The 55562-nt window shown below is 72.7% G+C and carries 54 protein-coding genes (1 of these 54 running past the window's edge); 33 read left to right on the top strand and 21 right to left on the bottom strand.

The window, feature by feature from the left end; genetic code table 11:
- Both ACH4S8_RS30515 and ACH4S8_RS30510 read right to left on the bottom strand, forming a co-directional pair.
- On the bottom strand, positions 1-745 hold the 5' portion of the coding sequence (locus ACH4S8_RS30515) for an RluA family pseudouridine synthase (protein ID WP_398399647.1). 215 nt of this gene lie to the left of the window's left edge; only the first 745 of its 960 coding nucleotides appear in the window; it begins with the start codon at positions 743-745; its stop codon lies beyond the left edge, outside the window.
- 3 nt (positions 746-748) lie between these two features.
- Positions 749-2299 carry an amino acid permease gene (locus ACH4S8_RS30510; protein WP_398399645.1) on the bottom strand — a complete coding sequence of 517 codons (1551 nt, stop codon included), beginning with the start codon at positions 2297-2299 and terminating at the stop codon, positions 749-751.
- A gap of 255 nt (positions 2300-2554) precedes the next feature.
- Here ACH4S8_RS30510 and ACH4S8_RS30505 point away from each other — a divergent pair, with 255 nt between their 5' ends.
- The 3 genes from ACH4S8_RS30505 to ACH4S8_RS30495 all read left to right on the top strand — a co-directional run bounded on the left by ACH4S8_RS30505 (position 2555) and on the right by ACH4S8_RS30495 (position 5213).
- Positions 2555-3196, top strand: coding sequence for a PadR family transcriptional regulator (locus ACH4S8_RS30505; protein WP_398399643.1), 642 nt, complete (start codon positions 2555-2557; stop codon positions 3194-3196).
- 227 nt (positions 3197-3423) lie between these two features.
- Positions 3424-4440 (top strand): ATP-binding cassette domain-containing protein, encoded by a 1017-nt coding sequence (locus tag ACH4S8_RS30500; RefSeq protein ID WP_398399641.1) that lies wholly within the window; start codon positions 3424-3426, stop codon positions 4438-4440.
- Positions 4437-5213 carry an ABC transporter permease gene (locus ACH4S8_RS30495; protein WP_398399639.1) on the top strand — a complete coding sequence of 259 codons (777 nt, stop codon included), beginning with the start codon at positions 4437-4439 and terminating at the stop codon, positions 5211-5213. Before ACH4S8_RS30500 ends, ACH4S8_RS30495 begins: the two co-directional genes overlap by 4 nt.
- A gap of 146 nt (positions 5214-5359) precedes the next feature.
- Here ACH4S8_RS30495 and ACH4S8_RS30490 read toward each other — a convergent pair whose 3' ends face one another.
- Both ACH4S8_RS30490 and ACH4S8_RS30485 read right to left on the bottom strand, forming a co-directional pair.
- Positions 5360-6196 carry a siderophore-interacting protein gene (locus tag ACH4S8_RS30490; RefSeq protein ID WP_398399637.1) on the bottom strand — a complete coding sequence of 279 codons (837 nt, stop codon included), beginning with the start codon at positions 6194-6196 and terminating at the stop codon, positions 5360-5362.
- Between the two features lie 101 nt (positions 6197-6297).
- Positions 6298-7236, bottom strand: coding sequence for a 5'-3' exonuclease H3TH domain-containing protein (locus ACH4S8_RS30485; RefSeq protein WP_398399756.1), 939 nt, complete (start codon positions 7234-7236; stop codon positions 6298-6300).
- Between the two features lie 635 nt (positions 7237-7871).
- On the opposite strand from ACH4S8_RS30485, the gene ACH4S8_RS30480 reads away from it, so the two are divergent.
- The 3 genes from ACH4S8_RS30480 to ACH4S8_RS30470 all read left to right on the top strand — a co-directional run bounded on the left by ACH4S8_RS30480 (position 7872) and on the right by ACH4S8_RS30470 (position 10936).
- Positions 7872-8453 (top strand): helix-turn-helix domain-containing protein, encoded by a 582-nt coding sequence (locus ACH4S8_RS30480; protein ID WP_398399635.1) that lies wholly within the window; start codon positions 7872-7874, stop codon positions 8451-8453.
- 102 nt (positions 8454-8555) lie between these two features.
- Positions 8556-9281 (top strand): helical backbone metal receptor, encoded by a 726-nt coding sequence (locus tag ACH4S8_RS30475; protein ID WP_398399633.1) that lies wholly within the window; start codon positions 8556-8558, stop codon positions 9279-9281.
- Between the two features lie 131 nt (positions 9282-9412).
- The gene (locus ACH4S8_RS30470; protein ID WP_398399631.1) at positions 9413-10936 is read left to right on the top strand and encodes a hypothetical protein; all 1524 of its coding nucleotides are present in this window, start codon (positions 9413-9415) and stop codon (positions 10934-10936) included.
- 73 nt (positions 10937-11009) lie between these two features.
- Here the strand turns inward: ACH4S8_RS30470 and ACH4S8_RS30465 are convergent, their stop codons facing one another.
- Entirely contained in the window at positions 11010-12161 is a 1152-nt protein-coding gene (locus ACH4S8_RS30465; protein ID WP_398399629.1) for a TDT family transporter, read from the bottom strand.
- Between the two features lie 70 nt (positions 12162-12231).
- Here ACH4S8_RS30465 and ACH4S8_RS30460 point away from each other — a divergent pair, with 70 nt between their 5' ends.
- Positions 12232-13155 carry a LysR family transcriptional regulator gene (locus ACH4S8_RS30460; RefSeq protein WP_398399627.1) on the top strand — a complete coding sequence of 308 codons (924 nt, stop codon included), beginning with the start codon at positions 12232-12234 and terminating at the stop codon, positions 13153-13155.
- A gap of 224 nt (positions 13156-13379) precedes the next feature.
- On the opposite strand, the gene ACH4S8_RS30455 is transcribed toward ACH4S8_RS30460, so the two are convergent.
- Entirely contained in the window at positions 13380-14060 is a 681-nt protein-coding gene (locus ACH4S8_RS30455; protein WP_398399624.1) for a gamma-glutamyl-gamma-aminobutyrate hydrolase family protein, read from the bottom strand.
- A 153-nt stretch (positions 14061-14213) separates the two neighbouring features.
- Positions 14214-14951 (bottom strand): FadR/GntR family transcriptional regulator, encoded by a 738-nt coding sequence (locus tag ACH4S8_RS30450; RefSeq protein WP_398399622.1) that lies wholly within the window; start codon positions 14949-14951, stop codon positions 14214-14216.
- Between the two features lie 76 nt (positions 14952-15027).
- Between ACH4S8_RS30450 and ACH4S8_RS30445 the strand changes: the two genes are divergently transcribed.
- From ACH4S8_RS30445 to ACH4S8_RS30430, 4 genes are all read left to right on the top strand, one after another.
- Positions 15028-16398, top strand: a complete 1371-nt coding sequence (locus tag ACH4S8_RS30445; RefSeq protein ID WP_398399620.1) for a glutamine synthetase family protein — start codon at positions 15028-15030, stop codon at positions 16396-16398.
- Between the two features lie 98 nt (positions 16399-16496).
- Positions 16497-17852 carry an aldehyde dehydrogenase family protein gene (locus ACH4S8_RS30440; protein WP_398399754.1) on the top strand — a complete coding sequence of 452 codons (1356 nt, stop codon included), beginning with the start codon at positions 16497-16499 and terminating at the stop codon, positions 17850-17852.
- A complete protein-coding gene (locus tag ACH4S8_RS30435; protein WP_398399618.1) occupies positions 17849-18640 on the top strand; it encodes a 3-oxoacyl-ACP reductase in 792 nt (263 codons plus the stop codon). Before ACH4S8_RS30440 ends, ACH4S8_RS30435 begins: the two co-directional genes overlap by 4 nt.
- A 128-nt stretch (positions 18641-18768) precedes the next feature.
- Positions 18769-19692 (top strand): DUF2510 domain-containing protein, encoded by a 924-nt coding sequence (locus tag ACH4S8_RS30430; protein ID WP_398399616.1) that lies wholly within the window; start codon positions 18769-18771, stop codon positions 19690-19692.
- A 174-nt stretch (positions 19693-19866) separates the two neighbouring features.
- On the opposite strand, the gene ACH4S8_RS30425 is transcribed toward ACH4S8_RS30430, so the two are convergent.
- Positions 19867-21069: an amino acid deaminase/aldolase gene (locus ACH4S8_RS30425; RefSeq protein WP_398399614.1), complete on the bottom strand. Its 1203-nt coding sequence runs from the start codon at positions 21067-21069 to the stop codon at positions 19867-19869.
- Between the two features lie 226 nt (positions 21070-21295).
- A complete protein-coding gene (locus ACH4S8_RS30420; protein ID WP_398399612.1) occupies positions 21296-22444 on the bottom strand; it encodes a hypothetical protein in 1149 nt (382 codons plus the stop codon).
- Positions 22445-23153: 709 nt separating this feature from the next.
- Here ACH4S8_RS30420 and ACH4S8_RS30415 point away from each other — a divergent pair.
- Both ACH4S8_RS30415 and mycP read left to right on the top strand, forming a co-directional pair.
- Positions 23154-23972, top strand: coding sequence for a hypothetical protein (locus ACH4S8_RS30415; RefSeq protein ID WP_398399752.1), 819 nt, complete (start codon positions 23154-23156; stop codon positions 23970-23972).
- Positions 23969-25276: a type VII secretion-associated serine protease mycosin gene (mycP, locus tag ACH4S8_RS30410; protein WP_398399610.1), complete on the top strand. Its 1308-nt coding sequence runs from the start codon at positions 23969-23971 to the stop codon at positions 25274-25276. The genes ACH4S8_RS30415 and mycP overlap by 4 nt, the downstream gene beginning before the upstream one ends.
- A 93-nt stretch (positions 25277-25369) precedes the next feature.
- Here mycP and ACH4S8_RS30405 read toward each other — a convergent pair whose 3' ends face one another.
- The gene (locus tag ACH4S8_RS30405) at positions 25370-26335 is read right to left on the bottom strand and encodes a serine hydrolase (RefSeq protein ID WP_398399608.1); all 966 of its coding nucleotides are present in this window, start codon (positions 26333-26335) and stop codon (positions 25370-25372) included.
- 149 nt (positions 26336-26484) lie between these two features.
- On the opposite strand from ACH4S8_RS30405, the gene ACH4S8_RS30400 reads away from it, so the two are divergent.
- Positions 26485-27216, top strand: coding sequence for an SseB family protein (locus ACH4S8_RS30400; protein ID WP_398399606.1), 732 nt, complete (start codon positions 26485-26487; stop codon positions 27214-27216).
- Between the two features lie 66 nt (positions 27217-27282).
- On the opposite strand, the gene ACH4S8_RS30395 is transcribed toward ACH4S8_RS30400, so the two are convergent.
- Positions 27283-27639 carry a DUF1844 domain-containing protein gene (locus tag ACH4S8_RS30395; RefSeq protein WP_037628367.1) on the bottom strand — a complete coding sequence of 119 codons (357 nt, stop codon included), beginning with the start codon at positions 27637-27639 and terminating at the stop codon, positions 27283-27285.
- A gap of 414 nt (positions 27640-28053) precedes the next feature.
- Between ACH4S8_RS30395 and infC the strand changes: the two genes are divergently transcribed.
- The 10 genes from infC to ACH4S8_RS30345 all read left to right on the top strand — a co-directional run bounded on the left by infC (position 28054) and on the right by ACH4S8_RS30345 (position 39905).
- The gene (gene infC / locus ACH4S8_RS30390) at positions 28054-28770 is read left to right on the top strand and encodes a translation initiation factor IF-3 (RefSeq protein ID WP_398399750.1); all 717 of its coding nucleotides are present in this window, start codon (positions 28054-28056) and stop codon (positions 28768-28770) included.
- A 107-nt stretch (positions 28771-28877) separates the two neighbouring features.
- A complete protein-coding gene (gene rpmI / locus ACH4S8_RS30385; RefSeq protein ID WP_006374321.1) occupies positions 28878-29072 on the top strand; it encodes a 50S ribosomal protein L35 in 195 nt (64 codons plus the stop codon).
- 95 nt (positions 29073-29167) lie between these two features.
- Positions 29168-29551: a 50S ribosomal protein L20 gene (gene rplT / locus ACH4S8_RS30380; RefSeq protein WP_003970214.1), complete on the top strand. Its 384-nt coding sequence runs from the start codon at positions 29168-29170 to the stop codon at positions 29549-29551.
- Between the two features lie 180 nt (positions 29552-29731).
- Positions 29732-30592 (top strand): TrmH family RNA methyltransferase, encoded by an 861-nt coding sequence (locus tag ACH4S8_RS30375; protein WP_398399602.1) that lies wholly within the window; start codon positions 29732-29734, stop codon positions 30590-30592.
- Between the two features lie 53 nt (positions 30593-30645).
- Positions 30646-31821 carry an ATP-binding protein gene (locus ACH4S8_RS30370; protein ID WP_398399600.1) on the top strand — a complete coding sequence of 392 codons (1176 nt, stop codon included), beginning with the start codon at positions 30646-30648 and terminating at the stop codon, positions 31819-31821.
- 182 nt (positions 31822-32003) lie between these two features.
- Entirely contained in the window at positions 32004-33131 is a 1128-nt protein-coding gene (pheS, locus tag ACH4S8_RS30365; protein WP_398399598.1) for a phenylalanine--tRNA ligase subunit alpha, read from the top strand.
- Entirely contained in the window at positions 33131-35635 is a 2505-nt protein-coding gene (gene pheT, locus ACH4S8_RS30360; RefSeq protein ID WP_398399596.1) for a phenylalanine--tRNA ligase subunit beta, read from the top strand. The genes pheS and pheT overlap by 1 nt, the downstream gene beginning before the upstream one ends.
- Before the next feature lie 830 nt (positions 35636-36465).
- On the top strand, positions 36466-37419 hold the full coding sequence (locus ACH4S8_RS30355) for a PP2C family protein-serine/threonine phosphatase (protein ID WP_398399748.1): 954 nt from the start codon (positions 36466-36468) through the stop codon (positions 37417-37419).
- Between the two features lie 411 nt (positions 37420-37830).
- Entirely contained in the window at positions 37831-39171 is a 1341-nt protein-coding gene (locus ACH4S8_RS30350) for a transcriptional regulator (protein ID WP_398399594.1), read from the top strand.
- 188 nt (positions 39172-39359) lie between these two features.
- On the top strand, positions 39360-39905 hold the full coding sequence (locus ACH4S8_RS30345; protein WP_398399592.1) for an NUDIX hydrolase: 546 nt from the start codon (positions 39360-39362) through the stop codon (positions 39903-39905).
- A 22-nt stretch (positions 39906-39927) separates the two neighbouring features.
- Here ACH4S8_RS30345 and ACH4S8_RS30340 read toward each other — a convergent pair whose 3' ends face one another.
- Positions 39928-40185 carry a hypothetical protein gene (locus ACH4S8_RS30340; RefSeq protein ID WP_398399590.1) on the bottom strand — a complete coding sequence of 86 codons (258 nt, stop codon included), beginning with the start codon at positions 40183-40185 and terminating at the stop codon, positions 39928-39930.
- Between the two features lie 210 nt (positions 40186-40395).
- Complete coding sequence (locus ACH4S8_RS30335; protein ID WP_398399588.1) at positions 40396-41256, bottom strand: 3-hydroxybutyryl-CoA dehydrogenase; 861 nt, start codon at positions 41254-41256, stop codon at positions 40396-40398.
- Positions 41257-41422: 166 nt separating this feature from the next.
- Between ACH4S8_RS30335 and ACH4S8_RS30330 the strand changes: the two genes are divergently transcribed.
- Positions 41423-42670 carry a glycoside hydrolase family 10 protein gene (locus ACH4S8_RS30330; protein WP_398399586.1) on the top strand — a complete coding sequence of 416 codons (1248 nt, stop codon included), beginning with the start codon at positions 41423-41425 and terminating at the stop codon, positions 42668-42670.
- Positions 42671-42734: 64 nt separating this feature from the next.
- Here ACH4S8_RS30330 and ACH4S8_RS30325 read toward each other — a convergent pair whose 3' ends face one another.
- Both ACH4S8_RS30325 and ACH4S8_RS30320 read right to left on the bottom strand, forming a co-directional pair.
- Positions 42735-42929, bottom strand: a complete 195-nt coding sequence (locus tag ACH4S8_RS30325) for a DUF1918 domain-containing protein (protein WP_398399584.1) — start codon at positions 42927-42929, stop codon at positions 42735-42737.
- A gap of 91 nt (positions 42930-43020) precedes the next feature.
- Positions 43021-43977 (bottom strand): DMT family transporter, encoded by a 957-nt coding sequence (locus ACH4S8_RS30320; protein ID WP_398399582.1) that lies wholly within the window; start codon positions 43975-43977, stop codon positions 43021-43023.
- On the opposite strand from ACH4S8_RS30320, the gene ACH4S8_RS30315 reads away from it, so the two are divergent.
- Positions 43976-45412, top strand: coding sequence for a PLP-dependent aminotransferase family protein (locus ACH4S8_RS30315; protein WP_398399580.1), 1437 nt, complete (start codon positions 43976-43978; stop codon positions 45410-45412). The two genes, ACH4S8_RS30320 and ACH4S8_RS30315, sit on opposite strands and share 2 nt — an antisense overlap.
- Before the next feature lie 173 nt (positions 45413-45585).
- Entirely contained in the window at positions 45586-46179 is a 594-nt protein-coding gene (locus ACH4S8_RS30310) for a histidine phosphatase family protein (RefSeq protein ID WP_398399578.1), read from the top strand.
- Here ACH4S8_RS30310 and ACH4S8_RS30305 read toward each other — a convergent pair.
- The 4 genes from ACH4S8_RS30305 to ACH4S8_RS30290 all read right to left on the bottom strand — a co-directional run bounded on the left by ACH4S8_RS30305 (position 46161) and on the right by ACH4S8_RS30290 (position 48697).
- Positions 46161-46628: a DUF6314 family protein gene (locus ACH4S8_RS30305; RefSeq protein WP_398399576.1), complete on the bottom strand. Its 468-nt coding sequence runs from the start codon at positions 46626-46628 to the stop codon at positions 46161-46163. The two genes, ACH4S8_RS30310 and ACH4S8_RS30305, sit on opposite strands and share 19 nt — an antisense overlap.
- 167 nt (positions 46629-46795) lie before the next feature.
- A complete protein-coding gene (locus ACH4S8_RS30300; RefSeq protein ID WP_398399574.1) occupies positions 46796-47245 on the bottom strand; it encodes a carboxymuconolactone decarboxylase family protein in 450 nt (149 codons plus the stop codon).
- Entirely contained in the window at positions 47242-47661 is a 420-nt protein-coding gene (locus ACH4S8_RS30295; protein WP_398399572.1) for a MerR family transcriptional regulator, read from the bottom strand. Before ACH4S8_RS30295 ends, ACH4S8_RS30300 begins: the two co-directional genes overlap by 4 nt.
- A gap of 217 nt (positions 47662-47878) precedes the next feature.
- Complete coding sequence (locus tag ACH4S8_RS30290; protein ID WP_398399570.1) at positions 47879-48697, bottom strand: LysR family substrate-binding domain-containing protein; 819 nt, start codon at positions 48695-48697, stop codon at positions 47879-47881.
- 81 nt (positions 48698-48778) lie between these two features.
- Between ACH4S8_RS30290 and ACH4S8_RS30285 the strand changes: the two genes are divergently transcribed.
- The 6 genes from ACH4S8_RS30285 to ACH4S8_RS30260 all read left to right on the top strand — a co-directional run bounded on the left by ACH4S8_RS30285 (position 48779) and on the right by ACH4S8_RS30260 (position 54222).
- Entirely contained in the window at positions 48779-49171 is a 393-nt protein-coding gene (locus tag ACH4S8_RS30285; protein ID WP_398399568.1) for a DUF5997 family protein, read from the top strand.
- Positions 49172-49366: 195 nt separating this feature from the next.
- Complete coding sequence (gene argC / locus ACH4S8_RS30280) at positions 49367-50395, top strand: N-acetyl-gamma-glutamyl-phosphate reductase (protein WP_398399566.1); 1029 nt, start codon at positions 49367-49369, stop codon at positions 50393-50395.
- Positions 50392-51546, top strand: coding sequence for a bifunctional glutamate N-acetyltransferase/amino-acid acetyltransferase ArgJ (argJ, locus tag ACH4S8_RS30275; RefSeq protein WP_398399564.1), 1155 nt, complete (start codon positions 50392-50394; stop codon positions 51544-51546). Before argC ends, argJ begins: the two co-directional genes overlap by 4 nt.
- Positions 51543-52457, top strand: coding sequence for an acetylglutamate kinase (gene argB, locus ACH4S8_RS30270; protein WP_398399562.1), 915 nt, complete (start codon positions 51543-51545; stop codon positions 52455-52457). Before argJ ends, argB begins: the two co-directional genes overlap by 4 nt.
- Positions 52454-53662 (top strand): acetylornithine transaminase, encoded by a 1209-nt coding sequence (locus tag ACH4S8_RS30265; protein ID WP_398399560.1) that lies wholly within the window; start codon positions 52454-52456, stop codon positions 53660-53662. Before argB ends, ACH4S8_RS30265 begins: the two co-directional genes overlap by 4 nt.
- A 23-nt stretch (positions 53663-53685) precedes the next feature.
- On the top strand, positions 53686-54222 hold the full coding sequence (locus ACH4S8_RS30260; RefSeq protein WP_398399558.1) for an arginine repressor: 537 nt from the start codon (positions 53686-53688) through the stop codon (positions 54220-54222).
- Between the two features lie 116 nt (positions 54223-54338).
- Here the strand turns inward: ACH4S8_RS30260 and ACH4S8_RS30255 are convergent, their stop codons facing one another.
- Complete coding sequence (locus tag ACH4S8_RS30255) at positions 54339-55076, bottom strand: FAD:protein FMN transferase (RefSeq protein WP_398399746.1); 738 nt, start codon at positions 55074-55076, stop codon at positions 54339-54341.
- 46 nt (positions 55077-55122) lie between these two features.
- Positions 55123-55562: FMN-binding protein (locus ACH4S8_RS30250; protein ID WP_398399556.1), on the bottom strand; the 440-nt coding region annotated here is incomplete at its 5' end.

The following is a 55562-nucleotide window of genomic DNA, read 5'->3' as shown; positions in this document are numbered from 1 at the left end:
CGCTCATGTGCACCCGGAGCTGATGGGTCTGCCCGGTACGGGGAGCCAGCCGGTAGCGCCCCAACCCGTCCCGGTGATCGGCCAGTTCGACCCCGGTGACCGCGTTCGGCTCGCCCGCCACCTCCCGCGCGGCCATCACCCCGCGCTCCTTGAGGATGCGGCTGCTGACCGTGCGCGGCAGGTCCAGCGCGGCGTCGTACGGCGCCACGGCCTCGTACTCCTTGCCGACCAGCCGGTCGCGGAACAGCGACTGGTACGCGCCGCGTTCCCCGGGCCGTACGGTGAACAGCACGAGTCCCGCGGTCAGCCGGTCGAGACGGTGCGCCGCGCCCAGCTCCGGCAGGCCGAGGTCACGGCGCAGCCGGGCGAGGGCCGTCTCCGCGACGTGGCTGCCGCGCGGTGTGGTGGCGAGGAAGTGCGGCTTGTCGGCGACGACGATGTGGTCGTCCCGGTACACCACCTCGAGCGGGAACGGCACCGGCTCCTCGTCGGGCAGCTCCCGGTGGAACCACAGGAACATCCCCGGCGCGTAGGCGGTCCCGGCGGTCAGCGGCCGTCCGTCCTCGCGGACGATCAGCCCCTCGCCGATCATCGCGTCGATGACTCCGTCGCCCGCCGCGAGCCGGTCCACCAGGTACGCCCGAGCGGTGGCCCAGCTCCCCTCGCGCGGCAGCTTGATCCGTACGGGGTCGACCCCGTGGCGCTGCGGGAGGGGAGCCGGTGGGATCCGGGGCTTGCGTCTCACCGGTCAAGCGTACGAGGCCTCGGCCGCCTCGGGCGCCCGCGCCTTCGCCGACCGCGCCGCGAACGCCCGGTACCCCGCGCCCGCGACCAGCGTCACGGCGAGGAACAGCAGGGTGAACCAGCGGAAGTACCAGTGCCCGCCCGCCGGGTCGTACACCGCGGCGCGCGGCCAGGCCAGGTTGACCGTCATGAACAGGCCGTAGACGAGGGCGAGCGCGTTGACCGGGACGCCCCAGCGGCCCAGGGAGAAGAGCGGGGCGCCCGTCTCGTCGGTGCCCTCGGCGGCGAACCGTCCGCGCAGCCTTCGCACCAGCAGCGGTCCGGTGACCATCGCGTACGCGAGGTACAGCATCACGATGCAGGTGGTCCCGATCGCCAGGAACGCGTCCGGGGAGGCGAAGTTCAGGAGCAGCAGCGCCGCCGCGAGGACACCGACGACCAGGGCGGGGGCGCTCGGCATGCCGGTGCGCGGGTCGACCTTCGCGAGCCGGCCGGAGAACGGGAGCCGGCCGTCGCGGGCCATGGAGAAGAGCATCCGGCCGGCGGCGGTCTGGATCGCCAGGGTCGCCACCGCGATGGCCACCACCACGTCGGCGAGCAGCGCCCGGCCGACCCCGTCGCCGAGGCTGCTGGTCAGGACGTAGCCCAGTCCGTCGACGCCGAGGCGGCCGTCGGTCAGGCTCGGGGCGGCGAGCAGTCCGCCGAGCACGATGAGCCCGCCGAGCAGGCCGGCCGCGCCGAGGGCGGTGAGGATCGTACGGGGCGCGGTGCGCCTCGGGTGGTGGGTCTCCTCGCTCATCTCCCCGGCGCTGTCGAAGCCGATCATCACGTACGCGGCCATGAACGAGCCGACCATCAGCGCCCCGAACAGGCCGCTGCCGCCGGTGCCGGTGTGGAAGGTGATGCCGGGGGAGCGCTCGGAGTGGGTGAACAGCAGCACGATGATCAGGACGGCGCCGATGATCTCCGCGGTGACGCCGATCCGGTTGACCGCGGACATCACGCGGTTGTCGAGGACGTTCACCAGTGTGGTCAGCACGAGCAGGACGACACCCAGCACGGCCGCGTTGGCGGCGCCGTCGGGGCTCGTCGGGGCCGGGTCGTCGCCGATCAGCTGGAAGCCGGACCAGATCGCGGGCAGGACCATCTGCAGGGCGAGCGCCGCCGCGGCCACCACGACGACCTGCCCGATCACCATGATCCAGCCGGCGAACCAGCCGAAGGAGGCGTTCGACAGGCGTGAGGACCACTGGTAGATCGCGCCGGAGATCGGGTAGCGCGCGGCGAGTTCCGCGAAGCAGGCGGCGACCGCCAGCTGGCCGATGAACACGGCCGGCCAGGTCCAGAAGAAGACCGGGCCGCCGAAGGCGTACCCGAAGGCGAAGAACTGGAAGACCGTGGTGAGGACGGAGATGAAGGAGAACCCGGCGGCGAACGAGGCGTACCGGCCGAGGCTGCGGTGCAGTTCCTGGCGGTAGCCGAACTCGGTCAGGGAGCCGTCGTCCGAGGACGCGGGCGGATCGGGGCGTACGTCGGAGGGGGCGGTGGTGGTCACGGCGGCACCTGCCTTCGGCGCGAAGGGCGATCTGGATTCCTGTCGGGTGACAGAAATTAGGGAGACCCTGTTTCACCCGCGTGTCGCGGCCGTGTCGGCGACGGGCCCAATTCCTCACGCGCCCGCCGTCCCGATTTCCCGCACGTCCGCCGCCTGCCGCGCCAACGCGATACATCGTGTGTCTTGACGCGTTCTCCTGATACGCGATATGTTCGGCTACGGATATTCGGGGACGAGCCGAGAGGTGTGACGGCGATGAAGCGGCGCAAGCTGAGCAACCCGCTGGCGCTCGCCGTCATGACGACGCTCTGGCAGAAGCCGATGCATCCGTACGAGATCGCCCGGACGTTGCGCCGTCAGGGCAAGGACAGCAGCACGAAGATCAACTACGGGTCTCTGTACACGGTCGTGCAGAACCTGGAGAAGCACGGCTTCGTCGAGGTCACCGATGTGGAGCGGCAGGGCAACCGTCCGGAGCGCACGATCTACGGCATCACCGAGGCCGGGCGCGAGGAGATGACCGAATGGCTCTCCGATCTGATGGCCGTCCCGGCGCGTGAGTACCCGATCTTCGAGACCGCGCTCTCGCTCATGGGGGTACTGCCTCCGGACGAGGTCGCCCGGCTGCTCGCGGAGCGGCTCAACTCCCTCGAGGTACAGGCCGCGAGCGCCCGCGGCGGCCTGGCGAAGCTGTACGAGACGCTGCCCCGGCTCTTCCTCGTGGAGAGCGAGTACCAGCTGCACATGGTCGAGGCGCAGGCGGAGTGGGTCCGGGGCTTCCTGGGGGAGCTCAGGGACGGCACGCTGCCCGGCGTCGAGGCATGGCGGACCTTCCACGAGACGGGGGAGATCCCGCCCGAGTTCCAGGACGTGGAGGAACGCCACTTCGAGCAGTGACCCGAAGAAGAACAGACCCCGGCAGGACTGTTGCACCAGTCCCGCCAGGGTCTCGAACCCCGAACTGAATCCGCCGTGCGGCAGTTCCAGGCGATCGAGGTGCGGCACACCCAGGATAGCCCGGCGCTCTTCACGCGGATCAGCTCGGTCGTCACCCGAGACCACTCGGGAATCCGAGACCACTCGGCTTCACGCCGAGCATCCGCTCACTTGGGAGAGCAGTCGTCATGAGCAGCACTCGTGCGCCCGCGATCGAGGCGCGTCAACTGATCAAGACCTATTCCGGTGACGTCACCGCGCTCAGCGGCATGGACGTCACCGTGGAGCAGGGCACCGTCTTCGGCCTCCTCGGCCCGAACGGCGCCGGCAAGTCCACCACGGTCAAGATCCTCACCACCCTGGCCCGCCCCGACTCGGGCACCGCCACCGTCGCGGGCCACGACGTACTGCGCCACCCGGACCGGGTGCGGCGCGCGATCGGTGTGGTCGCCCAGAGCTCGGGCGCCGACCCGGTCGCGACCGGCCGGGAGAACCTCCGGCTCCAGGGCAGGCTCTACGGTCTGAAGGGCGCGGCCCTGGACCGCCGGGTCGACGAACTCCTGGAGCGCTTCACCCTCGCCGACGCGGCGCGGCGCCCGGTCAAGGGCTACTCGGGCGGCATGCGACGGCGCCTGGACGTGGCGCTCGGTCTGGTCCACCGCCCCGAGGTGCTCTTCCTCGACGAGCCCACCACCGGACTCGACCCCGAGGCGCGCACCGCGATGTGGGACGAGATCGCCCGGCTCGCCGGGGAGGAGGGCCTGACCATCCTGCTCACCACGCACTACCTGGAAGAGGCCGACCGGCTCGCCGAGCGTATCGCCATCGTCGACCGCGGCCGTGTCGTCGTCGAGGGCACCCCGGACGGGCTGAAGGGCGAACTCCGCGGCGACGCCGTCCATGTGGAACTGGGCGAGGCGGTCGGCGAAGCCGGCCGGGCGCTGCTGGAGGGCACCCTCGGCTCACTGTCGGGCGTGCATCAGGTGCTGTTCGACGGGCGGCGGATCAGCGTCCGCGCCGACGACGGCGGGGCCGCGCTGCCCGCCCTGCTCGGGGCCCTGGACCGGGCCGGGGTCGAGGTCGCCGCCGCGACCGTCGCCCGTCCCTCGCTCGACGACGTCTATCTCCGCTACGCGGGCCGCCGTTACTCGGAAGCCGGGGCGGAAGGCGCCGACTCCTTCGTTCTCGCCGGAGGTGCCCGATGAGCACGGCCGTCTCGCAGACCTGGTACATGACGCAGCGACAGCTGATGGTGTTCGCCCGCCAGCCCGCGTACGCGATCATCACCCTGATCCAGCCGGTGATCTGGCTCTTCCTGTTCGGCAGTCTCTTCAAGAAGGTCGTCGAGCTCGGCGGCTTCGGCACCACCTCCTACCTCGACTACCTGGTGCCGGGCGTGGTCGTGATGAGCGCCCTCAGCTCCAACATGTGGGCCGGGATGGGCACGTTGGAGGAGATCCAGCGGGGCACGCTCGACCGCTTCCTGACCACCCCGGTCAGCCGGGCCGCGCTGATGAACGGCAACGTCGTCAACAACGGCCTGATCACCGCCCTGCAGTCGGCCGTCATCGTGCTGCTCGGACTCGCCGGGGGCGCCGACTACCCGGGCGGAGTCGCCGGCGTGGCGATCCTGGTCCTCGCCTCGGTCCTGCTCGGCACGGTGTTCGGAGCACTGTCCAACGCGCTGGGCATGCTGGTGCGGGAGCGGGAGTCGATCATCGGGATCAACACGTTCCTGCTGCTGCCGCTGACGTTCCTCTCCAGCGCCTTCATGGCGCCGTCGCAGATGCCCGGCTGGATCCGGCACATCGCCGACTTCAACCCGCTCGACTGGGCGATGGTCGCGGGCCGTTCGGCGATGTCCGAGCACCCCGACTGGGGTGACGTGCTCGGCCGGACGGGCGCGCTGCTCGCGCTCGCGGTGGCGGCGGTCTGGCTGTCGATCCGCACGTTCCGGTCGTACCAGCGCTCGGTCTAGCCCGCCGGGCGGTCATCCGCCGAACGGCACGTACGCGACGGCACGTACCTGACGGTACGCACGCAACGGCACGTACGGACACGTCAGGAGGCGGCCCGCGCGACGCGGGTTCGCCTCCTGACGACGTACGGGGCGGTGGGCCGGCGTCAGGCGGACGCCTCCTGCTCCGCCTCCACCTGGGCGTTCCACGCGCGCTTGCCCGCCTGCCAGCCGTCCTCGTTGTGACCGAGGCGCCAGTACCCGGAGATGGACAGGTCGTCGCGCGAAATCCGGCGCTCGACCCGCAGCAGCCCCCGCAGCTCCTTCACGAAGCCCGCCTCGCCGTGCACGAACGCGTGCACCCGGCCCGCCGGGAACTCCAGCGCTCGTACGGCCTCCACCAGGGCCGTGCCGACGGGCCGGTCACCGCGGTGCACCCAGACGACCTCCGCGTCGGAATCGATCTTCTGCTCCTCCTCGGGTCCGGAGACCTCGACGAAGGCGCGCACGACGGCGGCGTCGGGCAGCGACTCCAGGGCGGCGGCGATCGCGGGCAGCGCGCTCTCGTCACCGGCGAACAGATGCCAGTCGGCGCTCGTGTCGGGCGCGTAGGCGCCACCGGGCCCCATGAACCGGACGACCTCGCCCGGCTGCGCCCGAAGGGCCCACGGCCCGGCGAGCCCCTCGTCCCCGTGCACCACGAAGTCCAGTGTCAGCTCGCGCGCTTCGGGGTCCCAGGCGCGCACGGTGTACGTCCGTGTCACCGGCCACTGCTCGCGCGGGAACTCCTCGCGGACGCGCTCCAGGTCGAAGGGCTCGGGATAGTCGACGCCCGCGGGGCCGAACAGCAGCTTCACGTAGTGGTCGGTTCTGCCGCTCGTGGCGAAGTCCGCCAGGGTGTCGCCTCCCAGCACCACCCGTTGCATGTGGGGAGTCAGCCGCTCGGTCCGCACGACCTTCGCCGAGTGGGGCTTCCGGGGCTTGCGTTCCGGGCGCTCTGCCATGACTGCCTCCTGATTCGCATGCTTAGGCTTACCTAAGTTAGCACCCCTTCCTCTGCGATACCTATGCATGAATGGGTATCCGTCGTGTCATAAGCGTTCAACTATGCCTGCAGTGTCGTCAGCAGCCGGTCCAGTGAGCCGCCCAGGCCCCAGCGCGCGGCCAGCTCGTCGAGCGCGGCAGGGTGGCGCGGAGCGTGCGGCAGCGCCGTGTCCGTCTCGGGGAGCGGCACGTCCCCGGCCACCTTGACGACGGTCGGCGCCACGGCGATGTACGGGCGCGACTCGTCGAGCCGCTTGCGCTGCGAGGGCGTCAGCCTGGCCTTCGGATCGTCCACCGCGGCCATGATCCCGGCCAGGTCGCCGAACTCGGCGAGCAGCTTGGCGGCCGTCTTCTCCCCGATGCCGGGCACCCCGGGCAGCCCGTCGCTCGGGTCGCCGCGCAGCAGCGCCAGATCCGCGTACCCCGGACCGTCCACGCCGTACTTCTCGCGCAGCCAGGCCTCGTCGGTGAGCTGGAGCGTGCCGACGCCCTTGAGCGGGTACAGCACGCGCACCCCCCGCTCGTCGTCGACGAGCTGGTACAGGTCGCGGTCGCCGGTGACGATGTCGACCGGGCCGGCGGCGCGTCCGGTGAACGTGCCGATCACGTCGTCCGCCTCGTACCCCTCGACCCCCACGCGGGCGATGCCCAGCGCGTCCAGGACCTCCTCGATGACGGGCACCTGCGGCGAGAGCGTGTCCGGCACCTCCTCCTGGTCCGGGCCGGTCTCGGTCTCCACCGCGACCCGGTGCGCCTTGTACGACGGGATCAGGTCGACCCGCCACTGCGGACGCCAGTCCGCGTCCATGCAGGCCACCAGGTCGTCCGGGCGGTGGTCCCTGACCAGGCGGTCGATGAACTCCAGCAGTCCGCGCACGGCGTTCACCGGTGTGCCGTCCGGGGCCTTCACGGACTCCGGCATGCCGAAATAGGCGCGGAAGTACAGCGAGGCGGTGTCGAGAAGCATGAGTCGTCGCGTCTGCAGAGTCACGCTCCGCATCATGCCGTACGCCACTGACAGTGACCTGGACCACTCCCGTGTCCGCTCCGCGCAAGCCCGGGCGGACGCTTTTCCGGCCCGCGCGGGCGCCGGTCCGCACGCGCGGGCGACGGCGCCGGTGGCCGCGTACTGGCGTACGAGAGAGATCCGGACAACCGTGCCGGGCCGATGACCGCACTCTCCCGGCGGGGTCCGGCCGCGGCGGAGGACCCGCGGCTCCGTCCTGCCGGCCGTCCCCGGGCGGCGCCCCGCCGCCCCGCCGCACATCAGCCCCGTGCCCGGGGGTGCGCCCGAACGTGACGTCCACCGTGCGCCCCGACGTGACTCGAAGCGCCAACTGTGCGCCGGGTAAGCGGACTTCAGGACTCTTGCGGGCCTCCGACGGGCCCCGGGCGCTGTCCCGCCCTCGTGATCGGCCCTTTCGTCCCGTGCGAGGAGGCGGCGGCGCCGGGCGCGCGACGGCTCGCGCGGTGGCGCGAACTGTAACCCTCACACTCCCTCGAAGTGACAGCGATGTGACGGGTCCATGAAACGGTTTGCCGAACATGCGTAGGGTGCAAACAACTCAGCAGAAGCAGCGGGCCGGAAAACCGGGCGGTTCGCGGACCGACGCCGCGAGGGAGGGAGCCGGAGCGATGGGCGACCACAAAGAACAGCCCCTTCGGGTGGGCGCGGCCGTACGGCGACGGCGCCGGGCACTGCGGCTCACCCTCGCCGTCGTGGCCGAACGCAGCGGCCTGTCGGTGCCCTTTCTCAGCCAGGTGGAGAACGAGCGGGCGCGGCCCAGCAGAAGTTCCCTGGAGCGGGTCGCCGACGCCCTCGGCACCACGGCCGCCGACCTGCTCGCCGCCGCCGACCCGGCGTGCAGTGTCGACGTCGTGCGCGCGGACGCCGGGGCCGAGTTCGCTCCCGGATCCCACGCACGCCCCCTGGTGCGCGGTCACCACCAGCTGCACGCCACCGAGTTCACCGGGGATCACGAAGAGGCGCGCGAACTCCAGCACCGCAACGACAAGTTGATGTACGTCGCCGACGGCGGAGTCGAGGTCGAGGCGGAGGGGCGCGCCCATCGGCTGGGACGGGGCGACACGCTGTACCTGACAGGCGGTGTCCGGCACCGCTGGCGCGCCACCGTGCCGGACACCCGGGTGGTCGTCGTCGAGGTCGCCGACCACATCGACGCGGTGGAGGACCCGCACACCTTCGGCAAGCGCTGAGCGGCGCGGGCGGCGACGAGCGCGTCCGAGGCCGGTGCCGCGAGAGGATGGCAGGGGAGAGGGCGGCAGGACACAGGAACGGTGCGGGAGAGGCGGACGGGTATGCGGGTGGTGTCCCTCGTTCCCTCGCTGACGGAGGCGGTGGCCGTGTCGGTGCCCGCCGTCCTGGTCGGCGCGACCGACTGGTGCAGCCACCCGGCCGACCTGGACGTCGTCCGGATCGGCGGTACCAAGAACCCCGACGTCGACGCCGTCGTACGGCTCGCCCCCGATCTCGTCGTCGCCAACGAGGAGGAGAACCGGGAGCCCGATCTGGCCGCCCTGCGGGAGGCGGGGATCGAGGTCCTGGTCACCGAGGTACGGGACGTGCCGGGGGCCTTTCGCGAACTGGACCGGGTGCTCGCCGCCTGCGGGGCCCGCGGTCGGCCGCACTGGCTGGACGCGGCGGAGGCCGCGTGGGCCGAGCCGGCCGCTCCGGCCCGCCGCAGGACCGCGATCGTGCCGGTCTGGCGGCGGCCCTGGATGGTGCTGGGCCGGGACACCTTCGCGGGGGACGTCCTGGCGAGGCTGGGCGTCGACAACGCGTACGCCCACCACGGGGACCGCTACCCCCGCGTCCCCGTCGCCGAGCTGAACGCGGCGGGCGCGGACCTCGTGGTGCTCCCCGACGAGCCGTACCGCTTCACCCCCGACGACGGCCCCGAGGCCTTCCCGGCAACGCCCTGCGCCCTGGTCGACGGCCGTCTGCTGACCTGGTACGGCCCCTCGCTCGCCGAGGCCCCGGCGCGACTCGGCGAAGCGCTGCGAGCAGCCCGTCGCCGGATGTAGACGGACCTCGGTTCGTCGAGAGCCGAGGCGGCCGGTGAGGGGGTGCCGTCCGAATGTCGGTTGCCGGGGCGGGCCGTGTCGGGGACCATCCACGGCATGACCACACGAAAGGGCAGTCGGCCCTCCGGTCGTTGACCGGCTCGCGGTGGGTGCGCGACGGCGAGACCGTCGGTGCCGGGCCCACCCTTCTCGACCACGCACGGACCCTCCGCCGTCGATACGGTCCTGGTCCGTGGCCCGGATGCGGCGATCCGCTTCCCGACGCACGCCCGGGCGGCGCTTCCTTCGTCTTCGTCGGCGGAGGTGAAGACGCCCTGGTCCGGCGTACGCCGGACGGCGACGGTGCCGCGCCTCCCACCGGTGTCGAACTCGCCGACCACCTCGAACACCTGCTGCGGGCGAAGGAGTCCGGCCTCGGCGGCGAGAGGCTCAGGGGTCTCCACGACCGCCTCACCACGTGCTCGCCGATCGACGTCGCCGACGAGCTCGGTGCCGAGGTCCGCCGCCGTGGTCTGCCGTCCGAGGGCCTGCGCCGACTGGGCCGGCAGCTGGCGGAGCACGGTACCCACCGGGCCCCGGTCAAGATCGGCCTGGTGCTCCTGGGGCTGGGCGGGGACGTGCGCGACCGGGAACTGCTGCTCCTGCTCGGCACCCTGGACGAACTCACCCTCTACGCGGCCGTCGCACTCCACCGCTCCCAGCCCGACCCGGACCCGGCCGTCCACGCGCTCGCCCGACGGGTCTCCGGCTGGGGACGCATCCAGGCGGTCCGAACGCTGCGCGACACCACCGATCCCCGTATCAGGGCGTGGCTGCTGCGTGAGGGCTTCCGCAACACCGTCATGGACGAGTACCTCGCCCACCTCGCGGCGACCACCGGCGACCTGCGCGACGCACTGAGCCACCCTCACGTCGACACCCGGCTCCTCGGCGGCGGCGGGGGCATCCTGGCCGCGATGGCCCACGGCCAGGGAGGTCCCGCACCCGGACTGGCCGACTACGCGCACGCCGTACCCGTGCTGCGCCGCTACGCCGACCTGGTCCGGACCCGGACGCCCACCATCACCAGGCTCCTCGACCTGATCGGCATCGCGATGTTCTTCCGCCACCCGCCCCGGGAGCTGCCCTGGGCGCCCGTCGACATCGAGTACCTGACAGCCCGCTACGAAGGACTGCTCCACGAACCCCGGTGGCGTGCGCTCGTCCTGGAACACCTCGCCGACCCCCGGCGCCCCGACTTCCACCGCGCTCTGCGACCTGCCGACGTCCTGCGCCTGGACCCGACGGCCCAGGTCCTGGCGCGTCTGGAAACCGGACCGTCCCTGCTCGACCCGACGTGGGTCCACGCGCTGCGCGGCAGCGACCGCCGGCACGCCGCACACGTCCTCGGCCTGGCCGAACGACGGCTCGCCGTCACCCCCCGACCCGAACGCGACCATGCTCTCCTGCTGTTCGCGCACTTCCTGCGACACCACCCCGAACACGGCTGGCCCCTGCTGCGGTCCGCACTCACCGGCGGCACGCCCGAAGCGCGCCGCGTCGCGCTGACCACTCTCGCCGGATGGCCCGCCGACACCCTCACGCGGGAGGCCGCCGCCTGCCTGCGCGCCGCCCGGACCCCTCGGCCGGACCGTTCCCAGGAGCCCCGTCCGTGACCGGGGGCGAGGGGCATGCCACGTCCCCGGTCCGCGAGGAAGGACCGGGGACGACAGCTTCAGGAGGCCGATCTCAGCGCGGTCCTGCGAGCAGTCTGCCGTCGAACAGGCCGTGGGCCGTCCGGACCGCGGCCACCGACCAGGCGGTCACCAGCAGGGCGTACAGGGCGACGGCGAGTACCTCGAAGGCGGCCAGACCGGTGTGGCGGGCCAGGCCCTCCGCGCCGGTCACGCAGGTGCCCACGGGGAAGGTGAACGCCCACCAGGTCATCGCGAAACCCATGCCCTGACGGCGGGCCCGTACGACCATCGCGACGGCCAGCGCGAGCCACAGCATCGCGAAGCCCAGCACGGGGACGCCGTAGAGGACGGCGAGGAGCGCGAAACCCTGGTCGTAGGGGGCGGGCACCACGCCGGGGGCGGCGTCCGCGAACTTGCCCACCGCGGTCGTCGACTGGCCCAGCGGGCCGAGCACGAGGAACAGCGTCGGGGTGAGCGCGAGCGGCAGCGGACCCGCGGTGACGAGCCGCGCGAAGATCATCGGCAGCATCACGAAGGTGGCCACCAGACTGATCCCGAACATCGCGGCACAGGCGAGGAGCAGGGTCTCCCGGGGCTGTCCGGCCGGCAGGTGGGGAACGAGGAGGGGGCCGACGGCGGCCGACACCATGGGAGCGACGATGGGCAGCAGCCACACGGGGGAGGCCTGTCCGGGTTCGATGCGATGCCGTACGACCATGAGGTACGGGACGGCCACGGCGGCGACGAGTCCGATCACCGTCCCGGCGGTGAACAGGACGGTGTCCACGGCGAGGGCCGCCGGTGTCCCGATCCAGTCCCGGCCGACCAGGAGGGTGCCACCGCCCACGGCGAGCAGGGCCATCGAGAGGCAGCCGTAGAAGGGGGCCATCGCCGGGTCGAGGAGGTGGGCGCGGGCCTGGTCGCGGTGGTACGCCCAGTGCAGGGCGCGGGCGGCGAGCAGCGCCACCAGCAGGGTGAGCGAGAGGGCCCACACGATCGTGCAGGCGGTGCGCAGGCCCGGCACGTCCGCGGGGAGCCCGGCTCCCGCCGTGGCCACGATCGCGGTGCCCATCACGGAGGCGTACCAGTTCGGGCCGAGGTGCCGGACTCCCGCGACGACGCGGTTTCCCGGGACACGGGGGGTCTTCGTGTCGGGGACGGTTCCCGCCTGATGGGCGGACAAGGGCTGGGCTGCGGTGACCATGACATCACGGTCGCGCCGCCGTGGGCTCCCCACCAGGGAGTCCGCGCCTATGACGACATAAGCTGGGTTTATGAGCAGCAGTGCTGAGAGTCGGCCCGGCAGCGGGATCGCGCACCGGGTGCCCGATCTGGGCGCGCTGGAACTGCTGCTGGCGGTGGCACGCCTCGGCAGCCTCGGGCGCGCCGCACGGGAAGTGGGGATCACGCAGCCGGCGGCCAGCAGCCGGATCCGTTCCATGGAGCGGCTGCTCGGGGTGGCGCTCGTCGACCGTTCACCGCGCGGGTCCCGGCTCACTCGTGAGGGGGCGCTCGTCACGGACTGGGCCCGGCGGGTGGTGGACGCGGCCGAGGCGTTCGACGCCGGGGCGCAGGCCCTGCGCGACCGGCGCGACTCGCGGCTGCGGGTGGCCGCGAGCATGACCATCGCCGAGTATCTGCTGCCCGGCTGGCTGATCGCGCTGCGCGCACAGCGGCCCGACACGGCCGTGTCGCTGCTCGCCGGGAACTCCGCCGCCGTCGCCGAGCGGCTGCTGACGGGTGAGGCGGACCTCGGGTTCGTCGAGGGGCTCTCGGTGCCCTCCGGTCTCGACGCCACCGTCATCGCGCACGACCGGCTGATCGTGGTGACGGCGCCCGGGCATCCCTGGGCGCGCCGCCGCGCGCCCCTGGCGGCGGCCGAGCTGGCGGCCACGCCGCTCATCCTGCGCGAGGAGGGGTCGGGCACCCGTCAGGTCCTCGACTCCGCGCTCGGCGGGCTCGCCCGCCCGCTCATCGAGCTGTCCTCGACGACGGCGGTCAAGGCCTCCGCCGTCAGCGGTGCGGGACCCGCCGTCCTGAGCGAACTCGCCCTCGGGGAGGAGCTGTCCGCCCACCGCCTGGTGGGCATCCCGCTCGCCGACGTGCGGCTCACCCGTGCCCTGCGGGCCGTCTGGCCGACGGGGCACCGCCCCACGGGGCCGGCCCGCGACCTGCTGTCCCTGACGCGGGGGGCGTAGCGGTACAGCTTTCTTTCGCCCCCTCCGCCCCTGCCCGTCCCGAACCCGGGGGCGCTGCCCCCGGACTCCCGCTCCTCAAACGCCGGAGGGGCTGATTCTCAGCCCGTCCGGCGCTTGAGGACGAGGCCGTCCAGGCCGAAGCGGGGGTCCGGGGGCGGCAGCCCCCAGGTTCGGGACGGGCAGGGGCGGAGGGGCGGGAAACGTCGGTGCGGGACCCGGGATGCTCAGGTCGCCGCCGCGACCAGGCCCCGCATCACCCGCAGGTCGTCGCCCATCTCCGGGTGCCACTGGACTCCCAGCACCCAGGCGGGGCCGGGGAGTTCGACCGCCTCCACGGTGCCGTCCGCCGCGTGGGCGCAGACCGTGAGCCCGTCCCCGAGGCGGTCCACCGCCTGATGGTGGTACGTCGGCACGGAGCACGGCTCCGGTACGAGACCGGCGTACCGCGTCCCCGCGACGGGGGTCACCTCGTGGTGTCCGACGACGCCGATGTCCTTCACGTGCCCGTCGAGGTGCTGGACGAGAGTGCCGCCGAAAGCCACGTTCAGGAGCTGGTGCCCCCGACAGATGCCGAGCAGCGGGGTGCCGGAGTCCAACGCGGCCCGGATCAGGGCGAGTTCCCAGGCGTCGCGCTCGGGGGCGGGCGGGCCCGTACGCGGGGAGCGCTCGGCGCCGTACCGGGCGGGGTCGACGTCGGGTCCGCCCGCGACGACCACCGCGTCGAGACGGGCGACGGTCTCCCGCGCCAGGGCCGGATCGTCCGGCGGCAGCATCACGGCGAGCCCGCCGGCCCGCTGCACGAGCCGTGGATAGCCGGCCGGCAGCAGCGCGGCCTCCAGCTCCCACACGCCCCAGCGCGCCCCGGTCTCCAGATACGTACTCACACCGACCAGCGGCCTGCCCACGTGCTACTCCCTCGGATCCGGGTCGCCACGACGCCCGTGACCATCAACGGCGTCAATGGAAACCTCTCATACCTTTGCTGGACGGGGGAGCGGAACGCACGGGCCCCGCGCGTCACATCCCGCTCATGCCGGTCCTGCTCATGCCGGTCCCGCTCATGCCAGGAAACCCCGCAGCAGCGCCGCCGTGCCCGCACAGTGCTCCCGCATGATCTCCCGCGCCCCGTCCGCGTCCCCGTCGAGAACCGCCTCGACGAGGGCGGTGTGCTGGCGCTGCGAGTGCTCCAGGTTGCGGACGAGGAGCGGGATGCAGTCGAGCAGGTCGTTGACGCCGGCGCGGACGGCCGCGTACCGCGCGGCGAGGGAGGGGGAACCGCACAGCTCGGCGAGGGTGAGGTGGAACATGGTGTCCAGGCGCCGGTAGTCGGCGAGCGGGGCGTCGTTCGTCCGCTCCAGCGCCTCGCGCAGTCGCGCGCCCCGCTCCGCGTCGAGCCCGTGCGTCGCGCACAGCCCGGCCGCGCCCACCTCCAGGACCTCGCGGAACCGCAGTACGTCCTCGATGTCGACCGCGGCGACCCGGCGGCGCAGTTCGTGCTCGCCCGGTGTGTCGGTGCGCGCCAGCACGAAGGTGCCGCCGTAGCGTCCGCGCCGTGACTCGACCAGACCCTGGTCCTGGAGCACCTTCAGGACCTCGCGCAGCGTCACCCGGCTGATGCCGAGCCGCTCCGCCAACTCCCGTTCCGCGGGCAGCCGTTCACCGCCCGGTACCAGGCCGAGCCAGACGATCTGGAGGATCTGTTCCAGTGCTTCCTCGAAGCCGTTGCCCGCCCGCACCGGCCGCAGCACCGGCGTCAGCCGGTCGCCGGTCCCACGGCCGGATTCCGCCCGTGTCATCAGGTCGCGCCCCCTTCCCAAGCAATGGTTCTCCGCAATACCTTATGGCCCTCGGCTGACCAAGGAGGAACTTCCGGTGGCAGACCGCACACCCCCGCTGACCGTCGACGAACTGCGCGTCCTCGTCGAGGCCGGTGACATCGACACGGTCGTCCTGGCCTTCCCCGACATGCAGGGGCGCCTCCAGGGCAAGCGGTTCGCCGCGGCCTTCTTCCTCGACGAGGTCCTGGAACACGGCACGGAGGGCTGCAACTACCTCCTCGCCGTCGACACCGACATGAACACCGTCGACGGATACGCCATGTCCTCCTGGGACCGCGGCTACGGCGACTTCGCCCTGCACCCGGACCTCGGTACCCTGCGGCGCGTCCCGTGGAGCGAGGGCACCGCCCTGCTCATCGCCGACCTCGCCTGGAACGACGGCTCCCCCGTGGTGGCCGCGCCCCGCCAGATCCTGCGCCGCCAGCTGGAGCGCCTCGCCGCGCTCGGCTACACCGCCCAGGTGGGCACCGAGCTGGAGTTCATCGTCTTCCGGGACACCTACGAGCAGGCCTGGGACAGCGGCTACCGGGGGCTCACCCCGGCCAACCAGTACAACATCGACTACTCCGTCCTCGGGACCGGACGCGTCGAGCCCCTGCTGCGCCGCATCCGCAACGAGATGCAGGCCGCCGGCCTCACCGTCGAGTCCGCCAAGGGCGAGTGCAACCCCGGCCAGCACGAGATCGCCTTCCGGTACGACGAGGCCCTCGTCACCTGCGACCAGCACGCGATCTACAAGACCGGCGCCAAGGAGATCGCCTCCCAGGAGGGCGTCTCGCTCACCTTCATGGCGAAGTACAACGAGCGCGAGGGCAACTCCTGCCACATCCACCTCTCCCTGGCCGACGCCGACGGCACCAACGTGATGGCCGGTTCCGCCGAGGACCCGGGCGGCATGTCGGAGGTGATGCGCCACTTCCTCGCCGGACAGCTGGCCGCCCTGCGCGACTTCTCCCTCCTGTACGCGCCCAACATCAACTCGTACAAGCGGTTCCAGCCCGGGTCCTTCGCCCCGACCGCGGTCGCCTGGGGGCATGACAACCGCACCTGCGCGCTCCGGGTCGTCGGCCACGGCCGCTCCACGCGCTTCGAGAACCGGCTGCCCGGCGGCGACGTCAATCCGCATCTGGCCGTCGCCGGACTCGTGGCGGCCGGACTGTACGGCATGGAGCGGAAGCTGGAGCTGCCCGAGGCGTGCCCGGGCAACGCCTACGCCGCCGCGTACGCGCACGTCCCCACCACGCTGCGCGAGGCCGCCGAGCTCTGGGAGAACAGCCCGATCGCCCGGGCCGCCTTCGGCGACGAGGTGGTCGAGCACTACCGCAACATGGCGCGCGTCGAGCTGGAGGCCTTCGACGCCGCGGTGACCGACTGGGAGCTGCGCCGCTCCTTCGAACGCCTGTGAGGACCCCTTTGCCGCACCCCCACGCATCGCACCCGGACGAGCCGCACCCGGACACGTCGCACCCGTACGCCTCACCTCCGTACGGCCACGAACTCCAGGTGCTCGACCCGGCCACCGAGGAGGTCGTCGCCACCGTCCCCGCCGCCACCGCACAGGACGTCGCGGACGCGGTCGTACGGGCCGGCCGGGCGCAGGCCCGCTGGGCCGCCCTCGCACCCGCCGACCGGGCCAGGCTGCTGCGCCGCTTCGCGGCCGAAGTCGACGGCCACCTCGAGGAACTGGCCCGGCTGGAGGTCCGTGAGGCCGGCCACACCCTCGGCAACGCCCGCTGGGAGGCGGGCAACGTCCGCGATCTGCTCGACTACGCGGCCGGGGGAGTGGAACGGCTGACGGGACGTCAGATCCCCGTCCCGGGCGGCCTCGACATCACCCTCCTCGAACCCCTCGGCGTCGTCGGTGTCATCGCGCCCTGGAACTTCCCGATGCCCATCGCCGCCTGGGGCACCGCACCCGCCCTCGCCGCGGGCAACGCCGTCATCCTCAAACCCGCCGAGACGACCCCGCTCACGGCATTGCGGCTGGCCGAACTCGCCCTGGACGCCGGCCTGCCCGAACACCTCTTCCAGGTGCTGCCCGGCGCGGGACCCGTCGCGGGCGACGCGCTCGTCCGGCACCCCGGCGTCGCGAAGATCGTCTTCACCGGGTCCACGGCCGTGGGGAAACAGGTACTGGCGAAGGGGTCCGCCCTCCTGAAGCGCGTCACCCTCGAACTCGGCGGCAAGAGCCCCAACATCGTCTTCGCCGACGCCGACATCGAGGCCGCCGCCGCGGCCGCCCCCATGTCCTTCCTCGACAACTCCGGTCAGGACTGCTGCGCCCGCACCCGCATCCTCGTCCAGCGCTCCGTCCACGACCGCTTCCTCGAACTCCTCGCCCCGGCCGTCGAGTCGGTCGTCGTCGGCGACCCCTCCGACGAGCGGACCCAGATGGGCCCGCTGATCTCCGCGGCCCAGCTGGAACGCGTACGGTCCTACGTCGACGCCGACGCGCCCGGCATCCGCGGCAAGGCCCCCGAGGGCCCCGGCTTCTGGTTCGCGCCCACCGTCCTCACCGGCGTCGACCCCGGCGCCCGCGTGGCCGTCGAGGAGGTCTTCGGTCCCGTCGCCGTCGTGCTGCCCTTCGAGGACGAGGCCGACGCCGTCCGGCTCGCCAACGCCACCGACTACGGCCTGTCCGGCTCCATCTGGACCCGTGACGTCGGCCGCGCCCTGCGCGTCTCCCAGGCCGTCCGCGCCGGCAACCTGTCCGTCAACTCCCACTCCAGCGTCCGCTACTGGACCCCCTTCGGCGGCTTCAAGCAGTCGGGGATCGGCCGTGAACTCGGCCCGGACGCGCTCACCGCCTTCACCGAGACCAAGAACGTCTTCATCAGCACGGAAGGTCCCGCACAGTGACTTCAGACACCCCCGAGACCGTCTGCCGCCGCCTGGTGGGCCGCACCGCCGTCATCACCGGCGCCGCCAGCGGCATCGGCCTCGCCACCGCGCGCCGGCTCGCCTCCGAGGGAGCCCGTGTCGTCTGCGGCGACATCGACGAACAGCACGGGAAAGCCGTGGCCGCGGAGGTCGGCGGAACCTTCGTCAAGGTCGACGTGACCGACCCTGAACAGGTCGAGAACCTGTTCAGGACGGCGTACGACACCTACGGTTCGGTCGACATCGCCTTCAACAACGCGGGCATCTCGCCGCCCGACGACGACTCCATCCTGGACACCGGCCTGGAGGCCTGGAAGCGCGTCCAGGAGGTCAACCTCACCTCCGTCTACCTGTGCTGCAAGGCCGCCATCCCCTACATGCGCCGCCAGGGCAGGGGGTCCATCATCAACACCGCCTCCTTCGTGGCCCGGATGGGCGCGGCGACCTCCCAGATCTCGTACACGGCCTCCAAGGGCGGAGTACTGGCCATGTCCCGTGAACTGGGCGTCCAGTTCGCCCGCGAGGGCATCCGGGTCAACGCGCTGTGCCCCGGTCCGGTCAACACCCCGCTGCTCCAAGAGCTGTTCGCCAAGGACCCCGAGCGGGCCGCGCGCCGGCTCGTGCACATCCCCGTCGGACGGTTCGCCGAGGCGGACGAGATCGCGGCGGCCGTCGCGTTCCTCGCCAGCGACGACTCCTCCTTCGTGAACGCCACCGACTTCCTGGTGGACGGGGGCATTTCGGGCGCCTACGTCACGCCGCTGTAGCCCGGCCGCGGGGGAGGCCGGGCGCGGGGGACGGCGCCCGGTCGTACCCCACGCCCCGCGGCCCCGCGGCCCCGCGGACCGCTCGGCCCGGCGCGTCCCGCTGTCCGGCGCGGCATTAGAGTGCCCGGATGAGCATGACACCCCCACCCGGCTGGTACCGCGACCCGTCGTACCCGCTCGTCGAGCGCTGGTGGGACGGGACCGCGTGGACCGACCACCGGCGTCAGCCCGAAGATCCCCAACAGCCCCTGATGCAGACCCCGTCGGCCGACGGCTCCGGTTCCGGCCGGGGCAGGACCGTGGCCCTCGTGACGGCCGCCGTCGTCCTCGTGGCCGCGATCGTCACGGGCGGTGTGCTGCTGCGCGACGACGGCGGCGGGGGCGGCGGCGCGGCGGCACGGACCACGCCCGCGTCCGCGTCCCCCACCCGGACCGGGAGCCCCTCACCGTCACCGTCCGGTGCCTCGCCGTCTGCCGGTGACCCGTCCGTCGTCGTGGACGAACTGAACGGCATCACCTTCCCGGTCCTCGACGGCTGGGCGAAGCCGCAGTACGCCGCCGACCACGACATGGTGCTGTCGACCCCGCGAACCTACGACTGCCCGGGAGATCCCGGTCTGTGCCGGCACGGCTGGGTCGACTCGCGCACGGCGACGGCCACCGACGAGACCTCCCCGAAGGCCCTCGCCGAGGGGGACATCGAGGACGCCGCCGACAGCGCGTACGGCCACGACCTCGTGGGCAGCCGCCCCTTCCGGGGCATCACCTCCCACCGGCTGGTGAAGTCCGGCTCGGTCGCCGTCGCCGGCCGCGCCGGGTATCTCGTGCGCTGGAAGGTCAAGACCGGTGTGGGGCCCGGGGGTTACGTCGAGTCGCTGGCCTTCCCGTCCAGCGTGGGTTCGCAGTCGCTCGTCATCGTCCGGTTCGCCGTCGACGCCGGCGCCGACGGGCCGCCGCTGTCCGACATGGACCGGATCACCGAAGGCATCCGCTCGGTGGGCCAGAAGGACGCCGGCGGCGGTGTGGGCAGCAGCATCGGCCCGTCCAAGTGAACGACGACCGTCCCGCCGGGCGCACGGCGCCGCCCGGCCGGAGGACGGTGTCCCACGGCCGGGCGGGCGGCGGTGTCTCGCGGCAGGCGGGCAGGCGGGCAGGCGGGCAGGCAGGCAGGGCGGGCGTCCGCCCTCTCCCGATCGTTCCGACCGCGGAAGGCGTGACCCCACGGGTCAGAGGAAGGTGTGGCCCTCTCCCCGATAGGTCGGGACGGAGGCGGTGACGGTGTCGCCCTCCACGAGGTGCAGCGTGTCGAACCGCTCGCACAGCTCACCGGCCTTCGCGTGCCGGAACCACACCTTGTCGCCGATGAGCAGATCGTCGGCAGGGGAGCCGAGCAGCGGGGTCTGCACCTCGCCGGGACCCTCCTGGGGGTCGTACGACAGTCCCTCCGGCAGATACGGGACCGGCAGCCGGTCGGCGCCCGCGGCCCCGGAGGCGGGATACCCGCCGCCCAGCACGGTCACCACGCCCACGCCCGGGCGGCGCACCACGGGCTGGGCGAACAGCGCCGCCGGGCGTCCGCTGAAGGACGTGTAGTTGTCGAAGAGCCTCGGCACGTAGAGCCCCGACCCGGCCGCGATCTCGGTCACCGCGTCCTCGGCGGCCGTGTGCTGGACGCTGCCGGTGCCGCCGCCGTTGACGAATTCGAGGTCCGGCTCCACGGCCCGTACCGCCCGCACGACCTCCGCACGGCGCTGGACGAGCTCCTTGCGGGCGGTCGCCTGCATCAGCCGCACGGCACGCGAGCGCAGCGGCCGCCCCGAGACCGCATCACCGACGCCCGCGATGTGACCCTCGTACGCCATGATCCCCACCAGCTTGAACCCGGGGGCGCGCTTGACGGCCCGGGCCAGGTCCGCGACCTGGGCGGGGGAGTGCAGCGGCGAACGCAGCGCTCCGACCCGGACCCGGCCGCCGAACAGCTTGAGCGAGGTGTCGAGCTCCAGGCACACCCGTACGACCTCCGTGCCGCCCTCGCGCGCCTCGTCGATGAGCCGCAGCTGCGCCGGGTCGTCGATCATGACGGTCACCGCGGCGGCGAGCTTGGGGTCGGCGGTCAGCTCGGCGTAGCCCTTGCGGTCGGCCGACGGATAGGCGAGCAGGACGTCGTCGAAACCGGACCGGGCCAGCCACAGCGACTCGGCGAGGGTGAACGACATGATCCCCGCGAAGCCGTCCCGCGCCAGGACGCGTTCCAGGAGGGTGCGGCAGCGGACGGACTTGCTGGCGACGCGGATCGGCTTCCCGCCGGCCCGGCGGACCAGATCGTCCGCGTTCGCGTCGAAGGCGTCCAGGTCCACGATGGCGACGGGGGCGTCGAGGTGAGCGGTGGCCCGGTCGTAGCGGGCCCTGTCGGCGGCACGGGCAGTCATGTGCGAAGACTGCCAGACTCGATTACCGCAGGGTAGGGGGACGTTCCGGGCAGATGCCCCGGGGCTTCGCACTGGGTTCCCGCCCGGCGCTCGTCAACCCGTAGAGTGACGCGGACGCGGGGAGGAACGACCTCGCCCCGGCGGGCCCTGCCCGGGGTGACGCGCCACCGGTGCGGGTATGCGTGCCCGTGGTGAACCTCTCGCGCACACGAAACGGCTCGCCGAGCTACGAGGCGTCCGACAGCCCGGTACGAGGAAACGGGGGGTGCATGAGTACGGAAGCGCGGCGCGCCTCGAATCCCCGGCGTCCCTCCGTCCCGCCCACCATGCCCCCGCCGGCCGCCCAGACCCCGCCGGCCCCCGCGAACCCGCCGACCCGCCCTCCGGTTCCGCCGAAGCCGGTCCGGTCGCCCGGGCCGGACCTGTCGGCCGGGGAGGACTGGTCCGCCGAGGACCCCGCACCGACCCCGCGGGGATCCGCTCCCGGCCCCGGACACGCCACGTCCCCTTCCGGATCCGGGCCGGCCGCCTCCCAGCATGCTCCGGCGGTTCCGCCGCGCCCCGCGAACGCACCCCGTGGCGCGGCCCCGTCGGTGCCGCCCCAGCCGGTCGGGCCGCCGCCGACGCCGGACCGGTCCGGCGCCCCGGGCGGACGGTCCGGGGCCGGAGGCGGTTTCCGTACCTCCGGCGGTGCTTCCGCGCCGGGTTCGTCCGCCGTGCCGGATGCCGGGCCGAGGCCCGGACACAACCCGAGGGTGCCCGCGCCGCCGCGGTCCTTCGACTTCTTCGACATGTCCATGGAGACCGACGCGGCGTCCGGGACGGGCGACACCCCGCGGCAGGTTTCGCCGACCGAGCCGGGACAGGCCGCACCCGGCACGCCCGCGTCCGCCTTGCCCGGAGGACCGGGAGCCGTCTCGCCCGGCGGCCCGGGTGCCGCCGCAGGGTCGGGCAGGCCGGAATCGGCCGCGCCCGGCACACCGAGGCCCACCTCGCTCGTCCGGCCCAGGGCCGGCGCGCCCGGTGCGTCCGGGTCCGTCAGGTCCGGTACCTCCGGGACCGCTGCGTCGGCCGGTCCGGCGTCCGCGTCGTCGTGCGTGACCGGCTCGCAGGATCCGGCCGGGTCCCCTGGAGCGGGGCCGGCCCCGTCCGGTGCCCCGGGAACCGCTTCTCCTGCCGCGCCGGAGTCCGTGTCGCCCGGCCGACCGTGGTCCGCCACGCCCGGCACGCCGGAGTCCGACGCACGACGGTCCGCGCCGACCGGTACGCCGGGGTCCGGCATACGGCCGTCCGTGCCGACCGGTACGCCAGGGGGTGACGCGTCCCCGTCCGCACCGACCGGTACGCCGGTGTCCGGTACGCCGAGGTCCGACATGCGACCGTCCGTCCCGACCGGCATGCCGGAATCCGAGGCGCGACGGCCCGCCCCGTCCGGTACGCCCGGGTCCGACGTGCCCCGGTCCGCCCCGGCCGCCGGTTCGTCACCGTCCGGCGCACCCCGTCCGGCGACACCGTCCGCCGGACAGGGCCGCGCGGCGGGAGCCGCCCCGCACGGCTCCGCCGCGGGTCCGTCGGAGCGTCCGGCCCCGTCGTCGGCGCCCTCGCAGCGCTCCGCGCCGGAGGCCGACGCACAGGCTGCCGCGTCCGCCGCGCGGCCGGAGGCCCGGCGTTACCCCGACCTGCGCCCCGAGGGCCGGACGGGTCCGCCGACCCCGCCGCCCCCCGCGGCGTCCGCACGCTTCCCGGACACGCCGCCCGTGTCCGCCGGGCCGGCGCGTCCCGAGGGGGCGCCGCACACCGCGGGGCCGACACGGCCCGGCGGGACACAGCGTCCTGCGCAGCGCCCCGCCCGGCTGTCGCACCCCGCCGCGCCGCAGCGCCCGTCCGAGCCCCCGCGTGCCTTCGAAGCACCGCGGCCTTCGGAGTCCGCGCCGCGGCGGACCGCGGAGGAGGCGCGGGAGACACGGCCCGGACGGGACGACCAGCCGTCCGTGACCTCCGTGGCCTCCGCGCCCGCACCCCCGTTCGTTCCGTCCCCCTCGGCCGTGCCCACCGAGGCGGCCCCGGGTGCGCAGCGCCCCTTCGTGACGTTCGCGGAGCCCGAGACGTACGGCCGGGACGGCGCCCGGGTGCGTCCGTTCCGCAGGCGGGCCCGGGCGGGTGCCGTGACCGTCGCGACCTGCGTCGTGCTCGGACTCGGGCTCATCGGCGGTGCGGTGACCGGCAGCTGGCTCACCGGCGACACCACGGACGGACCCGGTTCTCCCGGCGCCTTCACGGCGGCCGGAGAACTCTGGCACAGCGTGCCCGTGGACCAGCTCTTCCCGCCGACCGTGCGCGGTGACGGAGCCGGCCCCGGCGGTTCCGACCGCACCTGGACGCGGATCGCCGTCGCGCCCGACACCGGCTGCAAGGACGCCTTCGACCCGCTGCTGCGTCAGGCCCTCGCCCCCGTCGGCTGCCTGCGCCTGCTGCGTGCCACCTACGTTGACGCGACCCGCAGCCATGTCACCACCGTCGGCCTGCTGTTCACCAAGGCGGACGTGGCCGGCATGACCTCCCTGAAGGCCCGCTTCCGCAAGGAGGCACTGGGCCGGCGCACCGACCTGCTGCCCCTGCCGTACGCGGCCGAGGGCACCGACGCCGAGGGCTTCGGCAAGGCCCAGCGTGCCTCCTGGACCCTGTCCGTCCTCACCGACGCCCCCGTCGTCGTGTACGCGGTCTCGGGGTTCGCCGACGGACGCACGGTCGCCGCCCCGCAGCCCGCCGCCGACGCGATGAAGCCGGACTCGACCACGGCCGCGGCCCAGGCGGGCCTCGGCCATGAGGCGCAGGGCCTCGCCGACCGGGTCGAGCGAGGACTTCGCAAGACCGTCAGCTCGTCCACGGAGAAGCCGTCATGACCCGCGCCGACGGCCCCGACGGCCGCAGCCGACAGTCCCGCGCGACCGGTACGACCTTCTCGGCCGGAGCGACGGCCCCCGTCGGCAGCGCCCGGCGCCCCCGTCCGGCCCGGCAGGCCCGAGGGCCCCGCCTCTCCCGCAGGTCCGGCACCCTCGCCGCGGTCCTCGCCGCCTCCCTCGCGCTGGTGCCCTCGACCGCCGCGCACGCCGACGGCATCCGTGCCCAGCAGTGGGGCCTCGACGCGATGCACACACAGCAGGCGTGGCGCACGACCAAGGGCAAGGGCATCACCGTCGCCGTCCTCGACACCGGCGTCGATGCCCTGCACCCGGACCTCAAGGGCAATGTGCTCGCGGACAAGGACCTGGTCGGTTTCGGCGCGAGCCGCGGCGACCGGACCTGGGCCCGGCACGGCACCGCCATGGCGGGCATCATCGCCGGGCACGGTCACGGTCCGGGTGACGCCAACGGTGTCATGGGCATCGCCCCGGAGGCGAAGATCCTGCCCGTCCGGGTCATCCTCGAGGACAAGGACCCGGCCCGCTCCAAGGCCCGCAACACCCGGGGCAACGCGCTCGCGGACGGCATCCGCTGGGCCGCCGACCACGGCGCCGACGTCATCAACCTCTCCCTCGGCGACGACTCCAGGTCCGCCCACCCCGAGCCCGCCGAGGACGAAGCCGTCCAGTACGCGCTGAAGAAGGGGGTCGCCGTCGTCGCCTCGGCCGGCAACGGCGGGGAGAAGGGCGACCACATCTCGTACCCCGCCGCCTACCCCGGTGTGATCGCGGCGGCCGCCGTCGACCGCTACGGGACCCACGCCTCCTTCTCCACCCGCCGCTGGTACGCCACCGTCAGCGCCCCGGGCGTCGACGTGGTCATCGCCGACCCGGACGACCGGTACTACGAGGGCTGGGGCACCAGCGCGGCGTCCGCGTTCGTCTCCGGCGCGGTCGCGCTCGTCAAGGCCGCCCACCCCGGCCTGTCCCCGGCGCAGATCAAGAAGCTGCTGGAGGACACCGCCCGCAACGTTCCCTCCGGGGGCCGCGACGACTCCCGCGGCTACGGCTTCGTCGACCCCGCCGCCGCCATCAAGGCGGCCGGCCGGCTCAAGCCGGAGGGACTCGAGTCGGCCGAGTACGGCCACAAGTACTTCGGTACCGGCCCCGACACCCCCGACGACGGCGGCAGTTCGTCCGACTGGGCCGCTCCCCTCGCGGGCGGCCTGGGCGTGGCCCTGCTGGCGGCGGCGGTGTTCCTGTGGCGCGGGCGCAGAAGCGCGAACCCGTTCGAACGCCCCTAGCCGTCAAGGCTGTTCGAACGGCACTGGCGGTCAAGGCCGTTCGGCGACCCGCCCGGCCCCCAGGCCTGTTCGGAGCCTCCCGGCTCTTCGCCCTCAGTCCTCGGTCGTGTCCCGGAACGTCGACACCGCCGCCTTCGACACCGCCTCCACCAGTGAAATGCCCTTCGCCTGTGTGGAGTTGCCATTCGACAGCGTCGCCACCAGATAGTCGTGGCCGTCGGCCGAGATCCGTCCGATGCTGTTGACGTCCCACAGCCCGGTCGTGCTGCGCGCCAACCACCCGTTCTTCAGCGCCCACCGGGAACCGTCGCCGGCCGCCGACACCCCCCACCGCTGGTCGGTCTCGATCTCGCCCATGAGTCCCTGGAGATAGGACCGCGAGGCCGAGCTGAGCTTGGAGTCCTCCCCGAACACCTGCCGCAGCAAGGTCAGTTGGTCGCCGGCGGTGGTCTGGGTCAGCCCCCACAGCTCACCGTCGCCGCCCTGCGTGGCGCTCAGACCGAAGCGCTTGTTCGCGGCGTCCAGACCGTCGGCCCGGCCGATGACCGCCCACAGCGCGGTCGCCGACGCGTTGTCACTGTTCTCGATCATCTTGGTGGCGTACGCCTTCTCCTGCGCGGAGAGATGCCGGTCCGCGTCCTGGGCCTGGAGGAGCAGCGCGGCCAGGATGTTCACCTTGACGATGCTCGCGGTGTCGAAGGCCGCGTCACCATGGGCGGCGCTCTCGCCGGAGTCGACGTCGAGGACGGCGACCGATGTCCTCGCACCGGCCGTCACCGGCACCGACTTCAGCGCCTTCGCGAGCAGCGCGTCCCGGTCCACGGAGGGCTCCGCCACGGGTTCCACCGATGCCTCCTCGCTCCCGGCCGGCGACGAAGAGGGCGACGCCGACACCGACGCCGACGATACGGCGGACGTGCCGTCGTGCGCCTGCGCCTTCATGTACACGGTCCCGGCCGCCGTGGCGCCGACGAGGACGACGGAGGCCACCGCGGCGGAGAGGAGTGGCTTGCGTCGGGAGGGCCGGGCGCGACGCCCGCGTGCTCTGTGACGGTCCATCCGGCGATGCTGGACGGCCGGGCTGTGCCCGCGATGAGGCCTGTGTTAGAGGTGTGTCAGGGAAGGCTGAGAAACTCATGAATACCGTCGCCCGCGGGTTACGGGGGCCGCACAAGCGCAGCAGCATTCCCCCGATAGGGTCGGGGACCGTGGCGAACAAGAACATTCCCGACCCCGGCTTCCCCGACGACGACGGCTCCGCCGACCCCCGGCTGAGCGCCGCGCTCGCGGCCTGGTCCGCCGACCGCACCGCCGTGCCTCCGGTCCTGGAGGCGATCGCGGGCGCCCGGCTGCTCGTGCCCGTCGTGGCGATCCTCGGCGAGGTCGAGGAGGACGAGAACGGGCTGCGCCGCGAGAAGACCAGCGACATGGCGGTGCCCACGCTCAAGGCCGGCGACCGCACGGCCCTGCCCGCCTTCACGTCCACGGACTCGCTGGCCCGCTGGGACCCTAAGGCCCGCCCCGTGGCCGTACGCCTGAATCAGGTCCTGGAGGCCGCGGTGCACGAGAAGGCCGACACGATCGTGCTGGACCTGGCCGGACCCGTGTCCTACGAGCTGACGGGTTCCGCCCTGCTGGCGCTCGCCGAGGGGCGTACGACCACCGACCCGCTCGCCGATCCCGCAGTGGTCGAGGCGGTACGGGCCGCGGTCGCCGCCGAGCCCCTGGTGGTCCGCGCCCATCTCGGCCCCGGTCCGGCGGACGGCACCCTCGCGCTGGTGCTCGACCCGTCGGCAGCGCCCGCCGAGACCGCCCGCGCGGTGGCCGAGCGGCTCGCGGCCGACGAAACACTGAGGGCCCGCCTGGTGCGCGGCCTCGACCTGGCACTGCTGCCGGCCGAGGCGACGCCTCCGGGCGAGCCCCTGTACGTACGCGGATAGGTACGCGGGTGGGTCCGTGTCCGTGCGACGGACGGGCGCGGACCCGCCGTGACGGACGGGCGCGGGTCAGCCGTAGACGGGGCCCGTGTACTTCTCGCCGGGGCCCTGGCCCGGCTCGTCCGGGACGAGGGACGCCTCGCGGAAGGCCAGCTGGAGGGACTTCAGGCCGTCGCGCAGTGGCGCCGCGTGGAAGGAGCTGATCTCGGTCGCGCTCGCGTCGAGCAGGCCGGCGAGGGCGGTGACCAGCTTGCGGGCCTCGTCCAGGTCCTTGTGCTCGTCGCCCTCCTCGGTGAGACCGAGCTTCACGGCGGCGGCGCTCATCAGGTTCACGGCGACCGTCACGATGACCTCGACCGCGGGGACCTCGGCGATGTCGCGGGTCATGGTGTCGAAGTCGGGGTTCTGGGGAGGGGTGTCACTCATGCCCCACACGATAGGCCCCGGCGCGCGCGTCCCCGTCCACGGGAGCCTTCCCGCCCGCGGGGGAGGGGCGGCTGCGCCCGGTGGGCGGCGGTGAGGAGGCCTCCGGTTAGCGCGTGTCCGGCGGAACTGCTAGCCTTGTGTAACGACCGGCCGGACACCATGTGCCCGGCCCACAAGTGGAGGCTCCGATCTCCCACCTGACTGTCCTCCGGGACGGCGGGTCATCCGGTCAGGCGGCCGCCATCGTTCCGTACGGACGATGGAGTCGCCCGAATGCGCGCCCCGCGGTAGACCGCGGCGGTGCTCCGGTTGCTATGGAGCCCCGCCTGTGTCCCGTCCCGGGGCATTTTTCATGCCCCACGACGGTTGGTCAACATGTCATCAGAGACATACGCGGCTGTCCGCCAGACCGCCGTGTGGTGCTACCGAGGAGGATCCATCAGCACCGAGCCCCGCATCAACGACCGGATTCGCGTTCCCGAAGTGCGACTTGTCGGTCCCAGCGGCGAGCAGGTCGGGATTGTTCCGCTTGCCAAGGCCCTTGAGCTTGCTCAGGAGTACGACCTCGACCTGGTCGAGGTGGCGGCGAGCGCTCGCCCGCCCGTCTGCAAGCTCATGGACTACGGCAAGTTCAAGTACGAGTCGGCCATGAAGGCCCGTGAGGCGCGCAAGAACCAGGCGCACACGGTCATCAAGGAAATGAAGCTCCGGCCGAAGATCGACCCGCACGACTACGACACCAAAAAGGGTCACGTCGTCCGGTTCCTCAAGCAGGGCGACAAGGTCAAGATCACGATCATGTTCCGTGGTCGCGAGCAGTCCCGGCCGGAGCTCGGCTACCGACTGCTGCAGCGTCTCGCCACGGACGTCGAGGACCTCGGGTTCATCGAGTCGAACCCGAAGCAGGACGGCCGAAACATGATCATGGTTCTCGGTCCGCACAAGAAGAAGACCGAGGCGATGGCCGAGGCCCGTGAGGCTCAGGCGGCTCGCAAGGCGGAAGCGAAGGCCAACCCCGGTCGCTCGCAGAACGCCGCGGAAGAGGGCGTCGCCGACGGTGGCAACACCGAGAGCGCACCCGTCGAGGCCGAGTCCGCCGAGACCCCGGCCGAGGCGTCAGCCGAGGCCTGATCCCAGGGCCCCCGCCCCGGGATGTCAATCGATACATATGACGTTCCATCCGTGCCCGGTCTTGCGACCGGGCACCGGAACGCCACTGACGAGGAGAGAACGGCGCTATGCCGAAGAACAAGTCGCACAGCGGTGCCAGCAAGCGCTTCAAGATCACCGGCTCCGGCAAGGTGCTCCGTGAGCGCGCCGGCAAGCGCCACCTGCTCGAGCACAAGTCGTCCCGCGTGACGCGTCGTCTCACCGGCACCGCCGAGATGGCCCCGGGCGACGCCGCGAAGATCAAGAAGCTTCTCGGCAAGTGACGTACCGGCGCCCAGCGCCGTACGTCTGATCCGGGACCCCATCGATTTCGGGCCGTGTGAGTCCAAACCACGGCCCCGCTACAAGGAGTAAAAAAGTGGCACGCGTCAAGCGGGCAGTCAACGCCCACAAGAAGCGCCGGGCGATCCTCGAGGCGGCCTCCGGCTACCGCGGTCAGCGTTCGCGCCTGTACCGCAAGGCCAAGGAGCAGGTCACCCACTCGCTGGTCTACAACTACAACGACCGCAAGAAGCGCAAGGGCGACTTCCGTCAGCTGTGGATCCAGCGCATCAACGCTGCGGCCCGCCAGAACGGCATGACGTACAACCGCCTCATCCAGGGTCTGAAGGCCGCCAACATCGAGGTGGACCGCAAGATCCTCGCGGAGCTGGCCGTCAACGACGCCAACGCGTTCGCCGCGCTGGTCGAGGTCGCGCAGAAGGCCCTGCCGTCGGACGTCAACGCGCCGAAGGCCGCGTGACGCTGCGCCGGCTTTAGCCGACGTGACTGAAGGACCCGCAGGTTTCGCCTGCGGGTCCTTTGCTGCTGACGCCCGCTGCGGCTGTCCGTTCGGGTGCCGGCCGGTGGGGGGCTGATCGCGCAGTTCCTCGCGCCCCCAGGGCGTTGCAGTCGTCCCCGGATTCCGAAGGTGAACCAGAACATGTCCCCCGCCGCCCCCGAGCTGATCTCCCCGCGCTCGCCGCGTGTCCTGGCCGCCCGTCGGCTTGCCAGACGCAACTTCCGGGGCAAGGAGCGGCTGTTTCTCGCCGAGGGGCCGCAGGCCGTGCGGGAGGCCGCCGCCCACCGCGCCGACGGCACCGCCACCCTCGTGGAACTGTTCGCCACCGTCGAGGCCGCCGAGCGCTACGCCGACATCATCGACGGCGCCCGCCGCGCCGGCGCCCGGGTTCACCTCGCCGACGAGGAGGTGATCGCCGACATCTCGACCACCGTCACCCCGCAGGGCCTCGTCGGCGTCTGCCGCTTCCTCGACACCCCCTTCGAGGACGTCCTCAAGGCCGCGCCCCGGCTCGTCGCGGTCCTCGCGCACGTCCGCGACCCCGGGAACGCCGGAACCGTGCTCCGCTGCGCGGACGCCGCCGGAGCCGACGCCGTCGTCCTCACCGACGCGTCCGTCGACCTCTACAACCCCAAGGCCGTACGCGCCTCCGTCGGGTCCCTGTTCCATCTGCCCGTCGCCGTCGGTGTGCCCGTAGAGCAGGCCGTGGCCGGACTCAAGGCCGCCGGCGTCCGCATCCTCGCCGCCGACGGCGCGGGCGAGGACGACCTCGACGACGAACTCGACAAGGGCACCATGGGCGGCCCCACCGCCTGGGTCTTCGGCAACGAGGCCTGGGGGCTTCCGGAGGAGACCCGCGCGCTGGCCGATGCCGTCGTGCGTGTTCCGATCCACGGAAAGGCCGAGAGCCTGAACCTGGCCACGGCCGCGGCCGTATGTCTCTACGCGTCAGCCCGTGCACAGCGCGCCTCCACAGGGTGCCGCTCCGTCACCGGCAGCTAGTAGGGTGACGGGCCCGGGGGCCCTCTGTGCCGGACGAGAGGTGGGGTACGGGGATGAGTGTCGGCACGGGCGGTGCCCAGAGCGCGCTGCGAGCACGGGACGCGCGCGGCACATCCGCGTCCCGGCCCGATGACACCACCGCACCCGGCCCCGGACTCGGCATAGACCCCGACGACCTGCCCGACGGGATCGTCGTCGCCGACGAGAGCGGCCGGGTCGTCTGCTTCAACGCCGCCGCCGCCCGGATCACCGCCGTCCCGGCCGCCGAGGCGCTCGGCCGCCGGCTCGAGGCGGCGCTCCCGCTGGAGGACCTCGAAGGCCGCCGCTGGTGGCAGCTGACCGACCCCTACGGCGGTCTCGCCATCCGCAACGGCCAGCCCGAGCGGAACCTGCTGCTCCCCGGCGGCCGGGAGATCCTCGTCTCCGCGCGCTATGTGCGCACCCACCCCACCGGACCGGTCCGCCGGGTCGTCGTCTGCCTGCGCGACACCGAAGCCCGCCGCCGCACCGAGCGCAGCCACGCCGAACTGATCGCCACGGTCGCCCACGAACTGCGCTCCCCGCTCACCTCCGTCAAGGGCTTCACCGCGACCCTGCTCGCCAAGTGGGAGCGCTTCACCGACGACCAGAAGAAACTGATGCTGGAGACCGTCGACGCCGACGCGAACCGCGTCACCCGGCTCATCGCCGAGCTCCTCGACATCTCCCGCATCGACTCCGGGCGCCTGGAGGTGCGCCGCCAGCCCGTCGACATCGGCGCCGCCGTCGGCCGGCACATCCAGGCCTACGTCGCCTCCGGCCAGCCCGCCGACCGCTTCCTGCTGCGCATCGAGCAGCCCCTGCCCGGTCTGTGGGCCGACCCCGACAAGATCGACCAGGTGCTCAGCAACCTGATCGAAAATGCGGTGCGCCACGGCGAGGGAACCGTCACCATCGACGTGGCACCCTCCACGTCCCCGCGCGAGCGGCCGGACGAGGAGGGCACGGCGAACGCCGTCACGTCGGTCACCGTGAGCGACGAGGGCACCGGAATCCCGGAGGAGTCCATGAACCGCGTCTTCACCCGCTTCTGGCGGGGCAGCAAGCGCGGCGGCACAGGCCTCGGGCTCTACATCGTCAAGGGCATCGTCGAAGCCCACGGCGGGACCATCACGGTCGGCCGCGCCCCCGGCGGGGGCGCCGAGTTCCGATTTACGCTGCCCGTGGGCACCCCGGCGTATCTCCTCTAGCGCCGCACCGGCCCCCACGGGCTCATCCGCACGGGAACACCGCCGGGACGCCCCGTCCTGGTCGGGCCCCCACCCCCGATAGACTCGGCCTTTGGCACCTTTGCGTCCACGCATCTGCGGACGATTCGTCTCCGAGTCGATGACGGGGACCCTCAGCCAGCCAACCGGAAGCACGGGAAGAGATGTCGGCACCTAATAAGTCGTACGACCCTGTAGAGGTCGAGGCCTTGAAACCGGAAGAGATCGAGCGCATGCGGGACGAGGCGCTCGCCGCCTTCGCCGCCGCCGGTGACCTCGACGCGCTCCAGGAGGCCAAGGTCGCCCACACCGGCGGCACCTCCCCGCTGGCCCTCGCCAACCGCGAGATCGGCGCACTGCCCCCGCAGGCCAAGGCCGCGGCGGGCAAGCTCGTCGGCCAGGCCCGGGGCGCCGTGAACAAGGCCCTCACCGCCCGCCAGGGCGAACTGGAGGCCGAGCGGGACGCCCGCGTACTGGTCGAGGAGGCGGTCGACGTCACCCTGCCGTACGACCGTGTACCGTCCGGCGCCCGGCACCCGCTGACCACCATGATGGAGCGGGTCGCGGACGTCTTCGTCTCCATGGGATACGAGGTCGCGGAGGGCCCCGAGGTCGAGGCGGAGTGGTTCAACTTCGACGCCCTGAACTTCACGCCCGACCACCCGGCCCGGCAGATGCAGGACACCTTCTTCGTCCAGGGCCCCGAGGGCACCCACGGCGACGAGTCCGGTGTCGTGCTGCGCACCCACACCTCGCCGGTGCAGGCCCGCGCCCTGCTCGACCGGGAGCCGCCCGTCTACGTCGTGTGCCCCGGCCGCGTCTACCGCACGGACGAGCTCGACGCCACGCACACCCCGGTCTTCCACCAGATCGAGCTGCTGGCCGTCGACGAGGGCCTGACCATGGCCGACCTCAAGGGCACCCTGGACCACATGGTCCAGTCGCTCTTCGGCTCGGACATGAAGACCCGGCTGCGCCCGAACTACTTCCCCTTCACCGAGCCGTCCGCCGAGATGGACATGCTCTGCTACGTCTGCAAGGGCGAGTCCGTCGGCAACCCCGACCGCCCCTGCCGGACCTGCTCCTCCGAGGGCTGGATCGAGCTGGGCGGCTGCGGCATGGTCAACCCGCGGGTGCTCGTCGCCTGTGGCGTCGACCCGGAGAAGTACAGCGGATTCGCCTTCGGGTTCGGCATCGAACGGATGCTGATGTTCCGTCACAACGTTGAAGACATGCGAGACATGGTCGAGGGTGACGTCCGGTTCACCCGGCCGTTCGGGATGGAGATCTGATGCGGGTCCCGCTTTCTTGGCTGCGGGAGTACGTCGACCTGCCGGCGACGGAGACCGGGCGCGACGTCCAGGCCAAGCTCATCTCGGCAGGCCTCGAGGTCGAGACCGTCGAGCAGCTCGGCGCCGACCTCAAGGGTCCCCTGGTCGTCGGCCAGGTGCTCACCATCGAGGAACTGACGGAGTTCAAGAAGCCCATCCGCTTCTGCACCGTCGACGTCGGCACCGCCAACGGCACCGGTGAGCCCCAGGAGATCGTCTGCGGCGCCCGCAACTTCGCCGTCGGCGACAAGGTCGTCGTGGTCCTGCCCGGCGCCGTCCTGCCCGGCGACTTCGCGATCGCCGCGCGCAAGACGTACGGCAAGACCTCGCACGGCATGATCTGCTCCGGCGACGAGCTGGGCATGGGCGACGACGGCAGCGGCGGCATCATCGTGCTGCCGCCGGAGATGGAGCCCGGCACCGACGCGATCGAGCTGCTCCAGCTCGTCGACGAGGTCCTCGACATCGCCGTCACGCCCGACCGCGGCTACGCGCTGTCGATGCGCGGTGTGGCCCGCGAGGCCGCCATCGCCTACGGCCTGCCGCTGCGCGACCCCGCGCTGCTCGACGTACCGGCCCCGAACGCGTTCGGCCACCCGGTGCAGATCGCCGACCCGATGGGCTGCGACCGCTTCACCGCGCGCACGGTGACCGGCCTCGACCCCGACGCCCAGTCCCCGATCTGGCTGCGCCGCCGGCTGCAGAAGGCCGGCATGCGCCCGGTCTCGCTCGCCGTCGACATCACCAACTACGTGATGCTGGAGCTCGGCCAGCCGCTGCACGCCTACGACCGCAACCGGGTCGAGGGCACGATCGGCGTGCGCCGGGCCGAGCAGGGCGAGAAGCTCACCACCCTCGACGGCGTCAAGCGCACGCTCGACGCCGGCGACCTGGTGATCACCGACGACCGCGGCCCCATCGGCCTCGCGGGCGTCATGGGCGGCGCCCACACCGAGATCGACGACACCGAGGGCACCACCACCGAGGTCGTCGTCGAGGCCGCGCACTTCGACCCGATCTCCATCGCGCGCACGGCCCGTCGGCACAAGCTGTCCTCCGAGGCGTCCAAGCGCTTCGAGCGCGGCGCCGACCCGGCGGCCACCTCGGCCGCGGCCCAGCGGACCGTCGACCTCCTCGTGCTCCTCGCGGGCGGCACCGCCGACGCCGGGGTCACCGAGGTGATCGCGCCGTCCGCGCCGCACACCATCACCATCCCGGCGGACCACCCGGACAAGGTGGCCGGTGTCGACTACGGCCGCGAGACCGTCGTCCGCCGTCTCCAGCAGGTCGGCTGCGACGTCTACGGGCAGGACGAGCTGATCGTCACCGTGCCGTCCTGGCGGTCCGACCTGACCGACCCGAACGACCTCGCGGAAGAGGTCATCCGGCTCGAGGGCTACGAGAACCTGCCCTCCACGCTGCCCAAGCCCCCGGCGGGCCTCGGCCTCACCGACCGGCAGCGGCTGCACCGCCGCGTCGGCCGCGCGCTGGCCGGCGCCGGATACGTCGAGGCGCCGAACTACCCGTTCATCGGCGAGCACGTCTTCGACCAGTTCGGCCTCGCCGACGACGACCCGAAGCGTAAGGTCGTCAAGCTGGTCAACCCGCTCTCCGACGAGGAGCCCGCGCTCCGCACCACGCTGCTGCCGGGCCTGCTCCAGGCCCTGCGCCGCAACGACGGACGCGGCAGCCACGACCTGGCGCTCTTCGAGACCGGTCTGGTCTTCCACCCGCGGGAGGAACTGCGGATCGCCGGGCGGCTGCCCGTCGACCGCCGTCCCGCCGACGAGGAGATCGCATCTCTGACGGCCGCGCTCCCCGTCCAGCCCCGGCACGCCGCCGTCGTCCTCGCGGGCGCCCGCGAGCAGGCCGGCTGGTGGGGCAAGGGCCGCCCGGCCGACTGGGCCGACGCGATCGAGGCCGCGCGCGTCCTGGCCCGCGAGTCGGGGACCGAACTCCTCGTCCGCTCCGGCCAGTACGGTCCGTGGCACCCGGGCCGCTGCGCCGAGCTGGCGGTCGTCGTGGACGGCGCGGAGCAGGTCATCGGGTACGCCGGTGAGCTGCACCCCGGTGTCCTGAAGACGCTGGGCCTGCCCGCGCGCACCTGCGCGATGGAGCTGGACCTGGACGCGCTGGAGCGGGCGAGTTCCGGGCACCCCAAGGGCCCGAAGATCTCGACCTTCCCGGTCGCCACGCAGGACGTCGCCCTCGTCGTCGACAAGAGCGTCCCGCACACGGACGTCGAGGCCGCCCTGCACGAGGGCGCGGGTGAACTCCTGGAGTCCATCCGGCTGTTCGACGAGTACGAGAGCGAGCAGCTCGGCGCGGACAAGAAGTCCCTCGCCTACGCGCTGCGGTTCCGTGCCGCCGACCGCACGCTGACCGTCGACGAGGCCTCCGCGGCCCGTGACGCGGCGGTGGCGCTGGCCGCGGAGCGCACGGGAGCGGTGCTGCGCGGAGCCTAGAGGCTCCACCGGGTGTCGCCGGGGAGCCGTGCGCCGTCAGGCGGCCGTGGATCGTTCACGGCCGGACGGCGCGCGGCTCCCCGCCGCCTTTTCCGGGGCCCGCGCCCGCAGGGACACGGCGGTTCCCCCGGCCCGTGCCCGCCCGGGGGGGGCGACAGTTCTCCCGGGCCTCCGCTCGCCTGGGGCCGGCGGTTCCCCGGTCTCCGTCCGTCTGGAGACGGCGGTTTCCCCGGGTCTTCGCCCGCCCGGAGACGGTGGTTCCTCCGGCCCGTGCCCGCCCGAGGGCGACAGTTCTCCCGGGCCTCCGCTCGCCCGGAACCCGCGGTTCCCCCAGTCTCCGGCCGCCCGGAAACCGACGTTTTCCCGGCCTCCGCTCACCTCGGCACGGCGGCTTCCCGGCCTCTGCCTGCATAAATGCGGGTGTGCGAAGACACCTCACTCATTCGGGTGACATGTCCGGGCGACGCCGCCCGGCCCGGCCGGGCGGCGACAGAATCGGAGCGGTCTCTCCGAGGCCGTCTGCGCTGTCCGTGCCTATTGGGGGGCCAATCGGCATGATCCGTATCAAGGCTGGGGCTCCCCGCAGGGCGACGCTCCGGACGCATTCGCGGAACCCGGCCAGGGCGGTCCTCGGACCGCGGCGCCGACGCGACCGGCTGAGGGCCGGATTCGACCGGGCGGTGCGTGGTCGGCGGCCTCGGCTCGGGTTCACCCGGGAGAAGTGCGGCCTCGGCCACCGGGTCCCGCGCACCAACGGCCGGCCGCCACTGCACCGGGCGGTGAACCTGGGGCTGCCCGCGGTCTGGGGCGCGCTGGCGATCTCGTACAAGATGGCCTGTCCGCTCGCGCAGCAGAACGGACTCGGCGCCCGCATCGTCACCAGCGCCGTCTTCCTCGCGGTCGGTGCCGGTCTGATACTCCACGTCAGAAGAACGCTCCTGCGCGAACTCAAACAGATCCGCACCGTCGCCGGGGCCGCACAGAACGTCCTGCTGCGCCCGTTGCCACCGTGCATCGACGGACTGGACTTCGCCGCGGCCCAGCTCTCCGCGGACCACGGCGCGAGCATCGGCGGCGATCTGTACGAGGCGATCGCCACCGAGCACGGCGTGCGGGTCGTGATGGGGGACGTCCGCGGGCACGGACTCGGTGCCATCGGCACCGTCGCCGCCGTCCTCGGCAGCTTCCGCGAGGCAGCCCACGACGAGGCCGAACTCGGCGGTGTCCTCGGAAGACTCGAGCGGGCGCTGGCCCGGCACCTGCGCGAGCGGGACCGGGCCGGACATCCCGGTGCCGAGCCCGACCCCGACAGCCATGTCGCCGAGGAGTTCGTCACCGTCCTGCTGCTGGAGATCCGCGGCGACGGCGAGATGCGCGCCCTCAACTGCGGCCATCCCTGGCCGTATCTGCTCGCCAGGGGCCGCGTCCGGCCCCTCGTCAGCGCCGAACCGCTGCCCCCGCTCGGGCTGTTCCCGCTGCCCGCCCGTCTCCCGGTCGAGTCCTGCGGCCGGCTCCGGCCCGGTGAGGGACTCTTCCTGCACACCGACGGCGCCGAGGACGCGCGGGACGCCCGGGGCCGGTTCTTCCCCCTGCTCCCGGCGCTCGCGGCGGCCGTCCGCGACGGGCCCGTCGTACCGCAGGCCGTGCTCGGCGCGGTGTTCACCGGCCTGCTGCGCCACACCGGCGGCCGGCCCGACGACGACGTGGCTCTCCTGGTGCTGCACAACGACCGCCGGCCCCTCGCTCTGAAACAGGGCCGGGTGTCCCAGCACGTGCCTCGATGAAGGCTCTCCCGCACCCCTTCGGCCGGCACGGGTGACGGCGGCATGCGCTCCTCCGCGTTTTTGGGGGGACGACCGGCCACGGGACCCACACCCGGACGACCGGAGTCCCGCGGTCGCCCCGGCCGGCCGGCTCTGCCGTCCGCCCGGCCACGGAGTGTCGGGCAGGCGGCCGGGCGGACGGCGCGGAGCGGGCCGCCGTACTGTACGAGGGGGAGCCGGCGGCCCGGCCGGCCTCTTGCGAGGCATATCAGTCAACCGGTGCGAAACCCTCCGCGACAGCGCGCGCACGGTGCGGATACGGGCATTCCCAACACACCCCGTGTGAAAGGGGACGCACTACTCTCTCTGGTGCGGTCGGGCGCGGCCCGCGCGACCGGCGCCGTCGGCAACGAGCCACTCGGGGGGCCTCCCATGCAGCCCAACACTCTGCTCGACGCGATCCTCGACGAGGCGGGCATCTCGCACGCCGGACTCGCCGCCCACGTCAACCAGGCGGGACGGGCCCGCGGTCTCGCCCTGCGCTACGAACACACCGCCGTGGCACGGTGGCTGAAGGGCCAGCGGCCGCGCGGCCAGGTGCCCGACCTGATCTGCGAGGTGCTCGCCGGGCGACTGCACCGGCCCGTCACGCTCGACGACATCGGCCTCGGGGTCCCCGGCGAGCCCTCCGCCCCGCACGCCGGCTCGCTCTCCGGCTTCGTCGAACGCGCCACCGCGCTGTGGCGCTCCGACGAACAGCAGCGCCCGCACATCCTCGGCGCCCCGGCCGTCACCGGAACCCCCGCCGTGATGCCCGTGTGGGAGTGGGAGAACCCGCCCGAGGACGTGGACGTCTCCCGCGGCGGCCGCCACCGGGTCAGCATGGCCGACATCGAGATGCTGCGCGCGGCCCGGGCCCACTACGAGCAGATGTACCGCAAGGCCGGGGGCATAGCGACCCGTACCCGGATCGTCGGCTTCCTCAACTCCGAGACCGCGCCCCTGCTGCGCGGCAGCTACACCGACGCCACCGGCCGGCAACTCCACCGTGCCACGGGCGGGCTGGTGGCCATCGCGGGCATCTGCGCCTACGACTCCGACGCGCACGGACTCGCCCAGCGCTACTTCCACCAGGCGCTGCGCCTGGCGAAGGCCAGCAACGACAGGGGACTCGGGGCGTACGTCATAGCTCTGCTGGTCAACCAGTCGCTGTTCATGCGCGAGTACCGGCAGGCGGTCGCCTTCGCCGAGGCCGCGCTGCGCGCCGCGGGGCGCCAGATCACCCCGGCCCTCGCCTCCGACCTCTACGCCATGCAGGCCAAGGCGTACGCCCACCTCGGCGACGGCAGCAGCGCGCTGTCCTGCATACGGCGTGCCGAGCAGGCCGCCGAGCGCATCCGGCGCGGTTACGAGCCCGACGAGACCGGCTATGTCCAGCCGGGACTGGTCAACGTACAGGTGGCGGAGGCACTGCTCAGCCTCGGTGACCTGGTGGCCGCCGCGGAGCACGCCGCCGCCGCGGTCGACACTCCGGCGCACGACCGGGGGCGCGTGCACCGGCTGGCCATGCTCAGCCAGATCGAACTGCGCCAGGGCAACGCCGACAAGGCGGTGGCGACGGCCGTGCAGATGGCGGAGCAGGCGCGCGGGATGGAGTCCCAGCGGCTGCGCGACAGACTGCGCGCGGTGCGCGAACACCTGGTGCGCAGCGGCTGCGCGGGCACGACCGAGGCCGCTGAACTCATCGACGGTGCCCTGCGCGTACCGCTGTAGGAAGCGGCCGGACGAGCCGTTTCACCCGCCGGGCCGAGGCGTCGGGGCACGAGCGGCGCCACGACGCGGGCGCCCCTCACGCCCGGTCGTGTTCACCGCCACCGTGCTGCGCCCCGACCCCAGTGAGCCCTGCTGCCGGGACGCCGCTGCTGCGATATTGCCTTCACTCGGCGGAAGGTGGCAGAACCGTGCAGTGGACGAAACAGAACGAACAAACTGTGTATGAAAACCGCTGGTTCAGCGTCAATCTCGCGGATGTGAAGCTGCCGGACGGGCGGCATATCGATCACTTCCTGATACGGCTGCGGCCCGTCGCCGTCGCCACGGTGGTGAACGAGGCCAACGAGGTGCTGCTGCTGTGGCGGCACCGGTTCATCACCGACAGCTGGGGATGGGAGCTTCCGGCGGGCGTCGTGGAGGACGGCGAGGACATCGCCGTGGCGGCGGCCCGTGAACTGGAGGAGGAGACCGGGTGGCGGCCGGGGCCCCTCAGGCATCTGATGAGTGTCGAGCCCTCGAACGGGCTCACCGACGCCCGGCATCACATCTACTGGGCGGACGAGGGCGCTTACATCGGACACCCCGTGGACGACTTCGAGTCCGACCGCCGGGAATGGGTCTCCCTGAAACTCGTCCCCGACATGGTCGCCCGGGGCGAGGTCCCGGCCGCCAACATGGCGGCCGCACTGCTCCTCCTGCACCATCTCAGGCTCGGGCAGGACGCGTTGCCCTGATCATCCCCCGGCGTCCCGGGCCTCAGCGGCCCAGAGCCTGCCACACGGCCACGGCCAGTGCGCCCACGGCCGCGACGACGGCGACGGCGGGCAGGGGCCAGCGGGTGTGTTCGAGGGCGACGATCCGTGTGCTGAGGTCGTCGAGGTCCTTGGCCGTCTGGTCGTCGCGCTGGGTGAGCAGCGCCAGTCCGCCCTCGATGCGGGTGAACCCCACTTCGAGCGACCGGCGTAACTCCGCGATCTCCTTGGGGGCCGCGGGATGCTCGGGGTCGGCGGTCACGAGTCCGCTCCTTTCCGTGGTCGGCACATCCCTGTGTCTGCGTACGGAAAGTCAACTCGCCTGGTGGGCAGGTGGGGAGCGTGTGCGCCGGGCATATGCGGGCCCGGCCCGCACACGGCGTGTGAACGACGCGGGCCCGGCACCGTGGAAGGCGCCGGGCCCGTGCGGACTCCGTTGGGCGGAGCGGGCGTTCGGCCCGCGTCCGGCCGGTCAGCCGTAGGTGTAGAAGCCGGAGCCCGTCTTGCGGCCGAGGCGGCCGGCGTCGACCATGCGCTGGAGCAGCGGGGGAGCGGCGTACAGCGGCTCCTTGTACTCCTCGTACATCGAGTACGCGACCGAGGCCACCGTGTCCAGACCGATCAGGTCGGACAGCTTGAGCGGGCCCATCGGGTGGGCGCAGCCCATCTCCATGCCGTTGTCGATGTCCTCGCGGCTCGCCATGCCCGACTCGAACATCCGGATCGCGGACAGGAGGTACGGGATCAGCAGCGCGTTGACGACGAAGCCCGAGCGGTCCTGGGCGCGGATCGCCTGCTTGCCGAGCACCTTCTCGGCGAACAGCTGGGCGCGGCCGACGGTGCCCTCGGAGGTGGTCAGCGCCGGGATCAGCTCGACGAGCTGCTGCACCGGGGCCGGGTTGAAGAAGTGGATGCCGATGACCTGGTCGGGACGCGAGGTCGCGACGGCCAGCTTCACCAGCGGGATCGAGGAGGTGTTGGAGGCCAGGATCGCGTCCGGCCTGGTCACCACCTGGTCGAGCACCTGGAAGATCTCGGTCTTCACCTGCTCGTTCTCGACGACGGCCTCGATCACCAGGTCGCGGTCGGCGAACTCGCCGAGGTCCGTGGTGAAGCTCAGCCGGTCCTGGGTGGCCTTGAGCTCCTCCTCGGAGATCTTTCCGCGCCCGGCCGCCTTGGCGAGGGAGGAGAAGAGCCGGGTCCGGCCGATCTCCAGGGCTTCGCCGGTGGTCTCGGCGACCTTCACGTCCAGTCCGGCGCGGGCGCACACCTCGGCAATGCCCGCTCCCATCTGGCCGCAGCCCACCACTCCGACGCGCTCGATGTCGGTCACATCGTCCCCTTCGCTGATCCGTACGGCCTGGCAGGTCGTCCGTTGTTCGGTCCCTGCTCCGAACGTGCACGTTACTCCCAAGTATCGATGATCGATCGCCGGGGTGGTGCATGCTGGGGCGATATGTTCTGTAATCGGATGAATTCACGACGTAGGGGGTGCGGGCATGGGGCGACTGCCACGCCGGACGTTCACGGCGGCCGCGCTCGCGGCACTGGCGGGGCCGGGTACGGCGGGGGACACCGCGGCCGCCCGGGACGCGGTCGCACCGCACGGGGCGGCGGCCCCGCGCGCCCTGCGGGGCATGTGGCTCGCGACCGCCTCGAACCGTGACTGGCCCTCCCGCACCGGCCTGAGCCCCGCACGCCAGCGCGCCGAACTCCTCGGCCATCTGGACACGGCGGTACGCCTGCGCCTCAACACCGTGTTCTTCCAGGTCCGCCCCGCCGCCGACGCGCTGTGGCCCTCGCCGTACGAGCCGTGGTCCCGCTACCTGACCGGCGTCCAGGGCCGGGATCCCGGCTGGGACCCGCTGCGCACCGCGGTGCGCGAGGCCCACGCGCGCGGCCTGGAGCTGCACGCCTGGTTCAACCCGTACCGCGTCTCGGGACAGCCGGACCCCGGCAGACTCGCCCCCTCGCATCCCGCGCGGCTCCACCCGGACTGGACCGTGCGCTACGGCGGGAAGCTCTACTACAACCCGGGACTGCCCCCGGTCCGTACGTTCGTCCTGGCCGCGATGCTCGACGCGGTACGCCGGTACCCGGTCGACGGCGTGCACTGGGACGACTACTTCTATCCGTACCCGGTGCGCGGCGAGCGCTTCGACGACGATGCCGCGTACGCCGAGCACGGCGCGGGCTTCCCCGACAGGGCGGCCTGGCGGCGCCACAACATCGACCGGCTGGTGCTGGAGATGGCGGCGGGCGTCAAGAAGGTCCGCCCCGGGGTCCGCTTCGGGATCAGCCCCTTCGGCGTCTGGCGCAACGGGTCGACCGACCCGCTCGGCTCACCGACCCGGGCCGGCGTCGAGACGTACGACGACCTGTACGCCGACACCAGGAAGTGGGTCACGGAGCACTGGGTGGACTACATCTGCCCCCAGCTGTACTGGAACATCGGCTTCGCCGCCGCCGACTACGCGCTGCTGCTGCCCTGGTGGGCGCAGGTCGCCCGGGGCACGGGCGTGCAGCTGTACGCGGGCGAGGCGCTGTACAAGGCGGGCGACCCGGCGCAGCCCGCGGCCTGGCAGGACCCGGCCGAGCTCTCCCGGCACCTCACCCTCGCCCGCCGCCACACCGAGGTGCGCGGCCATGTCTTCTTCGCGGCCTCGGAGGCGGGCGCCGACCGGATCGGCGCGATGGCGCGCGTCGTCGCCGACCACTACCGGCAGCCGGCGAAGCCCTCGCGCTGAGAGCCCGCCGGCGTCCGTCCGCTCCTGCCCTGTCGTCCTGCTTCGGCATGTCCCGGTGGTCGTCCTACTTCGGCATGTCCCGGTGGCGGATCTCGGAGTCGGGCCCCGGCGAGCACACGGCCTCGTGACCGTCCTCGAACCGCACGCGGTAGGGGGGAGAGCCTTCCGCTCCCATGACCTCGGTGATCTCCGCGACCTTGTCGTGCTGGCCGACGGTCCTGCCGTGCTGTACCAGCTGGTCGCCTTTGGTTGCGTGCATCTGAACAGTCTCCTCGTCCGTACGGGAGCAACGGTTCGTGATTTCGGGGCCGGCGCCCGGGGCGCGGGCCGGCCGGGCCCGTGCGCGCGCGTCAGCCCCGTGCCCGCTGGGTCAGAGCGATGCAGACGAGGACGGCGGCTGCTGTCAGGGGTGCCGCCGGGGTGAGCCGCTCGCCCAGGAGCAGTACCGACCACACCAGTGTGAGCAGCGGCTGGGCCAGCTGCAACTGGCTGGCTTTGGGAATCCCGATCGACGCCATCCCCCGGTACCAGACGACCAGGCCGAGGAACTGCGAACCGGCCGCGACCCACAGCAGCCCGGTCAGGCTGTGCGCCGTCAGGTGCACCGGTTCGTACGACAGCGCGAGCAGCGCGCCCGGAACGCTCAGCGGCAGGCACAGGACCAGGGCCCAGCCGATGACCTGCCAGCCCGGCATCACCCGGGCCAGCCGGCCGCCCTCGGTGTAGCCCGCCGCGCAGATCAGCAGGGCCCCGAAGAGGTAGGCGTCCGCGCCGGTGAGGGCACCGCCGCTCTGCTGCACGGTGAACGCGATCACGGCCGCCGCACCCGCGCAGGCCGCGATCCAGAACGTCCGCGACGGCCGCGCGCCGGTGCGCAGCGCCGAGAACAGCGCCGTCGTCAGCGGCAGCAGCCCGACCACGACGGCCGCGTGGGCCGTGGTCGAGGTCCGCAGGGCGAGGGTCGTCAGGAGCGGGAAGCCGAGGACGACACCGGCGGCGACCACGGCGAGGCCCGCCAGATGCCGCCGGGCCGGCCGGGGGACCCGCAGCGCCAGCAGGCAGCCGCCCGCGAGAACCGCCGCGAGGACGCAGCGCACCGTCACCAGCGACCAGGGGCCGAAGCCCGTGAGGCCCCAGGCGGTCGCGGGAAAGGTGAGGGAGAAGGCGGTGACCCCCAGGGCCGCCTGAAGGGTGCCCGAGCGGCGGTCCGCCGGAGCGGGGCTCCGGGGAGCGGTGGCGGCCGGGGGCTCGACGTCGGTGCTGACCGCTATCCCGGTCCGGTCGATAGCGCTACTCTGTGCTCTCATGCAAGAGCGTAGCAGTGTGGGTGATCTGGCGGACAGCTTGCGGAAAGAGCTCGACCGCTACTCTCCCGGTGGAAAGCTGCCGTCCAGCCGGGCACTCGTCGAGCGGTTCCGCGTGAGCCCGGTGACCGTGTCACGGGCGCTGGCGCAGCTGGCCGCCGAGGGCCTCGTCGTCACCCGGCCCGGTGCGGGCGCCTTCCGGGCCCGGCCCCGGCCCGCCGTCGCCTCCACCGGGGACACGTCCTGGCAGGAGATCGCGCTCAGCGCGGACGTGGCCACCGAGGCCGTCCCCCGTACCGTGGACGCCTCCGGGGTGCTCGTCTCGCTGGCCGCGCCGCCTCCCGGCGTCGTCGAGTTCAACGGCGGCTATCTGCACCCCTCGCTCCAGCCGGAGCGGGCGATGGGCGCGGCCCTCTCCCGGGCGGGCCGCCGCCCCGGTGCCTGGTCCCGGCCGCCCATGGAGGGACTGCCCGAACTGCGCGAGTGGTTCGCCCGCGGCATCGGCGGGGCGATCGGCGCCGCCGAGGTACTGGTCGCGGCGGGCGGCCAGAGCGCCCTGACGACCGCCCTGCGCGCCCTCGCGCCGCCCGGTGCCCCGGTCCTGGTCGAGTCGCCCACGTACCCGGGCATGCTGGCCATCGCCCGTGCCGCAGGCCTCCGCCCCGTCCCGGTCCCGGTCGACCCCGACGGGGTGAAGCCCGAGCTGCTGGCCGACGCCTTCCGGGCGACCGGTGCCCGGGTGTTCGTCTGCCAGCCGCTGTTCCAGAATCCGACCGGCGCCGTGCTCGCGCCGGAGCGGCGCGGCGAGGTGCTGCGCATCGCGCGGGACGCCGGGGCCTTCGTCGTCGAGGACGACTTCGTGCGCCGCCTGGTGCACGAGGACGCCGGCCCGCTGCCGCGTCCGCTGGCCGCCGAGGACCCCGACGGAGTCGTGGTGCACGTCGGTTCGCTGACCAAGGCGACCTCGCCGAGCTTCAGGGTCAGTGCCCTGGCGGCACGCGGTCCGGTGCTGGAGCGGCTGCGCGCCATCCAGGTCGTCGACACCTTCTTCGTGCCGCGCCCGCTCCAGGAGGCCGCGCTCGAACTCGTCGGCTCGCCCGCCTGGCCGCGTCATCTGCGCACTGTTTCGGCCGAGTTGAAGGCCCGGCGCGACACCATGACCGCCGCGCTGCGGCTGCGGCTCCCCGAACTCGCCCTGCCCCACATCCCGTTCGGCGGCTACCACCTGTGGGCCCGGCTGCCCGACGGAACCGACGAGTCCGCGTTCACCGCCGCCGCACTGCGCGCGGGCGTGGCGGTGACTCCGGGCCGCCCCTACTACAGCGCCGAACCCCCGGCCGCGCAGATCCGGTTGAGCTTCGCGGCGGTGGCGGGGACGCAGGAGATCACGGAGGGCGTACGACGGCTGGCGGCGGCCTACGAAGAGGTACGGACCTGAGCGGACGCGACCGGGCTCCGCGCCGCCGGGGGCGCGGGGTCGCGCCGGGGGGAAGGCCGGACCCGGGGCGTCCGCACAGCGGGTGCACAGACCGGCCGTCGATGTCCCGTGCATATTCGGACACCCTCTGTAACACCCTTGACCTGTGGAGGCCGGCGTTCCACGATCTGCGCATGCATCTTCGGGTCACGTTCGTCGCCGCAGCGCGAAGCTCCGCGCTGCTGGCGGAGCGCTTCGAGGACGACCGGCCGCTGGACCAGGCGGGATGGGAAGAAGCGCAGCGCGCCGCCGCGGGACTGCTGCCGTTGGCGGCGGCCGAGCTGCGCTACTGCGCGCCGACACCCCGCAGCCGGGCCACCGGTGACGTCCTCGGCTACGCCCCGCTGGTCCAGCTCGCGCTGCGTGACTGCGACATGGGCCGCTGGCGGGGCTTCACCCTGGGCGAGGCCATGGCCCGTGAGCCCGAGGCCGTGGACTCCTGGCTGTCCGATCCGCGCTCCACACCCCACGGCGGTGAGAGCCTGCTGGCCTTCATCGCCCGGGTCGGCGCCTGGCTCGACACCCGGCCGGGGGAGGACGGCGGCAGCATCGTCGCGGTGGCCGAGCCGTCGGTCGTGCGGGCCGCGCTGGTCTACGCGTTGAAGGCGCCGCCGCAGACGTACTGGAACATCGATGTCCGCCCCCTGTCGGCGATCACCGTGACGGGCCGGGCGGGCCGCTGGAACCTGCGCGTCGACGGGGCGCCTGTTCAGCTCGGTCGCGTGTAGCCGGTGGTGACCGGTCGCGTGTAGCCGGTGGTGAGCACCAGATCCTTCGCGGGCCCCCGTACCCGCCACACGGACCGCCAGTGGTTCTCGTCCCGGACGGTGAACTCGCCCCGGTAGAGGTCCGCCGAGCACGGGTGATCGGCGACCCAGCGTCCGCTCGACAGGTCCAGGTCGTGGAACGGGCGGCCGTCGGAGAACCGTACGAGAGCGGTCCCCGGGCCGTGGCCCGGCAGGAACCGCAGGGTCCGCTCGGCGGGCCGCGCGACGCCCTGCCACACGAACGTGCCCGACTCCCGGTGCAGCAGCCCGGAGCCGTCCAGCGGATCGAACACGGTCGTGCCGGTGAAGTGCCCCTCGGCGCCGCTCGCGAGGTCGCGCACGGTGCGCTCGACGCGCCAGCTTCCGCCCAAGTACGTCAGCACGTCCTCCACCGGCCAGAACTCGCCCATGCCGTCCCGGTCTCCGTCCCGTTCGATGCGGCGCGCCCCGTCGACGCGCTCCGGCCTCCCTCTATCCTGCCGTCCGCGTCGCCGGCCGATGACCGTGGCCTCGGACAGGGTGTCATCGGCGCGCCCGGAGGACCGGGCGCCGGTGACGCGTCCCGGGGATCCGGGGATCAGACGGCGGGGTCCGCCGCGAGGTGCTCTCCGACGGGCGGCAGCCCGCGCTCGCCGAACACCTTCTTCGCGACCAGGGTCGCGTTGATCGCCTTCGGTATGCCGCAGTAGACGGCGGAGTGCAGCAGCGCCTCGACGATCTCCTCCGGGGAGAGCCCCACGTTCAGCGACGCGTTGACGTGCACCTCCAGCTGGGGCTCGCAGCCGCCGAGCGCGGTCAGCATGCCGAGGGTGACCAGCTGGCGGTCGCGCGGGGCGAGTCCGGGCCGGTCGTAGATGTCGCCGAAGGCCCAGGCGACGATCTGGTGGCCCAGTTCCGGGTTGATGTCCCCGAGCGCGGCGACCACCCGCCGGCCGGCCTCGCCGTCCACCTGGTCGAGGACCTTCATGCCGTGCTCGAAACGCTCCTCGCGGGTGGTGGACCCGGTGCTGTTCACGGTGTCGCTCATGTCCGGTCGTCCGATCCCGGCCGCTCCAGCAGCCGTTCGTAGTGGTCGATCTTGTCGTCGAGGACGGACGCGTTGCGGCGCAGTGCGCGGATCCGTTCCTCGAGGCCGGCGCTGTGCTCCCGCAGCATCGCCAGCCGCTCGGGGACCGTCGCGTCGCCCCGCGAGCGCAGCTCGGCGAACCTCCGTACGTCCGCGATCGGCATGCCGGTCTCCCGCAGCCGGATCAGGAACTCCAGCCAGGCGAGGTCCGCCGCCCGGTAGCGCCGCTGGTTCCCGGTGGTGCGGCCCACCCGTTCGATCAGACCGGCCTTCTCGTAGTACCGCAGCGTGTCGTGCGTGAGGCCGGTGCGTTCGACGACCTGAGCGATCGTGAGGGTCGGTTCCGCGGTGCGGGGGAGGGGCTGTCCGCTGCTCATGAGGAAACCGTAGAACCTGGAGCGCACTCCAGGTCAAGCGCCGCCGGAACCGCGTCCGGAGCCGGGGCGGCGAGTGTCCTGCGGGAGCCGGACGGAAACCGCCCCGCGATCGTCGAGCCGGGCGCGGAGCCGGTGGGGGAGAAGCCGTGCGGCGTCAGGTCCGGAGGGAGGGAGAGGTGGCGCGGAGCAGGTGGGGGCGAGACGTTTGCGGAGCAGGTCAGGAGCTGCGGCGGGGCCTGCCGCGCTTCGCGCCGCCCTTCGGGCCGCCGGTGCCGCCCCGGGAGTTCTTGGCCGTGGCCCTGCCGCCGCCCTTGCCGGGCGCGGGCTTGCGCCGGGCGCCGCCGCCCGAGTCCGACTTCCGGGGAGCCGACTTGGCGGACTTCGCGGCGCCCCGGTCCTTCTGCTGCCCCGCGGGCGGGGTCTGGGAGCGCCCGCGCGTGCTGTTGGCCGTGCGTCCGCGCACGATGCCGATGAAGTCCTCGACCATGTCGGTCGTCCGCTCCTCGGGCCAGGCCAGCGCGACACGTGACTCGGGGGCGTCCGTGACCGTCCGGTAGGTGAGGTCCTTGCGGTGGTGGAGCCGGGCGAGGGACTGCGGGACGATCACGACCCCGATGCCCGCCGCGACGAGCTCCACGGCGTCCGCGGTCGCGGCGGGCCGCTCCAGCGCGGGCCTGCCCGGCAGGCGCTCCCAGTCCAGCGGGTCGTCGAGGGGGTGCAGCACGATGTCGTCGGCGAGGTCCTCGCCCGAGACCTGCTCGACCGCCGTCACGATGTGGTCCTTGGGGACCACGACGACCGTCGTCTCGGTGTAGAGGGGGATCGCGCTCAGGCCGGCCCCGTCGACCGGCAGCCGGACGAAGCCCGCGTCGGCGTCGCCGCGCCGCAGGACGTCGTACACCTCGGAGGCGGACACCGGGACGAGGGCCAGGGGCACGTCGGGCAGCCGCTCGTTCCAGATCCGTACCCACTTCGAGGGCGTCACCCCGGGAACGTAGGCGAGCCTGAACGAGGGGGATGCTTCGGAGCCGGTCACCACGTCAGATTACCCGGCGTGGCCCCGGCGCCGTACCGGCGATGGTCGGCGGGGGCCCGCGCGCTCGATACCCTTGACCCCATGAGTTCGCACCAGACCGCCCAGACGATGAAGCCCGCCACCGCGGCGAAGAAGCTGGGTGTGTACCTCGAGGCCACCCCCGCCGAGTTCCAGGAGGGTGTCGTCTCCCGTGCCGAGCTGAACGCCCTGCAGACCGACCCGCCCGCGTGGCTCCAGGAGCTGCGCCGCACCGGCCCGCACCCGCGGCCGGTCGTCGCCGCCAAGCTCGGCGTCTCCATCGCGGGACTCGCCCGCGGTGGCGTCAGCGAGGCCCTCACCACCGAGCAGATCGAGGCGCTGAAGACGGAGGACCCCGAGTGGCTGCGGCGTGAGCGCGCCACCCAGGCGGAGGTCCGCAAGGAGGCGGTACGCATCAAGCAGAAGAACGAGGAGCGGGACGCGAAGCGTTCCTGACCCGAGGAGCCCGGGAATCCCGTCCGCGCACCAGTGCGCGGACGGCGATGGCACGGGCGTTCCTCCGGGGTTCTCTGGAGACAGGGGTGCCGCACGACTCGTGCGGCACCCCTTCCTTCGTACGGGGGGCCTGATTGCATCGTTGCATAAACGTGCAGGGAAACGTATAGTCATGCCATCCAAGAGGAGGGTTCCATGGCGATGCGTGCGGCGGTGGCGGGAGCGAGTGGGTACGCGGGCGGGGAACTGCTGCGCCTGCTCCTGGCGCACCCCGAGATCGAGATCGGCACCCTGACCGGCAACTCCAACGCGGGTCGGCGGCTCGGGGAGATCCAGCCCCATCTGCTGCCGCTCGCGGACCGCGTGCTCACGGGGACCACCGCGGAGGCGCTGCGCGGTCACGACGTCGTGTTCCTCGCGCTGCCCCACGGGCAGTCCGCCGAGGTCGCCGAGCAGCTGGGCCCCGAGGTCCTCGTGGTCGACATGGGCGCCGACTTCCGGCTGAAGGACCCGGCGGACTGGGAGCGGTTCTACGGTTCCGCCCACGCCGGGACCTGGCCCTACGGCCTCCCCGAACTGCCGGGTGCCCGCGCCGCGCTGGAGGGGTCCAAGCGCATCGCGGTACCCGGTTGCTACCCGACGGCCGCCTCGCTGGCCCTCTTCCCCGCGTACGCGGCGGGGCTGGCGGAGGCCGAGGCCGTGATCGTCGCCGCCTCCGGCACCTCGGGCGCCGGCAAGGCCCCCAAGGCGCACCTGCTCGGCAGCGAGGTCATGGGGTCGATGAGCCCGTACGGCGTCGGCGGCGTCCACCGGCACACCCCGGAGATGATCCAGAACCTCACCGCCGCGGCCGGGGAGCCCGTCACCGTCTCCTTCACCCCCACCCTCGCGCCCATGCCCCGCGGCATCCTCGCCACCTGCAGCGCCAAGGCGAAGCCGGGAGCCACCGCCGAGTCCGTCCGGGCCGCCTACGAGAAGGCCTTCGCCGACGAGCCCTTCGTCCACCTCCTTCCCGAGGGACAGTGGCCGGCCACGGCGTCCGTCTACGGTTCCAACGCCGTTCAGGTCCAGGTCGCGTACGACGCCGCCGCGCACCGCATCATCGCGATCAGCGCCATCGACAACCTCACCAAGGGCACCGCGGGCGGTGCCGTCCAGAGCATGAACCTCGCCCTCGGCCTCCCCGAGGACCTGGGGCTTTCCACGATCGGAGTCGCACCGTGAGTGTCACGGCAGCACAGGGATTCACCGCGTCCGGCGTCGCCGCCGGGATCAAGGCGAACGGCAACCCGGACCTGGCCCTCGTGGTCAACACCGGGCCCCGCCGCGCCGCCGCGGGCGTCTTCACCTCCAACCGTGTGAAGGCCGCGCCGGTCCTGTGGTCGGAACAAGTGCTCAAGAGCGGCGAGTTGAACGCGGTCGTCCTCAACTCGGGCGGTGCCAACGCCTGTACGGGCCCCAAGGGCTTCCAGGACACCCACGCCACCGCCGAGAAGGTCGCCGAGGCGCTCGGGGACATCGGCGCGGGCAGCGTCGCCGTGTGCTCGACGGGTCTCATCGGTGTGCTGCTGCCCATGGACAAGCTGCTTCCGGGCGTCGACCTGGCCGTGGCCCGACTCGGCCCGCACGGCGGCGAGAAGGCTGCCATCGCCATCAAGACGACCGACACCGTGCACAAGACCTCGGTCGTGACCGGGAACGGCTGGACGGTCGGCGGCATGGCCAAGGGCGCCGGCATGCTCGCCCCCGGCCTGGCCACCATGCTGGTCGTGCTGACCACCGACGCGGACGTGGACAGCGCGGACCTGGACCGGGCGCTGCGCGCGGCCACCCGCACCACCTTCGACCGCGTCGACTCCGACGGCTGCATGTCCACCAACGACACCGTGCTGCTGCTCGCCTCCGGAGCCAGCGAAGTCACCCCGGACCGGGCGGAGTTCGCCGAGGCGGTCCGCGCGGTCTGCGACGACCTCGGACAGCAGCTCATCCGGGACGCCGAAGGGGCCAGCAAGGACATCAAGGTCGAGGTGATCAACGCCGCGAGCGAGGACGACGCCGTCGAGGTGGGTCGCTCGATCGCCCGCAACAACCTCCTCAAGTGCGCGATCCACGGCGAGGACCCCAACTGGGGCCGCGTCCTGTCCGCGATCGGCACCACCAGGGCCGCCTTCGAACCGGACCGGCTCAACGTCGCCATCAACGGCGTGTGGGTCTGCAAGAACGGCGGGGTCGGCGAGGACCGCGATCTCGTCGACATGCGCTTCCGCGAGGTCCACATCGTCGCCGACCTCGCCGCCGGCGACGCGACCGCCACGATCTGGACCAACGACCTCACCGCCGACTACGTCCACGAGAACAGCGCGTACAGCTCATGAGCAATGTGACCCGCAAGCACACCGCGCTGCCCAAGGCGCAGATCCTCATCGAGGCGCTGCCCTGGCTGACCCGGCACCGCGGCAAGACCGTCGTCGTCAAGTTCGGCGGCAACGCCATGATCGACGCCGAGCTGAAGGCCGCCTTCGCCCAGGACATCGTCTTCCTGCACCACGCGGGCCTCAAGCCGGTCGTCGTGCACGGCGGCGGTCCGCAGATCAGCGCGGCCCTCGACCGGCACGGCATCGTCAGCGAGTTCAGGGCGGGCCTGCGCGTCACCACCGAGGAGGCGATGGACGTCGTCCGCATGGTGCTGGCCGGACAGGTCCAGCGCGAGCTGGTCGGACTGCTCAACGAGCACGGACCGCTCGCCGTCGGTCTCACCGGCGAGGACGCGCACACCATCACCGCCACCAGGCACCAGCCCAGGATCGACGGGGAGTTGGTCGACATCGGGCGGGTGGGCGAGATCACCGCGATCGACACGGGCGCGATCGAGGCCCTGCTCGCCGACGGCCGCATCCCGGTCGTCTCCTCGATCGCCCGGAGCCAGGACGACGGACATGTCTACAACGTCAATGCCGATACGGCGGCTGCGGCACTCGCCGCCGCACTGGACGCCGAGACCCTCATGGTCCTCACGGACGTCGAGGGACTGTACGAGGACTGGCCGAACAGCGACGAGGTGATCAGCCGCCTCACCGCCTCCCAGCTGGAGAAGCTGCTTCCCGAGCTGGCCAGCGGCATGGTGCCGAAGATGGAGGGGTGTCTGCACGCCGTGCGCAACGGCGTCACCACCGCCCGTGTCATCGACGGCCGGGTCCAGCACTCGATCCTGCTGGAGATCTTCACCGACGAAGGAATCGGCACGATGGTCGTGCCGGACGACGAGGAAGCGGGGGACGCCGAATGACCGGCAGCGCGACGAACGCGGAGCTCACCCAGCGGTGGCAGGGCGCGCTCATGGACAACTACGGCACCCCGCGACTGCCGCTCGTCCGCGGTGCCGGCACGAAGCTGTGGGACGCCGACGGCAACGAGTACCTCGACTTCGTCGGCGGCATCGCGGTCAACGCCCTCGGCCACGGCCACCCCGCGATCGTCGAGGCCGTGAGCCGGCAGATCGCCTCCCTCGGCCACGTCTCCAACCTCTTCATCGCCGAACCGCCCGTCGCCCTCGCCGAACGGCTGCTCCAGCTCTTCGGCCGCGAGGGCCGGGTGTACTTCTGCAACTCGGGAGCCGAGGCCAACGAGGGCGCGTTCAAGATCGGCCGGCTGACCGGCCGGACCCACATGGTCGCCACCACCGGCGGCTTCCACGGAAGGACCATGGGCGCCCTCGCGCTCACCGGCCAGCCCGCCAAGCAGGAGCCCTTCCTGCCACTGCCCGGCGACGTCACGCACGTCCCGTACGGCGACGCGCAGGCCCTCGCCGAGGCGGTCACCGAGGACACCGCACTGGTGATCATCGAGCCGATCCAGGGCGAGAACGGCGTGGTCGTACCGCCTCCCGGCTATCTGAAGGCGGCCCGGGCCATCACCGCGGCCCACGGCGCCCTGCTCGTCCTGGACGAGGTGCAGACCGGTATCGGCCGCACCGGCCACTGGTTCGAGTACCAGGCCCACGAAGGCGTCCTGCCCGACGTCGTCACGCTCGCCAAGGGCCTCGGCGGCGGACTGCCGCTCGGCGCCACCGTCGCCTTCGGCCGTGCCGCCGCGCTGCTGGAGCCGGGCCAGCACGGCACGACCTTCGGCGGCAACCCGGTCGTCTGCGCCGCCGGACTCGCCGTGCTCGACACGATCGAGTCCGAGGGCCTCCTGGAGAACGTCAAGCGCGCCGGCGAGAAGCTGCGGGACGGGATCGAGGGGCTCGGCGACGGTTCCGGCCATCCGCTGATCGACCATGTCCGGGGTGCGGGGCTGCTCCTGGGTATCGTGCTCACCGAGCCGCTCGCGCCCCAGGTGCAGAAGGCGGCTCAGGACGCCGGTCTCCTGGTGAACGCGCCCGCCCCCGATGTCGTACGGCTGATGCCGCCGCTGAACCTCGGCGACGACGAGGTGGACGCGTTCCTCCGGGCCCTTCCCGGCATCCTCGACGCAGCCAACGGGGACGGGTGATCCCGGGAAATGGGACGACGACGATGAGTCAGGCGCAGGACCACGAGCACGCAGGGCCTGCCGTGCCGCAGACCCGCACCGCACGCCACCGCCGGATCGTGGACATCCTCAACCGGCAACCGGTGCGCTCGCAGAGCCAGTTGGCGAAGCTCCTCGCCGACGACGGGCTGAACGTCACCCAGGCGACGCTCTCCCGGGACCTCGACGAGCTGAACGCGGTGAAGATCCGCAACAACGACGGCGACCTCATCTACGCGGTGCCCAGCGAGGGCGGTTTCCGCACCCCGCGCGCGCCGCTGGGGGAGTCGGCGAAGGAGGAGCGGATGCGCCGGCTCTCCTCGGAGCTGCTGATCTCCGCGGAGGCCTCGGCCAATCTCGTGGTCCTGCGCACCCCGCCGGGCGCAGCGCAGTTCCTCGCCTCGGCGATCGACCAGGCGGAACTGCACGACGTCCTGGGCACGATCGCGGGGGACGACACCCTGATGCTGATCAGCCGTGATCCGACGGGCGGTCAGGCGCTGGCCGATCATCTGCTGCGGCTGGCCCAGAAGGACCACTGACCCGTACGACGGTGGGGCGCACCCCGGAGCGGGGTGCGCCCCACCGTCGTACGCCCCGGAAAGGGCTCCGGGAGCGAGGACACGGGTGCGGGCGCCGGAGGTGAGGACGGTGCCGGTCATCCCAGGCGCTGGGCGAGGCCTCCCGTGCATCTGACCTCGTTGCCCGCGGTGATGAGCAGCGCCTCCACGTCGGGGAGCGATTCCAGCCAGTCCAGGCCCGCCCGCGAGCCCATCGCGAAGGCCGCGGTCGCCCAGGCGTCCACCCAGGTCAGCCGGGGGCCCACCACGGTCACGGCCAGCAGGTCGGTGACCGCCGGTTTCCCGGTGCGCGGGTCGACGATATGGGCGCCGCGTTCGGCGGTGCCCGAGGTCGCGACGGCCAGCCGGTCGACGCCGGCCGCGGAGATCACCGCGGCGAGCGCGCCGGGACGGAGCGGGTCGGACACGCCCACCCGCCAGGGGCGGTGCGGTCCGGGGACGCCGCAGAGCTGGACGTCACCGCCGCCGTTGACGCTCACTCCGCTCGCCCCGGCCGCGGTGAGGTGCCGGGCGGCGTGCTCCGCCGCCCAGCCCTTCACGATCCCCGTGGGATCGAGCCGCCCCTCGTAGCGCGTGCTGAACCAGCCGTCGCTGACCCGTTCGGCCTCGGCGCCCAGGTCGAGGACCTCGGCGACCTCCGGATCGCACTCCTCGACGGTGAGCTCCCCGCGGACCAGCCGGGAGATCTGGCTGTCCTCGCGGTAGGTGCTGAACACCTCGTCCACGCGGTGCAGTCGGGCGACGGCCTCCTCCAACGCCGTCCGCACGGCATCGGGTTCGCCGCCGCGCACGTCGAAGGAGAAGACGGTGCCCATCACTTCCTCGGCGTGGCGCAGCTCCTGCGGTGCGTCCTGCCCGGGCTCAGACACCGGCCTTGTCCAGGGCCGACTGCAGGGACTTCTTGTAGCCCTCGCTGGTGTAGGTCGCGCCGGAGACGCTGTCGATCTGGGCGCTGCCCGCCGCGACGGCCTCCTGGTTGAGCTTGGGCACCGCGAGCGCGGTCTTCTGGTCGCTGGTCCCGCCCTTGGGGGCCTGGACCGCCTCGGCCTTGGTGATCTTCTTGCCGCTGAGGGTGAGCCGGACCTGTACCGGACCGTACTGGGTGTCGGACACGGTTCCCGTGACGACCCGCGCCTGCGCGGCCGGGGGCGCGGAGGCCTTGCCCGAGGACCCGGAGGAGCCCGACGCGCCGCCCGCGGTCTTCGCCTTGTCCAGGGCCGACTGCAGGGACTTCTTGTAGCCCTCGCTGGTGTAGGTCGCGCCGGAGACGCTGTCGATCTGGGCGCTGCCCGCCGCGACGG

The organism is Streptomyces sp. NPDC021080 (genome assembly GCF_044333225.1).
GTDB lineage: Bacteria > Actinomycetota > Actinomycetes > Streptomycetales > Streptomycetaceae > Streptomyces.
This window is presented reverse-complemented; position numbering and strand designations above follow the sequence as displayed.

What these genes read in the sequence shown, in the direction of transcription:
- ACH4S8_RS30505 (WP_398399643.1), top strand. Translation starts at nt 2,555, where the DNA reads ATGAAGCGGCGCAAGCTGAGCAACCCGCTGGCGCTCGCCGTCATGACG.
- ACH4S8_RS30500 (WP_398399641.1), top strand. Translation starts at nt 3,424, where the DNA reads ATGAGCAGCACTCGTGCGCCCGCGATCGAGGCGCGTCAACTGATCAAG.
- ACH4S8_RS30495 (WP_398399639.1), top strand. Translation starts at nt 4,437, where the DNA reads ATGAGCACGGCCGTCTCGCAGACCTGGTACATGACGCAGCGACAGCTG.
- ACH4S8_RS30490 (WP_398399637.1), bottom strand. Translation starts at nt 6,196, where the DNA reads ATGGCAGAGCGCCCGGAACGCAAGCCCCGGAAGCCCCACTCGGCGAAG.
- ACH4S8_RS30485 (WP_398399756.1), bottom strand. Translation starts at nt 7,236, where the DNA reads ATGCGGAGCGTGACTCTGCAGACGCGACGACTCATGCTTCTCGACACC.
- ACH4S8_RS30480 (WP_398399635.1), top strand. Translation starts at nt 7,872, where the DNA reads ATGGGCGACCACAAAGAACAGCCCCTTCGGGTGGGCGCGGCCGTACGG.
- ACH4S8_RS30475 (WP_398399633.1), top strand. Translation starts at nt 8,556, where the DNA reads ATGCGGGTGGTGTCCCTCGTTCCCTCGCTGACGGAGGCGGTGGCCGTG.
- ACH4S8_RS30465 (WP_398399629.1), bottom strand. Translation starts at nt 12,161, where the DNA reads ATGGTCACCGCAGCCCAGCCCTTGTCCGCCCATCAGGCGGGAACCGTC.
- ACH4S8_RS30460 (WP_398399627.1), top strand. Translation starts at nt 12,232, where the DNA reads ATGAGCAGCAGTGCTGAGAGTCGGCCCGGCAGCGGGATCGCGCACCGG.
- ACH4S8_RS30450 (WP_398399622.1), bottom strand. Translation starts at nt 14,951, where the DNA reads ATGACACGGGCGGAATCCGGCCGTGGGACCGGCGACCGGCTGACGCCG.
- ACH4S8_RS30430 (WP_398399616.1), top strand. Translation starts at nt 18,769, where the DNA reads ATGAGCATGACACCCCCACCCGGCTGGTACCGCGACCCGTCGTACCCG.
- ACH4S8_RS30425 (WP_398399614.1), bottom strand. Translation starts at nt 21,069, where the DNA reads ATGACTGCCCGTGCCGCCGACAGGGCCCGCTACGACCGGGCCACCGCT.
- ACH4S8_RS30420 (WP_398399612.1), bottom strand. Translation starts at nt 22,444, where the DNA reads ATGTCGGACCTCGGCGTACCGGACACCGGCGTACCGGTCGGTGCGGAC.
- mycP (WP_398399610.1), top strand. Translation starts at nt 23,969, where the DNA reads ATGACCCGCGCCGACGGCCCCGACGGCCGCAGCCGACAGTCCCGCGCG.
- ACH4S8_RS30405 (WP_398399608.1), bottom strand. Translation starts at nt 26,335, where the DNA reads ATGGACCGTCACAGAGCACGCGGGCGTCGCGCCCGGCCCTCCCGACGC.
- ACH4S8_RS30395 (WP_037628367.1), bottom strand. Translation starts at nt 27,639, where the DNA reads ATGAGTGACACCCCTCCCCAGAACCCCGACTTCGACACCATGACCCGC.
- rpmI (WP_006374321.1), top strand. Translation starts at nt 28,878, where the DNA reads ATGCCGAAGAACAAGTCGCACAGCGGTGCCAGCAAGCGCTTCAAGATC.
- ACH4S8_RS30375 (WP_398399602.1), top strand. Translation starts at nt 29,732, where the DNA reads ATGTCCCCCGCCGCCCCCGAGCTGATCTCCCCGCGCTCGCCGCGTGTC.
- ACH4S8_RS30370 (WP_398399600.1), top strand. Translation starts at nt 30,646, where the DNA reads ATGAGTGTCGGCACGGGCGGTGCCCAGAGCGCGCTGCGAGCACGGGAC.
- pheS (WP_398399598.1), top strand. Translation starts at nt 32,004, where the DNA reads ATGTCGGCACCTAATAAGTCGTACGACCCTGTAGAGGTCGAGGCCTTG.
- pheT (WP_398399596.1), top strand. Translation starts at nt 33,131, where the DNA reads ATGCGGGTCCCGCTTTCTTGGCTGCGGGAGTACGTCGACCTGCCGGCG.
- ACH4S8_RS30355 (WP_398399748.1), top strand. Translation starts at nt 36,466, where the DNA reads ATGGCCTGTCCGCTCGCGCAGCAGAACGGACTCGGCGCCCGCATCGTC.
- ACH4S8_RS30350 (WP_398399594.1), top strand. Translation starts at nt 37,831, where the DNA reads ATGCAGCCCAACACTCTGCTCGACGCGATCCTCGACGAGGCGGGCATC.
- ACH4S8_RS30330 (WP_398399586.1), top strand. Translation starts at nt 41,423, where the DNA reads ATGGGGCGACTGCCACGCCGGACGTTCACGGCGGCCGCGCTCGCGGCA.
- ACH4S8_RS30325 (WP_398399584.1), bottom strand. Translation starts at nt 42,929, where the DNA reads ATGCACGCAACCAAAGGCGACCAGCTGGTACAGCACGGCAGGACCGTC.
- ACH4S8_RS30315 (WP_398399580.1), top strand. Translation starts at nt 43,976, where the DNA reads ATGCAAGAGCGTAGCAGTGTGGGTGATCTGGCGGACAGCTTGCGGAAA.
- ACH4S8_RS30320 (WP_398399582.1), bottom strand. Translation starts at nt 43,977, where the DNA reads ATGAGAGCACAGAGTAGCGCTATCGACCGGACCGGGATAGCGGTCAGC.
- ACH4S8_RS30310 (WP_398399578.1), top strand. Translation starts at nt 45,586, where the DNA reads ATGCATCTTCGGGTCACGTTCGTCGCCGCAGCGCGAAGCTCCGCGCTG.
- ACH4S8_RS30305 (WP_398399576.1), bottom strand. Translation starts at nt 46,628, where the DNA reads ATGGGCGAGTTCTGGCCGGTGGAGGACGTGCTGACGTACTTGGGCGGA.
- ACH4S8_RS30300 (WP_398399574.1), bottom strand. Translation starts at nt 47,245, where the DNA reads ATGAGCGACACCGTGAACAGCACCGGGTCCACCACCCGCGAGGAGCGT.
- ACH4S8_RS30295 (WP_398399572.1), bottom strand. Translation starts at nt 47,661, where the DNA reads ATGAGCAGCGGACAGCCCCTCCCCCGCACCGCGGAACCGACCCTCACG.
- ACH4S8_RS30285 (WP_398399568.1), top strand. Translation starts at nt 48,779, where the DNA reads ATGAGTTCGCACCAGACCGCCCAGACGATGAAGCCCGCCACCGCGGCG.
- argC (WP_398399566.1), top strand. Translation starts at nt 49,367, where the DNA reads ATGGCGATGCGTGCGGCGGTGGCGGGAGCGAGTGGGTACGCGGGCGGG.
- argB (WP_398399562.1), top strand. Translation starts at nt 51,543, where the DNA reads ATGAGCAATGTGACCCGCAAGCACACCGCGCTGCCCAAGGCGCAGATC.
- ACH4S8_RS30265 (WP_398399560.1), top strand. Translation starts at nt 52,454, where the DNA reads ATGACCGGCAGCGCGACGAACGCGGAGCTCACCCAGCGGTGGCAGGGC.
- ACH4S8_RS30260 (WP_398399558.1), top strand. Translation starts at nt 53,686, where the DNA reads ATGAGTCAGGCGCAGGACCACGAGCACGCAGGGCCTGCCGTGCCGCAG.
- ACH4S8_RS30255 (WP_398399746.1), bottom strand. Translation starts at nt 55,076, where the DNA reads ATGGGCACCGTCTTCTCCTTCGACGTGCGCGGCGGCGAACCCGATGCC.